47 protein-coding genes, 2 pseudogenes and 1 riboswitch (1 of these 50 only partly in view) are annotated in these 56,806 nt (G+C 70.6%); of the genes and pseudogenes, 19 read left to right on the forward strand and 30 right to left on the reverse strand.

The window, feature by feature from the left end; genetic code table 11:
- Positions 1 to 114: 114 nt before the first annotated feature.
- On the forward strand, positions 115 to 603 hold the full coding sequence (locus tag ABXJ52_RS33250; protein ID WP_367047242.1) for a hypothetical protein: 489 nt from the start codon (positions 115 to 117) through the stop codon (positions 601 to 603).
- Positions 604 to 651: 48 nt separating this feature from the next.
- Here the strand turns inward: ABXJ52_RS33250 and ABXJ52_RS33255 are convergent, their stop codons facing one another.
- Positions 652 to 873, reverse strand: coding sequence for a dodecin (locus ABXJ52_RS33255; protein ID WP_160509111.1), 222 nt, complete (start codon positions 871 to 873; stop codon positions 652 to 654).
- 269 nt (positions 874 to 1,142) lie between these two features.
- Between ABXJ52_RS33255 and ABXJ52_RS33260 the strand changes: the two genes are divergently transcribed.
- A complete protein-coding gene (locus ABXJ52_RS33260) occupies positions 1,143 to 2,396 on the forward strand; it encodes an extracellular solute-binding protein (protein WP_367049449.1) in 1,254 nt (417 codons plus the stop codon).
- Positions 2,397 to 2,422: 26 nt separating this feature from the next.
- On the opposite strand, the gene egtD is transcribed toward ABXJ52_RS33260, so the two are convergent.
- The 4 genes from egtD to egtA are packed head-to-tail and all read right to left on the reverse strand — an operon-like array spanning position 2,423 to position 6,796.
- Positions 2,423 to 3,385, reverse strand: a complete 963-nt coding sequence (gene egtD / locus ABXJ52_RS33265) for an L-histidine N(alpha)-methyltransferase (RefSeq protein ID WP_367047244.1) — start codon at positions 3,383 to 3,385, stop codon at positions 2,423 to 2,425.
- Positions 3,382 to 4,137: an ergothioneine biosynthesis protein EgtC gene (gene egtC, locus ABXJ52_RS33270; RefSeq protein ID WP_367047246.1), complete on the reverse strand. Its 756-nt coding sequence runs from the start codon at positions 4,135 to 4,137 to the stop codon at positions 3,382 to 3,384. Before egtC ends, egtD begins: the two co-directional genes overlap by 4 nt.
- Positions 4,137 to 5,465, reverse strand: a complete 1,329-nt coding sequence (egtB, locus tag ABXJ52_RS33275; RefSeq protein ID WP_367047248.1) for an ergothioneine biosynthesis protein EgtB — start codon at positions 5,463 to 5,465, stop codon at positions 4,137 to 4,139. The genes egtC and egtB overlap by 1 nt, the downstream gene beginning before the upstream one ends.
- Positions 5,462 to 6,796, reverse strand: coding sequence for an ergothioneine biosynthesis glutamate--cysteine ligase EgtA (gene egtA, locus ABXJ52_RS33280; RefSeq protein ID WP_367047250.1), 1,335 nt, complete (start codon positions 6,794 to 6,796; stop codon positions 5,462 to 5,464). The genes egtB and egtA overlap by 4 nt, the downstream gene beginning before the upstream one ends.
- A 249-nt stretch (positions 6,797 to 7,045) precedes the next feature.
- Here egtA and ABXJ52_RS33285 point away from each other — a divergent pair, with 249 nt between their 5' ends.
- Positions 7,046 to 7,915 (forward strand): TIGR02452 family protein, encoded by an 870-nt coding sequence (locus ABXJ52_RS33285; RefSeq protein WP_367047253.1) that lies wholly within the window; start codon positions 7,046 to 7,048, stop codon positions 7,913 to 7,915.
- A gap of 3 nt (positions 7,916 to 7,918) precedes the next feature.
- On the opposite strand, the gene ABXJ52_RS33290 is transcribed toward ABXJ52_RS33285, so the two are convergent.
- Entirely contained in the window at positions 7,919 to 8,350 is a 432-nt protein-coding gene (locus ABXJ52_RS33290) for a type II toxin-antitoxin system PemK/MazF family toxin (RefSeq protein WP_367049450.1), read from the reverse strand.
- Between the two features lie 117 nt (positions 8,351 to 8,467).
- Entirely contained in the window at positions 8,468 to 9,871 is a 1,404-nt protein-coding gene (locus ABXJ52_RS33295; RefSeq protein ID WP_367047256.1) for an amidase, read from the reverse strand.
- Positions 9,872 to 10,076: 205 nt separating this feature from the next.
- Here ABXJ52_RS33295 and ABXJ52_RS33300 point away from each other — a divergent pair, with 205 nt between their 5' ends.
- Positions 10,077 to 11,177 carry a LacI family DNA-binding transcriptional regulator gene (locus ABXJ52_RS33300; RefSeq protein WP_367047259.1) on the forward strand — a complete coding sequence of 367 codons (1,101 nt, stop codon included), beginning with the start codon at positions 10,077 to 10,079 and terminating at the stop codon, positions 11,175 to 11,177.
- Positions 11,178 to 11,212: 35 nt separating this feature from the next.
- Here the strand turns inward: ABXJ52_RS33300 and trxA are convergent, their stop codons facing one another.
- Positions 11,213 to 11,599 carry a thioredoxin gene (gene trxA / locus ABXJ52_RS33305; protein ID WP_367047262.1) on the reverse strand — a complete coding sequence of 129 codons (387 nt, stop codon included), beginning with the start codon at positions 11,597 to 11,599 and terminating at the stop codon, positions 11,213 to 11,215.
- A gap of 143 nt (positions 11,600 to 11,742) precedes the next feature.
- Between trxA and ABXJ52_RS33310 the strand changes: the two genes are divergently transcribed.
- Complete coding sequence (locus ABXJ52_RS33310; protein ID WP_367047264.1) at positions 11,743 to 13,167, forward strand: NAD(P)/FAD-dependent oxidoreductase; 1,425 nt, start codon at positions 11,743 to 11,745, stop codon at positions 13,165 to 13,167.
- A gap of 330 nt (positions 13,168 to 13,497) precedes the next feature.
- Here the strand turns inward: ABXJ52_RS33310 and ABXJ52_RS33315 are convergent, their stop codons facing one another.
- Positions 13,498 to 15,489 (reverse strand): heavy metal translocating P-type ATPase, encoded by a 1,992-nt coding sequence (locus ABXJ52_RS33315; protein ID WP_367047266.1) that lies wholly within the window; start codon positions 15,487 to 15,489, stop codon positions 13,498 to 13,500.
- A gap of 103 nt (positions 15,490 to 15,592) precedes the next feature.
- Between ABXJ52_RS33315 and ABXJ52_RS33320 the strand changes: the two genes are divergently transcribed.
- From ABXJ52_RS33320 to crcB (ABXJ52_RS33330), 3 genes are all read left to right on the forward strand, one after another.
- Positions 15,593 to 15,952 carry a metalloregulator ArsR/SmtB family transcription factor gene (locus tag ABXJ52_RS33320; protein ID WP_367047268.1) on the forward strand — a complete coding sequence of 120 codons (360 nt, stop codon included), beginning with the start codon at positions 15,593 to 15,595 and terminating at the stop codon, positions 15,950 to 15,952.
- A gap of 50 nt (positions 15,953 to 16,002) precedes the next feature.
- A complete protein-coding gene (gene crcB, locus ABXJ52_RS33325) occupies positions 16,003 to 16,386 on the forward strand; it encodes a fluoride efflux transporter CrcB (protein WP_367049451.1) in 384 nt (127 codons plus the stop codon).
- A gap of 82 nt (positions 16,387 to 16,468) precedes the next feature.
- On the forward strand, positions 16,469 to 16,846 hold the full coding sequence (crcB, locus tag ABXJ52_RS33330) for a fluoride efflux transporter CrcB (RefSeq protein WP_367047270.1): 378 nt from the start codon (positions 16,469 to 16,471) through the stop codon (positions 16,844 to 16,846).
- A 32-nt stretch (positions 16,847 to 16,878) separates the two neighbouring features.
- Here the strand turns inward: crcB (ABXJ52_RS33330) and ABXJ52_RS33335 are convergent, their stop codons facing one another.
- Positions 16,879 to 17,226 (reverse strand): tetratricopeptide repeat protein, encoded by a 348-nt coding sequence (locus ABXJ52_RS33335; RefSeq protein ID WP_367047272.1) that lies wholly within the window; start codon positions 17,224 to 17,226, stop codon positions 16,879 to 16,881.
- 137 nt (positions 17,227 to 17,363) lie between these two features.
- On the opposite strand from ABXJ52_RS33335, the gene ABXJ52_RS33340 reads away from it, so the two are divergent.
- The gene (locus tag ABXJ52_RS33340) at positions 17,364 to 18,329 is read left to right on the forward strand and encodes a pirin family protein (protein WP_367047274.1); all 966 of its coding nucleotides are present in this window, start codon (positions 17,364 to 17,366) and stop codon (positions 18,327 to 18,329) included.
- A 690-nt stretch (positions 18,330 to 19,019) separates the two neighbouring features.
- Positions 19,020 to 19,331 (forward strand): annotated as a pseudogene (locus tag ABXJ52_RS33345) (transcriptional regulator); the annotation flags it as partial.
- Positions 19,332 to 19,418: 87 nt separating this feature from the next.
- Here the strand turns inward: ABXJ52_RS33345 and ABXJ52_RS33350 are convergent.
- The 6 genes from ABXJ52_RS33350 to ABXJ52_RS33375 all read right to left on the reverse strand — a co-directional run bounded on the left by ABXJ52_RS33350 (position 19,419) and on the right by ABXJ52_RS33375 (position 28,280).
- Entirely contained in the window at positions 19,419 to 20,831 is a 1,413-nt protein-coding gene (locus tag ABXJ52_RS33350) for a hypothetical protein (RefSeq protein WP_367047276.1), read from the reverse strand.
- Between the two features lie 85 nt (positions 20,832 to 20,916).
- Positions 20,917 to 24,591 carry a bifunctional glycosyltransferase family 2 protein/CDP-glycerol:glycerophosphate glycerophosphotransferase gene (locus tag ABXJ52_RS33355; RefSeq protein ID WP_367047278.1) on the reverse strand — a complete coding sequence of 1,225 codons (3,675 nt, stop codon included), beginning with the start codon at positions 24,589 to 24,591 and terminating at the stop codon, positions 20,917 to 20,919.
- 181 nt (positions 24,592 to 24,772) lie between these two features.
- Positions 24,773 to 25,513 carry a response regulator transcription factor gene (locus tag ABXJ52_RS33360; protein WP_367047280.1) on the reverse strand — a complete coding sequence of 247 codons (741 nt, stop codon included), beginning with the start codon at positions 25,511 to 25,513 and terminating at the stop codon, positions 24,773 to 24,775.
- A 591-nt stretch (positions 25,514 to 26,104) separates the two neighbouring features.
- Positions 26,105 to 26,428 carry a hypothetical protein gene (locus ABXJ52_RS33365; protein WP_367047282.1) on the reverse strand — a complete coding sequence of 108 codons (324 nt, stop codon included), beginning with the start codon at positions 26,426 to 26,428 and terminating at the stop codon, positions 26,105 to 26,107.
- Positions 26,429 to 26,645: 217 nt separating this feature from the next.
- Complete coding sequence (locus tag ABXJ52_RS33370; RefSeq protein ID WP_367047284.1) at positions 26,646 to 27,536, reverse strand: methyltransferase; 891 nt, start codon at positions 27,534 to 27,536, stop codon at positions 26,646 to 26,648.
- A gap of 129 nt (positions 27,537 to 27,665) precedes the next feature.
- Positions 27,666 to 28,280 (reverse strand): XRE family transcriptional regulator, encoded by a 615-nt coding sequence (locus ABXJ52_RS33375; RefSeq protein WP_367047286.1) that lies wholly within the window; start codon positions 28,278 to 28,280, stop codon positions 27,666 to 27,668.
- Between the two features lie 89 nt (positions 28,281 to 28,369).
- Between ABXJ52_RS33375 and ABXJ52_RS33380 the strand changes: the two genes are divergently transcribed.
- The 3 genes and pseudogenes from ABXJ52_RS33380 to ABXJ52_RS33390 all read left to right on the forward strand — a co-directional run bounded on the left by ABXJ52_RS33380 (position 28,370) and on the right by ABXJ52_RS33390 (position 31,619).
- Positions 28,370 to 29,377 carry an NAD(P)/FAD-dependent oxidoreductase gene (locus ABXJ52_RS33380; protein WP_367047288.1) on the forward strand — a complete coding sequence of 336 codons (1,008 nt, stop codon included), beginning with the start codon at positions 28,370 to 28,372 and terminating at the stop codon, positions 29,375 to 29,377.
- Positions 29,378 to 29,509: 132 nt separating this feature from the next.
- Entirely contained in the window at positions 29,510 to 31,123 is a 1,614-nt protein-coding gene (locus tag ABXJ52_RS33385; protein ID WP_367047290.1) for an MFS transporter, read from the forward strand.
- Positions 31,124 to 31,269: 146 nt separating this feature from the next.
- Positions 31,270 to 31,619, forward strand: a pseudogene (locus ABXJ52_RS33390) (thioredoxin family protein).
- 633 nt (positions 31,620 to 32,252) lie between these two features.
- Here the strand turns inward: ABXJ52_RS33390 and ABXJ52_RS33395 are convergent.
- The 10 genes from ABXJ52_RS33395 to ABXJ52_RS33440 all read right to left on the reverse strand — a co-directional run bounded on the left by ABXJ52_RS33395 (position 32,253) and on the right by ABXJ52_RS33440 (position 44,541).
- Entirely contained in the window at positions 32,253 to 34,106 is a 1,854-nt protein-coding gene (locus ABXJ52_RS33395) for an ATP-binding cassette domain-containing protein (RefSeq protein ID WP_367049452.1), read from the reverse strand.
- A gap of 286 nt (positions 34,107 to 34,392) precedes the next feature.
- A complete protein-coding gene (locus ABXJ52_RS33400) occupies positions 34,393 to 35,832 on the reverse strand; it encodes an FGGY-family carbohydrate kinase (RefSeq protein ID WP_367047291.1) in 1,440 nt (479 codons plus the stop codon).
- Positions 35,833 to 35,924: 92 nt separating this feature from the next.
- A complete protein-coding gene (locus ABXJ52_RS33405; RefSeq protein WP_367047293.1) occupies positions 35,925 to 37,388 on the reverse strand; it encodes an FAD-binding oxidoreductase in 1,464 nt (487 codons plus the stop codon).
- Between the two features lie 73 nt (positions 37,389 to 37,461).
- Positions 37,462 to 38,238, reverse strand: a complete 777-nt coding sequence (locus tag ABXJ52_RS33410) for an SDR family NAD(P)-dependent oxidoreductase (protein WP_367047294.1) — start codon at positions 38,236 to 38,238, stop codon at positions 37,462 to 37,464.
- 60 nt (positions 38,239 to 38,298) lie between these two features.
- Positions 38,299 to 38,775 (reverse strand): hypothetical protein, encoded by a 477-nt coding sequence (locus ABXJ52_RS33415; RefSeq protein WP_367047296.1) that lies wholly within the window; start codon positions 38,773 to 38,775, stop codon positions 38,299 to 38,301.
- Positions 38,703 to 39,599 (reverse strand): MFS transporter, encoded by an 897-nt coding sequence (locus tag ABXJ52_RS33420; RefSeq protein ID WP_367047298.1) that lies wholly within the window; start codon positions 39,597 to 39,599, stop codon positions 38,703 to 38,705. The genes ABXJ52_RS33415 and ABXJ52_RS33420 overlap by 73 nt, the downstream gene beginning before the upstream one ends.
- 314 nt (positions 39,600 to 39,913) lie before the next feature.
- A complete protein-coding gene (locus ABXJ52_RS33425; RefSeq protein ID WP_367047300.1) occupies positions 39,914 to 40,483 on the reverse strand; it encodes a glycerol-3-phosphate responsive antiterminator in 570 nt (189 codons plus the stop codon).
- 125 nt (positions 40,484 to 40,608) lie between these two features.
- Positions 40,609 to 41,949: an MFS transporter gene (locus ABXJ52_RS33430; protein ID WP_367047301.1), complete on the reverse strand. Its 1,341-nt coding sequence runs from the start codon at positions 41,947 to 41,949 to the stop codon at positions 40,609 to 40,611.
- 45 nt (positions 41,950 to 41,994) lie between these two features.
- Complete coding sequence (locus ABXJ52_RS33435; protein ID WP_367047302.1) at positions 41,995 to 43,512, reverse strand: NAD-dependent succinate-semialdehyde dehydrogenase; 1,518 nt, start codon at positions 43,510 to 43,512, stop codon at positions 41,995 to 41,997.
- A gap of 225 nt (positions 43,513 to 43,737) precedes the next feature.
- Positions 43,738 to 44,541, reverse strand: a complete 804-nt coding sequence (locus tag ABXJ52_RS33440; protein WP_367047304.1) for an IclR family transcriptional regulator — start codon at positions 44,539 to 44,541, stop codon at positions 43,738 to 43,740.
- A 291-nt stretch (positions 44,542 to 44,832) separates the two neighbouring features.
- Between ABXJ52_RS33440 and fae the strand changes: the two genes are divergently transcribed.
- The 5 genes from fae (at position 44,833) to ABXJ52_RS33465 (ending at position 48,980) form a co-directional block, all read left to right on the forward strand.
- The gene (gene fae / locus ABXJ52_RS33445; protein WP_367047306.1) at positions 44,833 to 45,381 is read left to right on the forward strand and encodes a formaldehyde-activating enzyme; all 549 of its coding nucleotides are present in this window, start codon (positions 44,833 to 44,835) and stop codon (positions 45,379 to 45,381) included.
- Between the two features lie 55 nt (positions 45,382 to 45,436).
- Complete coding sequence (locus ABXJ52_RS33450; protein ID WP_367047307.1) at positions 45,437 to 46,363, forward strand: NAD(P)-dependent oxidoreductase; 927 nt, start codon at positions 45,437 to 45,439, stop codon at positions 46,361 to 46,363.
- Between the two features lie 130 nt (positions 46,364 to 46,493).
- On the forward strand, positions 46,494 to 47,768 hold the full coding sequence (locus ABXJ52_RS33455) for a sensor histidine kinase (RefSeq protein ID WP_367047308.1): 1,275 nt from the start codon (positions 46,494 to 46,496) through the stop codon (positions 47,766 to 47,768).
- Positions 47,753 to 48,400, forward strand: a complete 648-nt coding sequence (locus ABXJ52_RS33460; RefSeq protein ID WP_367047310.1) for a response regulator transcription factor — start codon at positions 47,753 to 47,755, stop codon at positions 48,398 to 48,400. Before ABXJ52_RS33455 ends, ABXJ52_RS33460 begins: the two co-directional genes overlap by 16 nt.
- An 85-nt stretch (positions 48,401 to 48,485) precedes the next feature.
- The gene (locus ABXJ52_RS33465; RefSeq protein WP_367047311.1) at positions 48,486 to 48,980 is read left to right on the forward strand and encodes a MarR family transcriptional regulator; all 495 of its coding nucleotides are present in this window, start codon (positions 48,486 to 48,488) and stop codon (positions 48,978 to 48,980) included.
- 49 nt (positions 48,981 to 49,029) lie between these two features.
- Here ABXJ52_RS33465 and metE read toward each other — a convergent pair whose 3' ends face one another.
- The 4 genes from metE to aceA all read right to left on the reverse strand — a co-directional run bounded on the left by metE (position 49,030) and on the right by aceA (position 55,800).
- Positions 49,030 to 51,351 (reverse strand): 5-methyltetrahydropteroyltriglutamate--homocysteine S-methyltransferase, encoded by a 2,322-nt coding sequence (gene metE / locus ABXJ52_RS33470; protein ID WP_367047313.1) that lies wholly within the window; start codon positions 51,349 to 51,351, stop codon positions 49,030 to 49,032.
- A 162-nt stretch (positions 51,352 to 51,513) separates the two neighbouring features.
- Positions 51,514 to 51,732, reverse strand: a riboswitch (cobalamin riboswitch).
- Between the two features lie 172 nt (positions 51,733 to 51,904).
- A complete protein-coding gene (locus tag ABXJ52_RS33475) occupies positions 51,905 to 52,774 on the reverse strand; it encodes a 3-hydroxybutyryl-CoA dehydrogenase (RefSeq protein WP_367047315.1) in 870 nt (289 codons plus the stop codon).
- On the reverse strand, positions 52,771 to 54,363 hold the full coding sequence (gene aceB / locus ABXJ52_RS33480; protein ID WP_367047317.1) for a malate synthase A: 1,593 nt from the start codon (positions 54,361 to 54,363) through the stop codon (positions 52,771 to 52,773). Before aceB ends, ABXJ52_RS33475 begins: the two co-directional genes overlap by 4 nt.
- A 147-nt stretch (positions 54,364 to 54,510) precedes the next feature.
- A complete protein-coding gene (gene aceA / locus ABXJ52_RS33485) occupies positions 54,511 to 55,800 on the reverse strand; it encodes an isocitrate lyase (protein ID WP_367047318.1) in 1,290 nt (429 codons plus the stop codon).
- Between the two features lie 202 nt (positions 55,801 to 56,002).
- Here aceA and ABXJ52_RS33490 point away from each other — a divergent pair, with 202 nt between their 5' ends.
- Positions 56,003 to 56,806: the 5' portion of a short-chain fatty acyl-CoA regulator family protein gene (locus tag ABXJ52_RS33490; RefSeq protein WP_367047320.1), read on the forward strand. It continues 612 nt past the right edge of the window; 804 of the gene's 1,416 nt are visible here — the first part of the coding sequence; its start codon is at positions 56,003 to 56,005; the stop codon falls past the right edge of the window.

Below are 56,806 nucleotides of genomic sequence, written 5' to 3' on the forward strand. Positions count from 1 at the left end.
GCGGCGCCGGGATTCCCGGCCCGGGGTCGGGGGTGGAGTCAGGGCGGGGGCCGGGGCCAGGGCCAGGACCGGGGTCGGCGCGAGGCCGGCGCGGGGTCTGCCTACGCTGGGTGCGTGACGGACGACAGTAGGCCACTGGCCGTATTCGACCTGGACAACACGCTAGCGGACACCGCGCACCGCCAGCGCTTCCTGGAGCGCAGGCCGAAGGACTGGGCGGCCTTCTTCGCGGCGGCCCCGGACGACCCGCCGCTGGAGCGTGGCGTGGCTCTCGCCCTGGAGAGCGCGCGGGAGTGCGAGGTCGTCTACCTCACCGGCAGGCCCGAGCGGTGCCGCGAGGACACCGTGGCGTGGCTGGCGGCGCAGGGGCTGCCCGAGGGGCGGATCTGGATGCGCCGCAACGACGACCGGCGGCCCGCCCGCCGCACCAAGCTGGAGATCCTGCGGCGGATCTCCGCGTCCCGTGAGGTCCGGATGCTGGTGGACGACGACGAGCTGGTGTGCGACGAGGCCGAGCGGGCGGGCTTCAAGGTCGTACGGGCGCGCTGGGCGAGCACGTCCGCCGCGCTGAAGGACGCTCAGGAGCGTGAGGGACGGACGTGACCGCTCAGTGCCGGGCTACAGGGCCCCGAGGTGGGCTCGAAGGGCGAGTCAGGCGCTGTCGCCGTCCTCGAGGCGGAACCCGACCTTGAGGCCCACCTGGTAGTGCTCGATCTCGCCGTTCTCGATGTGGCCGCGCACCTGGGTCACCTCGAACCAGTCCAGCGAACGCAGCGTCTGCGAGGCGCGGGCGATGCCGTTGCGGATGGCCTGGTCGACTCCCTCGTGCGAGGTGCCGACGATCTCGGTGACCCGATAGGTGTGGTCGGACATGAGGCTGTTCCTCTCCGCCGTGTGGTGACCGCACAGTTGTGGGGTGACGTCACTCCACCGTGCCCCACCGCGCGCAGGTGCGCGAGGCGGTGAGCGTGGGGCGCACCGGAAAATTCGATCCCGGTGCCGTTCCCCCTTGACCGGCCCATTGGTACAGACCAAAATCCAGCCGTACCCGTTCGAGCCATCAGCTCACCCCCCGCGTCGGGCGACCTTCCCCTGTCCGCAGGAAGAAAGTGACCCACGTGAAACCGCACCGCCGCGCCGTCATGTCCTTGTCCCTCGTCATCGCCGCCACCTCCCTGCTCCCCGGTTGCGGCGTCCTGCCGGGCGGGGGAGACGAGAAGCGGACGGTCACCGTGTGGCTCATGCGTGGCAGCGCGTCGGCGGACTTCATCAAGCGGTTCACCACGGACTTCGAGAAGCGGAACGGCGACATCGACCTGGAGGTACGCCTCCAGGAGTGGACCGGCATCGGCGGCAAGGTCAAGGCCGCGCTCAAGACCGACGAGGGACCCGACGTCATCGAGGTCGGCAACACCCAGGTCGCCCAGTACGTCGACGAGGGCGGGCTCTACGACCTCACCCTGGAGTCCGCACGCGACCTCGGCATGAAGGAATGGCTGCCCGGCCTGGCCGAGCCCGGTCGCTACAACGGCAGCCAGTACGGCATCCCCTGGTACGCCGCCAACCGCGTCGTCATCTACAACAAGGACCTCTTCGCGCGGGCCGGGATCGAGCAGCCGCCCAAGACACGCGAGCAGTGGATCGCCGACACGGAGCGGCTCGACTCCGGCGGCGACCAGGGGATCTATCTCGCGGGGCAGGACTGGTACACCCTGGCAGGCTTCATCTGGGACGAGGGCGGTGAACTCGCCACGGAGGCCGAGGGCTCGCGAGGCGTGTGGGAGGGCAGTCTGCACGCTCCCGCGGCGCTGCGGGGCATGGACTTCTACCGCCGGCTGCAGGCCCTGGGCGAGGGACCCCGTGACGCGGACGAGGAGCATCCGCCGCAGGCCGGGGTGTTCGCCAAGGGGGACGTGGCGCAGATCGTCGCCGTGCCCGGCACCGCGCGGGCCATCGAGGAGGCGAACCCCGAACTGAAGGGCAAACTCGGCTACTTCCCGATCCCCGGCAAGACAGCGGCGAAGCCGGGAGCCGTCTTCACGGGCGGATCCGACCTCGTGGTGCGCGAGAAGACGGACGACCGCGCGGGCGCGGTCGCCGTCATCAAAGCACTCGCGGGCAAGAAGTGGCAGACGGACCTCGCCCGGACGATGAACTACGTGCCGAACAAGACGACCCTTGCCTCCGCCGTCTCGGGCGAGGAAGGTGTCGCCGCGATGGCCGCGGGAGCCGCCCGGGGCCGGGCGACACCGGCCTCGCCGAAGTGGGCCGCGGTGGAGGCGGACAACCCGATCAAGGAGTACATGTCGAAGGTGCTCGCCGGGGGCGACCCGGCGACGGAGGCGAAGGCGGCCTCGCGCCGGATCACCCGGGAGCTCGACGTCAGCGCGCCCTGAGGGCCACCGCCCCCGGGCCCGATCCCCTACGCGGCCACACTCAGCGACAGCGCGAAGCGCGCCCTCTCGTCCGTCCACCAGTGGGTCAGCTTCAGGTCCGACGACGCCAGTTCCGCACGCACACCCTCCTCGCGGAACTTCGCCGAGATCTCGGTGCGCATCTCCTCATGGCGTTCGAAGTCGACCGCCAGGTCGAGTGCCGGGATCTTCACCGTCTGGGCGGCCAGGGAGCGCAGCCGCATCTCGATCCACTCGTGCTCGCTGTCCCAGACGGCCACGTGGGAGAACGCGTCGGGATCGAAGTCCGCGCCGAGCTCGCGGTTGATGACGGTCAGGACGTTCTTGTTGAAGGAGGCCGTGACGCCCGACCCGTCGTCGTACGCCGAGACGAGCACCGACTCGTCCTTCACCAGGTCCGTGCCGAGCAGCAGCGCGTCACCGGGGGAGAGCAGCGTGCGCACCGACGCCAGGAACGCCGAGCGCTCCGCGGGCAGCAGGTTGCCGATCGTGCCACCGAGGAAGGCGACGAGCCGCGGGCCCGGGGTGCCCGGCAGGGCGAGACCGCGGGTGAAGTCGGCGATCAGGGCGTGCACGTTGAGGGAGGGACGCGAGGCGATCAGGGTGTTCGCGGCGCCGGTGAGCGCGCTCTCGCTCACGTCCACCGGGACGTACGTGTGCAGCCCGGGGAGGGCGTCGATCAGGTGGCGGGTCTTCTCCGAGGAGCCCGAGCCGAGCTCGATCAGCGTGCGCGCGCCCGTCGCCCCGGCGATCTCCGCGGCGCGGGTCTGCAGGATCTCGCGCTCGGCGCGCGTCGGGTAGTACTCAGGGAGCGTGGTGATCTCGTCGAAGAGGGCGCTGCCCCGCGCGTCGTAGAACCACTTGGGCGGCAGCGTCTTGGGGGTGCGGGTGAGGCCGTGCAGGACGTCGGCGCGCAGAGCGGCGTCGGTGGCGTCGAGCGGCAGGGTGCGGGTCAGCTGGAACGGGCTCACGCGGTGGGCTCCTTGAGCGGGGTCAGCAGGACATCGGTACGGCTCGCGGCGAGCAGGGTGTGGTCGGGCACCTGACGCCAGTGCGGATCGTCGTCGTGGGGCTCGGAGGCCACGACGGTGCGGCGGCCCGGCTCGGACAGATACCAGAGGGTGTCGCCCCAGGCGGTCGCCGCGATCGTCTCGCCGTTGGTGAGCAGGAGGTTGAGGCGTGATCCGGGGGCCGCCTCGGCGACCTCGGCGACGGTGTCCGCGAGGGCCTGGCCCTCGTCGTCGCCGCTGCGAAGACGGTGCAGGACGAGCGCCCACACCAGTGCGGAGTCGCAGCGTGCCTCCATGGACAGGAGGTCGGCGGGCGGCAGGAGTCGGGACACCTGGGCCAGCGAGTGGGGCCAGCCGGTGACCGCGCCGTTGTGGCTGAACAGCCAGGTCCCGGCGGCGAACGGCGCCGCCGCCGCTTCCCCGTCCGCGCCCGCCTCGGTCGCGTCGCGCACCGCGGCCAGCACGGCGCCGGAGCGGACGACCCGGGCGAGGTCCGCGAAGGACTGGTCGCCCCAGATCGGCCCGGAGCGGCGGTAGCGCGCGGGCACCGGATCGCCGCCGGCGTACCAGCCGACGCCGAAGCCGTCGGCGTTGACCGTGCCGTAGCGCTGGTGACGGGGCGCCCACGACTGCCGGAACAAGCTGTGCACAGGGTCGACGAGGAGCTTGCCGAGAGGTTCGTGCGGGCCCAGGAAGGCCAGGTGACGGCACATCAGGAAGCCTCCGCAGGGCCCGCGTCACGGGCGGTGCGGAACCCGGAGAAGATCTGCCGCCGGATCGGGTGGTCCCAGTTGCGGAACGTGCCCCGGCAGGCCACCTCGTCCACGGAGAACGCCCCGCCGCGCAGCACCTTGTAGTCGCCGCCGAAGAAGACGTCCGAGTACTCGCGGTACGGGAAGGGGGCGAACCCCGGGTAGGGAAGGAAGTCGCTGGAGGTCCACTCCCACACGTCACCGATCAACTGCCGTACGCCGAGCGGGGATTCGCCGGCCGGATAGCTGCCGGCGGGGGCCGGGCGCAGATGGCGCTGGCCCAGGTTCGCGCGCTCGGGCGTGGGGTCCGCGTCGCCCCACGGGTAGCGCATCGAGCGATCGGTCGCCGGGTCGTGCCGGGCGGCCTTCTCCCACTCCTCCTCGCTGGGCAGCCGCCGCCCTGCCCATCGGGCGTAGGCGTCCGCTTCGTACCAACTGACGTGCAGCACCGGCTCGTCGGGCGGCACGGCCTCGACCGTCCCGAAGTGGCGGCGCAGCCACTGACCGCCCTCGCGGCGCCAGAACAGCGGCGCCGAGAGTCCGTTGCCGCGGACCATGTCCCAGCCCGCGGGGGCCCACCACCGCTGTTCCTCATAGCCGCCGTCGGCGATGAAGCGCTGGTAGTCGGCGTTGGTCACCGGCGTGGTGTCGATGAAGAACGGCGGCACGAGGCGGTGGTGCGCCGGACGTTCGTTGTCGAGTGCCCATGGCTCGGTGGAGGTGCCCATCGTGAACGGGCCGCCCGGTACGAGGACTTCGGCCGGGCCACGGAACAGCGGCGCGGGGGCCGGATCCGGCGCCGTCAGTACCGCGGGTCCCGAGCGGAGCTGATGGGTGATCAGCATCGTCTCGTCGTGCTGCTGTTCGTGCTGAGCGATCATGCCGAAGGCGAAGCCCGCGTCGGTCAGCGGCGAACCGCGAAACGGCGTGCTCTCCAGCACGTCGATCGCGCGCCCGCGCACCTCGGCCGCGTAGCCACGGGCCTCGGCGGGCGAGAGCAGCGGCAGGCTCGGTCGCTCGGAGCGTGGGTGCTCGAAGGCGTCGTACAGGCCGTCGATCTCGGGCCGCATGGCGTCACGGCCCGCCACCGCCCGCAGCAGCCACATCTCCTCCTGGTTGCCGATGTGCGCCAGGTCCCAGACCAGGGGTGACATCAACGGCGAGTGCTGCGCGGTGAGTTCGGGTTCCTCGACGCACGTGGTGAGGAGCGAGGTGCGGTCCCTGGCGGCGAGCAGCGCCGCCAGGGCGCGCCGGCGAAGCGCATCGGGGTCGCTGACGGTTCCGGTCATCGGAGGATGCCCTTCTCGTGCTCGTGGTCGTAGTGGTGGCCGTCCAGGTGCCCGTCGAGCAGATCGTCCGCAGGGCAGCGGCCCCGCGCGACATACCGCTCGGCGTACGCGGCCACGGCTTCCCGCACCTCGGCGCTCGCGCCCATCCGGGGCAGCGCCTCGGCAGCAGCCGCGAAGCACGCCGCCGCTGCCTCGCGCAGCTCCGGATCGGTGAGTCCCTGCCGCGCGGCGTCCAGCCACAGTGGGCTGCGCGGCGCCGCGGGGGCGCCCGGCGGGCACGCGCGCTCGGCCAGCGGCTTCACCGTGCGGTAGGCGGTCTCGGCGGCCTGCGGGTCGTCGAACAGCGCGCTCGTCACGGCGAGCGGCACGATCCAGCCGCTGTGGCCGGGTTGGGCGTCGACCATCCGCAGCTCCAGATGGCCCCGTGGACGTACCGGTGGGAAGAGGGTGGTCAGGTGGTAGTCGAGGTCGTCGCGGGTCGGTGGGCGCGGCCCGCCCGAGCCGGCCCAGGTGCGGAAGGTGAGCCCCTCCGGGACGGTCCAGGGCGCCTCGTGACCCTCGTCGAGGCCTCGGATGAACATGACCGGCGAGTCCAGGGCGTGCCGCGCCCAGGCCGTCCGCGGTTCGGCCTCCATCGACGGCGCCCCGGAGGTACCCGGGTCGATCGACGCCCACACGGCCTGCCGCGTGGAGCGCCAGCCGGTGGAACGGCCGTCCTGGACGGGCGAGTTGGCGAACGCGGCGACCAGCACGGGGCCGAGCAGATGCGCGAGCCGCCAGCGCCGTCCGTAGCCGAGCGGACCCGGCTCCTCGTGACCCGCGTCCAGGCAGATCTGGACGGACGCCGTGGAGCACATCATGCGGCGGCCCGCGGGGCCGGTGCGGTCGAGGAAGCGCTCCATCGCGTCATAGCGCGGCCGGTGCAGGATGCGGGACGGCGGGCGCCAGGGATCGGCCCCGAGACCGGTGAGCGTCAGATCCAGGGCCGCGAGGCGGTCACGCACGAGGGAGAGATCGGCCGAGACGGCGGATACGCACTCCATGAGCGAGGCGGCGGGGAGCGAGCTGAGCTCCAGCTGGCCGCCTGGTTCGACGGTGATCAGGGAGTGCAGGGGCAGGGCCCGCAGCGCGGCGTAGGCCGCTTCGAGGCGGGCGGGGGACACGGGCAGATGGAGCCGGTCCGGCTCGTGGATCAGCCATTCCAGTTCGACACCGGTGACACGAGGCGGCCCGGTCTTGAAGCAGATGCCGGTGACCAGCGCCTCCGCCTCTGCCTCGGATACCGCGGTGCCGTACTCCGCGCGGTACGTCGTACAGTCGCCCTCGGGCATGCAGGGGTCCTCCTGTCAGGTTCTGCCTGGTCCAGCGGTTTTTGGACCACCCGGTCAACTCGATGTGGGATCGACCGAGTTGGCAGCGCTCGTCCCACCCAAGACCAGGTCGGCCATTCGCACAAGAGTGCCCCTGGGGTTGAGCCGATGCCAGGGAATTCTGTTGCGACGGACGACGCGAAGAGCTCACCATGCGTTCATGTGTGAGACGGGGGACGAGACGGCAGGGATCGGGTCGGGGGAGCGGACATGAGTGCGCGACTGCGTGGCATCGCGCAGCAGACCGAGGCAATCGTGGCGGCAGGGCGGTACGCCGCTCCGGGTGGCCGCGAGGTGCTGATCGCGGATGCGGTGGACGCCGCGCGCTCCGGCACGCGGATGTTCGGTCCGGCGGCCCTCGATGCGACTTCCGTGACTCCTGTGAAGCCGTCCGAGCTGATCCCCACGGTAGTCGAGGTCACGGGTGAGAGCAGCTTGGAGGCCGCGCGCCGCCTGACGGCCCGGGACGGGGGCCCTGTGGCCGTCCTGAACTTCTCCTCCGCGCGCAATCCCGGCGGCGGCTATCTGAACGGCGCCCAGGCGCAGGAGGAGGCCCTGTGCCGGGCCTCGGCGCTGTACGCGTGCGTGCGCTCGGCCCGGGAGTTCTACGACCACCACCGCGCCCACCGCGACCCCTTGTACAGCGACCGGGTGATCCACTCCCCGGCCGTGCCGGTCTTCCGTGACGACCGTGGACAGCTCCTCGACGACGCGTACGCGGTCGGCTTCCTGACCTCGGCGGCGCCGAACGCGGGCGTCGTGCTGCGCCAGACCCCCGAGCGCGCGAAGGAACTTCCCTCCGCCCTGGCCCGGCGCGCGGAGCGGGTCCTGGAGACCGCCGTCGCCTGCGGCTACCGGCGGCTCGTGCTCGGCGCGTGGGGCTGCGGGGTCTTCCAGAACGACCCCGCCCAGGTGGCGGACGCCTTCCGGGTGCTCCTCGACGAAGGGGGCCGCTTCCACGGGTACTTCGAGCACGTCGTCTTCGGGGTGCTCGACCGCACGCGGGGCGCGGTGACGCGGGCCGCCTTCGAGGAGGCGTTCGGCGCGGGGTTCAAGGGCGCGGCTCAGCCCTCCCGCTAGCGGTCAACGCCAGCCGTACCGCTCCTGCAACCGCCGCACGACGAGGTTGAACCGCATCCGGTCGAGCGCGCACGCCTCGCGCCGCATGCCTGCGTCGTGCACCCGCAGCACCCGGTCGATGTCCACCCACGACTCGCGCCCCTCCCGGTCCCACGGCCCGCTGCCGATCGGCACCCACTCGCGATCGTTCGCATGCTGCTTGCTGGAGAGCTGCACGGCGAGCAGCGTGCCGCGCGCCTCTCGGGCCACGACCAGGACGGGACGGTCCTTGCCGCGCCCGTCGTTCTCCTCGTAGGGCACCCACGTCCAGACGATCTCGCCGGGGTCGGGATCACCGTCGTGGGCGGGCGCGTACGTCGTTCGTACCTGGCCGACCTCACGCGGCTCGGCCTCGGTGGTCGCGGTGCGGCCCGTGCGGCCCGGGTGCGCGGACATCTGCGGGTCATCGGTGTTGGCAGTCACGCGGGCCACCGTAGAACCTCTTTGGCCCAACCCGCGGGGCGGGTCCGCCAGATGCCCCGCAGGCTCGCCGTGGCGGACGTCGGCCACCGCTCAGGCGGCCTCGGGCCACTGCTCGTACCACCGCTGGTCCGCCTCCAGTTGGGCGGCAAGGGAGATCAGCAGCGGCTCACCGCCCTCGGGCCCCAGCAGCTGCGCCCCGACCGGGAGGCCGCCGTCCGCTTTGCCCGCGGGCACGTTGACGCCGGGCCAGCCGAGGACGTTCCACGTCCACGCGTAGGGGCAGGCGGCGATCATGGCCTGGTCGGTGCGCCAGCCGCTGAGGGCGGCCATCGTGCCGATCCGGGGCGGGGGAGTGGCGGTGGTGGGCGTGAGGACGACGTCGTACGTCGAGAAGATCGCGCCCACACGGCGGTGCAGGGCGGCCTCGGCGCGACGGGCGAGACGCAGCGGGGCGCCGCCGAGCACGCGCCCCAGACGGGCCGCCTCCTTGGTTCGCGGGTCGAGCAGGTGGGCGTCGGGGATCTCGCGGGCCCAGTCGGTGATGCCCGCAGTGGCACGTGGCACGAAGTCCAGACCGATCTGGCCGTAGCGCGGGTCGGCCTCCTCCACGTCGTGGCCGAGCGCGGCGAGCCGGTCCGCCAGGACGATGACCTTGCGGCGCACCACGGGATGCAGCCGCTTGGGGGTCGCGGTGAACGGCATGCGCAGGGAGAGGGCGATCCGCAGCCGCCCCGGCTCGCGGGTCGCCGCGTCCGTGGCGCTGATGGCCGCCGGTTGGTGCAGGTCACCGCTGTGGTTGCCGCTCGCGGCGTCGAGCAGCAGGGCCGCGTCGGCGACGGTCCTCGCGAGCGGGCCGTTGACGGTGATGCCGTTGAAGGACTCGGGCCAGGGCCACGTCGATATGCGGCCGCGCTGCGGCTTGATCCCGACCAGGTGGGTCCACGCCGCGGGGATGCGCACCGAGCCCGCGCCGTCCGAGCCGAGCGCGGCGGGGACCAGACCGGCGGCGACCGCCGCCGCCGAGCCGCCCGACGAACCGCCAGGGGTGTGCCCGGTGTGCCACGGATTGCGGGTGTCGCCGAAGCCGGGCCCCTCCGTGAAGGGCCACTGACCCAGCTCGCAGGTATTGGTCTTGCCGATGATGACGGCGCCGGCCGCCCGCAGCCGGCGCACCGACTCGGCGTCCTCCTTCTTCGGCGGGAAGTCACCCCGGCAGCCGAACGCGGTCGGCTCGCCCGCGATGTCGGTGTCGTCCTTGACGGCGAGCGGTACGCCGAGCAGTGGACGACCCGCACCGCCGGACGCCAACTCCCGGTCCGCGGCGTCGGCTTCGGCCAGCGCGGCCTCGGCCCGCACCAGCTTGAAGGCGTTCAGCACGGGCTGCGATGCCTCGATCCGCGCCAGCGTCCGCTCCGTGAGGGCGCGTGCGGACACCTCTCCGTCGGCCAGGGCCCGAGCGGTGCGCGCGAGGCCATCGGCACGGTCGACTGTCATGTGGGGGCACCTTTGATCGACGGACAGGTGCACGCACGCTAACCGGCGCGGCGGGAACGCGGTATGTGTCGGAGCGGGAACGCGGTACGTGTGCGGGGCAGTTCACGCCGTCCACGGCAACCGACCGGTACCGATGTGCGGGCCGGGGCCGCGCCGACGCCCGACTGAGAGCGCTTCCGCGCCGTCTGGAAAGATGAGACCTGCCATGGCGCAGATACCGAACAAGACCGCACAGCAGCAGACGCAGCCGTCCACACAACAGCAGACGCAGCAGCAGACGCAACAGGACGCGCAGCCGTCCGCGCAGTACTCCGTGCCGACGAGCGCAGATGTGGCGCGCCTCGCGGGAGTCTCGCGCGCGACCGTCTCGTACGTCCTGAACAACACGAGCGCCGTCCGCATCAGCGAGCCCACCCGCCGCCGCGTACACGCGGCCGCCAAGGAGCTGGGCTACGTCCCGCACGCCGCCGCCCGCAGCCTGCGCGCCGGGCACACCCGTGTGGTCCTGATGCCCACGCCGCAGATCCCGGCGGGCCCGCTCTTCAGCGAGTTCTTCAACGAGCTGCAGTGGGCGCTCAGCAGGTTCGACTACACCGTCGTGCAGTACGGCAGCCTCGGCCTGACCGGCGAGGACGCGGCACGAGCCTGGGCCGAGCTGCGGCCGGTCGCGGTCCTCGCCCCCGACGCCTCGGGGCTGGGCGCACGCGGTGTGAGCGTCCTGAAGCGCTCGGGCGCCAAGGCCGTCTTCACGATCGGCCCGCAGCGGGCCGAGGGCGCCCACGCGCTGCTCATGGACCAGCGTCTGGTGGGGCAGTGCGCCGCCAGACATCTCCTGGAGCGCGGCCGCCGGCACATCGGGGTCGTGATCCCCGAGGAACAGGGCCTCGAGCCCTTCGCCCGCCCGCGCGCCGAAGGCGTCCGCAGCGCCCTCGCACAGCACGGCACCGGCACCACGACGACCGAGCTGCCCCTCGCCTACGACGAGGAGTCCGCTGCCGGGCTCGCGGCGCGCTGGCGCACGCTGGGAGTCGACGGGGTGTTCACGTACAACGACGAGTACGCGATGCTGCTGATGCGGGCGCTGCAGGACGAAGGCATCGCCGTCCCCGAGGGGACGGCGATGATCGGCGCCGACGACTTGATGCTCGGCAGGCTCCTGCGGCCGCGGCTCAGCACGGTCCGCATCGAGCTGCCGTCGGGCCAGAAACTCGCGGAACTCGTCGACCGGGTCGTACGTGACCCGGGCATGCAGCCCGAGGTGCACGACGTGCTCGGTGCGACGGCAGTACACCGCGAGTCGAGCTGACCCCTCTGATTACGGGTCTTTCCCGCTGTTCTCGCTTACTGCTCCTGCGCCTGGGCCTTGGCCTGCTCCTCGGCGACGGACTTGCGGACCTCGTCCATGTCCAGCTGCCTGGCCTGTCCGATGACGTCCTGGAGCGCGGCCTCCGGCAGGGCGCCGGGCTGCGCGAACACGGCCACCTGGTCGCGGACGATCATCAGCGTCGGGATCGACTGGATGCCGAAGGCCTGAGCGAGCTCGGGCTGCGACTCCGTGTCCACCTTGCCGAAGACCATGTCGGGGTTGGCCTCGGCGGCCTTGTCGTAGACGGGCGCGAACGACTTGCACGGACCGCACCAGTCCGCCCAGAAGTCGATCAGGACGAATTCGTTGTCCGTGACCGTCTGGTCGAAGTTCTCCTTGGTGAGCTCCACAGTCGTGCTCATGGTGTTTCCCTCTTCCTGCTGTCAGTCGAAGCCGTAGTGCACAACGGCTCGGGCGGCAGACGTATTCCACGCGCTCACCCGTGCCCGCTGTCGCGCGCGTACCCATGTGGCCACGGCGCACACCTGCGACCACACTGGCTTCCATGACGGATTCGAAGACGTACGACGTAGTGGTCATCGGTGCGGGTCCCGTGGGGGAGAACGTCGCGGACCGGGCCCGTGCGGGCGGCCTGAGCGTGGCGATCGTGGAGAGCGAACTCGTCGGGGGCGAGTGTTCGTACTGGGCGTGCATGCCGAGCAAGGCGCTGCTGCGGCCGGTCATCGCCCGCGCGGACGCCCGCAGGGTGCCCGGACTGCGCCAGTCGGTGCAGGGCCACCTGGACGCGTCCGCGGTCCTGGCGCACCGGGACTACTACACCTCCCACTGGAAGGACGACGGCCAGGTCGGCTGGCTGGAGTCGGTCGGCGTCGACCTCTACCGCGGCCACGGCCGCATCGCGGGCACCCGCCAGGTGACCGTCACGGGCTCCGACGCGACCGAGCAGACCCTCACGGCCCGCCACGCGGTGGCGGTATGCACCGGCACCCGCGCCGCCCTGCCCGATCTGCCGGGCCTCGCCGAGGTGAAGCCGTGGACGAGCCGGGAGGCCACGAGCGCGGATCAGGTGCCGGGCCGTCTCGCGGTGGTCGGCGGCGGTGTCGTCGCCGTGGAGATGGCCACGGCCTGGCAGGCGCTCGGTTCGCAGGTCACGCTGCTGGTGCGCGGTGACGGGCTGCTGCCGCGCATGGAGCCGTTCGCCGGGGAGCTCGTCGCGGGGGCGCTGACGGAGGCGGGCGCGGACGTCCGTACCGGCGTCTCCGTCACGGGTGTGCGCAGGGAGAACGGCACGGTCACCGCGACCCTGAGCGACGGCGCCACCCTCGAGGCCGACGAGATCCTCTTCGCCACGGGCCGTGCGCCGCGCACGGACGACCTGGGCCTGGAGACCATCGGCATGGACCCCGGCTCCTGGCTGCCGGTCGACGAGAGCCTGCGGGTGCAGGGCAGCGACTGGCTCTACGCGGTGGGCGACGCCAACCACCGCGCGCTCCTCACCCACCAGGGCAAGTACCAGGCCCGCATCGCCGGGGCCGCGATCACCGCCCGCGCCCAGGGGGTTCCCCTCCTGGAGACCGACGCCTGGGGCGCGCACTCGGCCACCGCCGACCACGCGGCCGTACCGCAGGTGGTCTTCACCGACCCCGAGGCGGCATCGGCGGGCCTCACCCTCGCGGAGGCGGAATCCGCGGGCCACCGGGTGCGCGCCGTGGACTACGACATGGCGAACGTCGCGGGCGCGGGCCTCTACGCGGACGGCTACGAAGGCCGCGCCCGCATGATCGTCGACCTCGACCGCGAGATCACGCTCGGCGTGACGTTCGTGGGCCCCGGCGTGGGCGAACTCATCCACTCGGCGACGGTGGCGATCGCGGGGGAGGTGCCGATCGAACGCCTGTGGCACGCGGTTCCGGCGTACCCGACGGTGAGTGAGGTGTGGCTGCGGTTGCTGGAGACGTATCGGGGCTAGCGGGGGGCACGCCATTCCGTGGCCGAGAAACCCACCCGGTTCGCCATCTCCGGCGCCGCGCCGCGGATGGACTGGCGGATGGGCGCTCGCGGCTGCTGCGGTGGGCCGCCTGTCCGTTTGCGTGAGGCTGTTGCGAGGGGCTTGGTTGCCGGATCGTCCGAGGTACTGCGGACGGGCCGGCCGGTCGATGGCTGGCTGAGACCGTTGCGGATGGGGCACCTGCCCGGCCGGCCGAGGCCCCGCAGGTGGCCCGGCCGGTAGGTCTCCGCCGAGGCTGGCGCGGCTGGGCCGTTCGTTGCTTTACCTGCGGTCGCCGCGGGCGGCCCCCGCTCACGCGTCCGCGTCCCGCCAAGCCCCCTCCCGCAGCAGTCGCAGCCCGTTGAGGCCCACGACGACCGTGGAGCCCTCGTGGCCGAGTACGCCGAGCGGGAGCGGCAACGTGCCTGCCAGGTCCCATGTGACCAGTACGGCGATGAACGTTCCGGCGATCACCAGGTTCTGGATCACGAGCCCGCGCGCCCGCCGGGACAGGGCGATCACCCTTGGCACCGTGGCCAGTTCGTCCCGCACGATGACGGCGTCGGCCGTCTCCAGGGCGAGGTCGGAACCGGCCCGGCCCATCGCGATGCCGGTGTGGGCCGCGGCGAGGGCGGGCGCGTCGTTGACGCCGTCTCCGATGACGAGGATCTTGCGTCCAGCGCACTCTGCCTCGCGTACCGCCGCGACCTTGTCCTGGGGGAGCAGTCCGGCCCGTACGTCCTCGATGCCGACCTCGGCCGCGACCCGGGCGGCGGCCTGCGCGTTGTCTCCGGTGAGCAGCATGGGGGTCGTACCGGTGAGGGACCGCAGAGCGGTGACGGTGGTCGCGGCGTCCGGGCGCAGGCGGTCGGCGATGCCGAGGACGCCCGCGGGGAACCCGTCGTGCAGCACCAGGACGGCCGTCTGGCCGTCCTCGCCCAACTGCCGTGCGAGGAGTCGGACTTCACGGCTGGCCGCGTCCGCGGGGTCGCCGCTCGGCCCGGTTTCGAGCAGCTGTGCTGGAGCGCCCACCTGGACGTCCGCGCCCCCGACCGTGGCGCTGACCCCCACCCCCGGCGTCGACGCGAAGTGCGTCACCGGGGGAAGGTCCAGGCCGCGTGCCCGCGCCGCGCTCACCACGGCGCGGGCCAGGGGATGTTCGCTGCGGTGCTCGGCCGCCGCCGCGAGCGCGAGGAGTGTGTCGTCGGTCAGACCGCTGCCGGGGAGCGCGTGGACAGTGGTCACCTGCGGCGTCCCCTCGGTCAGGGTGCCCGTCTTGTCGACGGCGACCGCGTCGACCTGCCCCAGACGCTCCATCACGATGGCTGACTTGACCAGGACACCGTGCCGCCCCGCGTTCGCGATCGCCGAGAGGAGCGGCGGCATCGTGGCGAGAACCACCGCGCACGGCGAGGCCACGATCATGAACGTCATCGCTCGCAGCAGGGCCCCGGTCAGGTCGTCACCGAGCGCCTGCGGCACCGCGAACACGGCGAGCGTGGCGACGACCATGCCGAGCGAGTACCGCTGCTCGACCTTCTCGATGAACAGTTGCGTGGGCGCCTTGGTCTCCGACGCTTCCTCGACCATCGCGACGATCCGCGCGATCACCGAGTCCGACGCGTCACGCCCGACCCGCACCCGCAGCGCTCCCGCCCCGTTCAGCGTGCCCGCGAACACGTCGTCCCCGGCCTCCTTGGCAACCGGCATCGGCTCCCCGGTGATCGTCGCCTGATCGACGTCACTGGCACCTTCCAGTACCTCGCCGTCCGCGCCGACCCGCTCGCCGGGCCGTACGAGGATGACGTCGCCGACCATCAACTCGGCCGTGTCGACGCTCTCTTCGCCACCCCCGTCGGCCACCCGCGTGGCCGTGGTGGGCGCGAGGTCGAGCAGGCTGCGCACCGAGTCGGCGGTGCGTGCGGTGGCAAGGGCCTCAAGGGCGCCCGACGTGGCGAAGATGACGATGAGCAGCGCCCCGTCCATCACCTGCCCGATCGAGGCCGCGCCGAGCGCCGCGACGATCATCAGCAGATCCACGTCCAGGGTCTTCGCCCGAAGCGCGCGCAGCCCGGCGAGCGCGGGCTCCCAGCCCCCGGCGACGTACGCGACGGCGTACAGCGCGCCCCACAGCCAGGAGGGCGTCCCGGCCAGCTGGAGCGGCAGCGCGACCAGGAACGCCACCGTGGCCGCCGCCGCCCAGCGCGCCTCGGCGAGCGCGAGGATGCGGGTGCGGCGGCGCGGAGCCGCCGCAGGTCCGGCGGAAGGCCCCTGGTCGGAGCGGTGGAGCAGGGCAGTGGGCATGGCGGAGTAACCCTTCACGGGCTGAGGAACGGCAACGCCCACACCGTACAGGAATGAATGAACAGCTTTTCATGTGTACATGTGTCACCGATAGAATGACGCCATGGGCCACGGAGTCGACGACAGCAGCACCGCCACCACGCGCGAACGCCTGGACACCGTGGGGGCCGCCGACGTCGCCGCCACCCTCCAGGCCCTGGCGACGCCCTCACGGCTGCTGATCCTCGCCCGCCTCCAGGAGGGCCCCTGCGCGGCCGGGGATCTGGCCGATGCGGTCGGCATGGAGCAGTCGGCCTGCTCCCACCAGCTGCGCCTGCTGCGCAACCTCGGCCTGATCACCGGCGAACGCCACGGCCGCTCCGTCGTCTACGCCCTCTACGACCACCACGTCGCCGAACTCCTCGACCAGGCGCTCTTCCACGTCGAGCACCTGCGCCTCGGTCTGCGGGACACACCGCAGTGAGGGGGAGGGAGAGGGAGGGGGAAGGGGAGAGGGGCTACGGCGTGTGGGCCGTGGTGGCGGTCGTGGCCGTCGGCGGTGCGATCGGCGCGTCCGCCCGCTACGGCGCCTCTCTGATCTGGCCGACCGCCCCCGGCACCTTCCCCACGACGATGCTCCTGGTGAACGTCATCGGCTGCGCGGTCATGGGTGTCTTCATGGTGATTCTCACCGAAGCGCGCACGCCGCACCGCCTGTTGCGCCCCTTCTTCGGCACCGGCGTACTCGGCGGCTTCACCACCTTCTCCACGTACGCGGTCGACATCGAGCGCCTGGTGCAGAGCGGACACGCCGGCACGGGCCTGGCCTATCTCGGACTGACGCTGCTCGCGGCCCTCGCGGCGGTGTGGAGCGCGGCGTGGGCGACGCGCCGCGTCGTGGTGTGGAGGCGACCATGACCGGACCGACGGGCACGGCTCCCCTGCGTACGGCCGCCCTGCGCGCGGCCGATGACCTGCCCGGCCGGGGCGAGGTGGACCGGTGAACTGGCTCTGCGTGGTGGCCGGAGCCATGATCGGCGCCCCCTTGCGGTTCCTCACCGACCGTGCCGTGCAGGCCAGGCACGACACGGTCTTCCCGTGGGGCACGTTCGTGGTCAACGTGGCGGGCAGCCTGATACTCGGCGTCCTCACCGGCGCGACCGTCGCGGGCGCCGCCTCCTCCCACACGCAACTGCTCCTCGGCACCGGCCTGTGCGGCGCCCTGACGACGTACTCGACCTTCTCGTACGAGACGCTGCGGCTCTCCGAGGGCGGCGCGAGGTTCTACGCGGCGGTCAATGTCGTGGCCAGTGTGGTCGCGGCGCTCGGCGCGGTGTTCGTGGGTGTCGCGTTGGCGGAGGTGGTGTGGGGGAGTTGAAGCGCCCCCAGGGATGTGCCTCGGCCCCTTGATCAGACCTCGGCGAAGTCCCCAGCGAGGGCCGCTGCCATCCGCAGGTGCGGTGCCGCGTCCGCGTCACGTCCCTGCCGCTCGAGCGTGCGGCCGAGGAGCAGCCTGGCGTACTGCTCGACGGGGTCGAGCTCGATGACCGTACGCAACTCGGCCTCCGCGCGCCGCAGTTGCGCCGAGTGGTAGTAGGCGCGGGCCAGCAGCAGACGCGGGGCGACCTGCTCGGGCACCTCGTCGGCCAGGGTGTCGAGGATGCGCGCCGCCGTGGCGTACTCCTTGGCGTCGAAGAACTGCCGCGCGCGCTCCCAGCGCTCCGCCGCGGTTCCGTGGTCGTAGTACGTCGTGTCCACTGGTGCCTCCTTCGAGCCCTCCAACGGTCACGGGTGGTTGAATATTCCACAACAGCCGTGAATGGATGCGGGGCTTCTCCGAAATGACCGGGGCGCGTGCCTGACGGCCGGTGCCCCACGGGTCTAGGTTGTGCGACATGAGCAATCTTGATCGCGTGGCGGTCCCGTCCCTGTGCGGCGGTCGCGGGTTCGTCGTCGCCGAACCGGTCCGGGAGCTCCTCAGCCCCCGCAAGGTCAAGCTCGGCGAGTCCACCGAGGTCCGCCGCCTGTTGCCCAACCTCGGCCGCCGCATGGTCGGCGCCTGGTGCTTCGTCGACCACTACGGCCCGGACGACATCGCGGACGAGCCCGGCATGCAGGTGGGCCCGCACCCGCACATGGGCCTGCAGACGGTGAGTTGGCTGCACGAGGGCGAGGTCCTGCACCGCGACTCCACGGGCAGCCTCCAGACGATCCGCCCCCGTGAGCTCGGCCTGATGACCTCGGGCCGTGCGATCTCGCACTCCGAGGAAAGTCCCAGGAAGCACGCCCGCCTCCTGCACGGCGCCCAGCTGTGGGTGGCGCTGCCCGACGTCCACCGCAACACCGACCCGCGCTTCGAGCACCACGCGGAGCTGCCCCTGGTCACGGCCCACGGCCTGACGGCGACGCTCATCCTGGGCACGCTCGACGGCTCCACGTCACCCGGCACGACCTACACCCCGATCGTGGGCGCCGACCTCACCCTGACCCGCGACGTGGACGTACGCCTCCCCGTGAACCCCGACTTCGAGTACGCCGTCCTGTGCATGTCCGGCGAGACCCGCGTGGACGGCGTCCCCGTCCTGCCCGGCTCCATGCTGTACTTGGGCTGCGGCCGCACCGAACTGCCGCTGCGCGCCGAGTCGGACGCGACCCTGATGCTGCTCGGCGGCGAGCCGTTCGGGGAGGAACTGATCATGTGGTGGAACTTCATCGGGCGGTCCAACGAGGAGATCGCACGGGCGCGTTCGGACTGGATGAGCGGGACCCGGTTCGGTGAGGTGAAGGGGTATGACGGTGAACCGCTCCCCGCCCCGGAACTGCCGTCAGTGCCGCTGAAACCGCGGGGTCGTGTGCGCTGAGGCACCTGCACGCCCTCGTCCACGATGCCGCGGCCCGGGCCAGGGACTTCCTCCGCGTGGGAATGCCGCTCGAATGCGCCTGGGACGAGGACGCCGTACGTCTAGCCTCGCGTATCCCGCACGCATGCATCCCGGACAGTTTGGCAGGCTTCGGGACATACGTCATGTCCGAGGGGAGATGGGAGCGTTGGCGACGGGGTTGGCCTGGGGTCGCCTCGGCTTCTATGACGTCCCGGGTCCGCACAGTCCAGCGAGGACGCTCGGAGAAAAGCCGCTTGCGAACCCTGTCTGGGGCATGCGGCTAAGAATGGATTGCCAGAGAGATGTTGAGCGATCGTTGCTACGGCACAACGGGTCGGGGCTCACCGACGTCATCCCGTCCAAGTACGCGCTCTACAGCGTCAATCGGATTGCTGAGGAGCATCTCGGAACGCTCAAGTACAAGCTGAAAAACGATCACTACGGCTGGGGCGACAGCCGCTTGATCGTGCCGATCGGCGCGTTGGGCGAGATGCGGCTCGTCATCGACACCCAGACGGGGGATTTCGGGTCCTGGGACATCGAGGAAACGGGCTACTGTTGGTTCGAAAGCCCGGAGTGGGCATCCCTTTCGACCGTGCTCGAAGTCATCGGAAACGCTCTGGCATCCCCGCCTCCGTGGATTACAGTCATGGGTGACGGTGTCGAGCCGCCCGACTGCGCGCCGAGGCAGGCACCAACCCCGACGCACCCGACTTCACCCACCTCGTCGGCGAACTCCTCCTCAAGAGCCCGGACTTCGCCAAGCCGTGGGAACGCTACGACGTCGGCGGACGCAAGAAGCCCCGGAAGACCTTCCACCACCCCCAGGAGGGCGCCCTCACCCTCAGCGGTCCGAGCATGCACCTCGACGACGCTCCGGGCCAGCGCCTGAGCGTGTACGCCGTGGAACCGGGTACCCCGGATCACGACGCCATGCTCCTCCTGGACCTGATCACGGAGCCGGCCGGCCTTGCCCGCTAGACGAGACAGGGCCGCGTGACTGCGATACAGGGCCGCGTGACTGCGGCTGCTGATCGCGCGGCCCAGTGAGTGTCGCCGGTCACGGTTCTAGGCGTTCGCTGCCGTCGAAGCGGCGGTGAAACGGGCCTCTGTGCGGGCTGTCTCGGTTCCGACGCGGTCTACGGCGAATGCCTTCACGATGTGTTCGCCCGCAGCCATGGGTGTGGTGGGCCGCCACGTCCAGGAACCGTCGACGGTGACCCCGGCCTCTCCAAGTTGCCGACCGTGCTCCCACAGCTGCACTCGCTCGGCGCCGGGTGCGCGGCCCTCGATACGGAGTGTGTCCACGGGCACGGGAGCACCGTCGCCGGGGACGGTGACTTCCGGCGGTCGCAGGGTGTCCAACACGGTCACGACGACATCGGTGCGCTCGGACTCCGCCCCGTCGGCGTGCTGCGCGAACACCCGTACCGTGTGCGGGCCCTTCGGCCAGGCATGACCGGGCGTCCAGGACCAGGAGCCGTCCGGGCGGACCGGGCAGTCGCCGAGGCGGCGGCCGTCCTCCCAGAAGTGGACGCGCTTGGCGTTGTGGGCGGTGCCGGCGAACCGCAGGGCGGCGCCGGGTGAACGTTGTCCGGCGGGCGGGGTGGTGACGCGCGGCCGGGGCACCCACGTCCTGGGCGGGTCCGAGGTCGCGGCCAAGTACTCCTCGACGGCGCTGCGGTCGCCCTGGGGGTCCTCGAAGCCGTTGCGGGCGAAGCCGATGCGCGGGGCCATGCCGTCCGTCAGCAGGTTCAACAACCCCAGGACGGCGGGCACGTTGCGGCGGGCGACCTGGGTGTGGTCGGGGACGAACACGGACTCGGAGAGCACGAAGTTGAAGTTCGTGCAACGCTCGAACAGCATCAGGTGGGGTTTGATCTGAGTGCGGTACTGCGCGTCGGAGACGGCGGAGAACACATAGATGTTCGCGTCCGTGTGCGGTGTGCCCCGCACCGTGTCCGGCAGCAGGGCGTCGAGTTCGGCCACGGCGTCGTCCGACGGCGGGCCCCCCATCATGTAGCGCGCGGTACGGGGGTGGAGGTCGCGGACGTAAGAGCCGATGGCGAACTGCGGGGCGACGGCGACGATGTTCCCGAAGCCGTGGGCCAGCCCGAAGCGCAGCGCCGCGGTGCCGCCCTTGGAGCTCCCCAGCAGGGTGCAGTCGGCAGGGGTGAGGGAGAGCATGTCCAGGAAGCGGTGCAGCACGGCGAGTACGGACTGTTCGATGGCGAAGTCCGTGTCCCGGCACAGGTAGTAGCTGCGATGACCGTCGAACTGGTCTCGTATCCACAGGACGTTGGCGCGCTGCTGGTCCAGGACGCCGTTGGACCAGCCGTAGTCGTCCGGCGCGTCGTAGTTGGCGAAGACGACGACGAGGTGCCGTATCCCGTTGCGGGAGTGGCGGAAGCGATAGTCGACAGGAACGGCGCCGGAGGTGTCGGTGCCGGTGTAAACGTGGCGGCGGTGAGGGCCGGGCATGGTGACTCCCCATGGACGGTCGGAGGTGGTGACTGGCGGGCCGGGCAGGGCGCGGCCCTGGAGCGGTCGGCAGGCGGTTAAGCGGTCAGGCCGCCCGGCGGTAGTGATCCGGCGCGTACCGACGGAGCCGGTGCGCCAGGCGGACGGACAATGTCTCCCGCACCTTCTCCTGGCGCCCGGTCTCGAACATGCGGTCCACGACACGAGCGGTGGCGCCCCCGTCGTCCAGTCCGCAGAAGCGCTGTCGGAAGGCGCGGTAGCGGAGCCGGTGGCCGCGCTCGGTGCGGTCGAGGTCGCACAGCGCGTCCACCAGTGCGGTCGACGTCTCCAGGAGCGGGCCGGGAGCCTCCTGGGCGAAGTCGAAGTAGAAGCCGCGCAGGGTGTCGCGGTAGTGCTCGAGGTCGTAGGTGAAGAACAGCATCGGGCGACCGGTGTTGGCGAAGTCGAACATCAGCGACGAATAGTCGGTGACCAGCACGTCGGTGACGAGCATGAGGTCGGCCATGTCGGGATGGGCCGACACGTCGAAGACGAAGCCGTCACCCGCACCCGGCACCGGGTCGACGACGTTGGGGTGCCGCCGTACCAGCAGCACGTGGTCGTCGCCGAGCCGGCGGCGGGCGTCCGCCACATCGATCCGGAAGTCGAACCGGTACCTGCCCGCGCCGTGGTACTGGTCGTCACGCCAGGTAGGCGCGTACAGCACCGTCTTCTTGCCGTCGGGCAGGCCGAGGCGGGCGCGCACGGCGCGGGCCCGATCGTCCCGGTCGGCGGAGTACAGCACGTCGTTGCGCGGGTAGCCGGTCTGCAGTATCTCGCCGTGGAAGTCGAAGGCGCGGCGCAGAATCGGCGTGCTGAACTCGTTGGGCGACACGAGCATCGACCACTGGCGCGCCTCGCGGCCGATCCGCTCCAGATAGTCGCGGTCGGCGAAATGGACGGCCGGCATGTCGTGCCCGATCCGCTTCAGGGGGGTGCCGTGCCAGGTCTGTACGACGGTCTGGCCCTCGCGGCGGGTGAACCATCCCGGTATGTGGTTGTTGTGGACGAGGAAGCGGCTGCGGGCCATCGCCTCGTACCACTCGGGCGACCACATCCGCACCGCACGGCCCGGGGCGGGGATCTGCACCTGATCGTCCCGCACGGTCCACAGCAGCTCCAGGTCCGTGCCGCGGCGCACCAGCTCCTCGTACACGGCACGCGGACTGTCGGAGAACTGGGTGCCGCGGAAGCTGTCGAACAGCACCGCGTCACGCAGCGGTCGCTTCTGTTCCTGCGGGAAGTACCGCGCCTGGAGCCGCTTCTGCCGGTAGGGGCCGCGGGCCGTGACGGGCATCGCGGAGAACACCATCAGGGTGAGCTTGTCGTATCCCTGGGTCTGCGCCTCGTAGCGCCGGCCCTCCGCGTCGACGTACGTGGCAGGCAGACCGGCGAGGAGATCCCGGTGCAGCTTGACGGTGACGCGCTGCGGGTCGCCGTGCGGCTGGACGATGCTCAGCGCCAGGTCCCAGCGGCCGGAGTGCAGCGGCAGGGTGCCGGCCGGGCCACTCATGCGCGCCGGGTCGAACGTGGCGCGGAACCGGCCGCCGACACATGTGACGGGTACGGCGTGCTCCTCCCGCTTGGCGCGTGAGCGCAGCACCAGACGCAGTGCGTCGCGCTGGCGGGGCGTCAGGTTCGCGTAGCCGGGATAGTCGCCCGCCAGGACCAGGGTTCCGTCGGCGGACCAGGAGCATCGGTCGGCGACGGGCAGCTCGGCCCGCTCCCACAGGACCAGATATCCGGCGCCGTTGCGGTGCACGACGACCTCCCGGTGCCCCCGCTCGGCCCCGCCCGAGGCCACGACGTACATGCCGTCCGCGGTCTCCGGGGGCACGACCGGATAGAACGGCCGCTTCCGGCCGGGTATGTGCAAAGTGGTCTTCCAGCCGTTGCCGCCGTCCCGCCAGGCACGCGGCACCGTCTCGGGGTGGGCGGAGGCGGCGGAGGCGAGCAGCGCGACGGGGAAGCGGACGGTGAACCGGCACCAGCCGTCGCCGCCGGGGCGGAAGACGACGGGCGCGTCATGCTGTCCGGCACCGGTGAGCCGGCGCAGCCGCAAGATGCCGGTGGGCGGCACCTCGTCGGCGAGCAGCACACCGTCGAGTTCCAGCTCGTCGCCGCGCATACGGTGGCCGGTGATGCGGCAACGGACCTTCTCCACACGGATCTTGAGGGAGCCGTCGACGAACAGCGGCACGATGCGGATGTTCGGCGCGACGTACTGCGACGGGGGGTGCGAGGCCGAGCAGTTGTCTCCGGCGATGACCCGCCCGTAGCGGAGCACGCCGCGGGTGAGGGAGCCCGCGGCGACGTCCCAGGTGCCCTCCACCCACCGCCCGCGGTGCTGGAGGCGCCGTGGGTCGAAGGACGCCTCAAAGCCCGCCCAGTCGTAGGAGTACCGCTTCTGCCGCGAGTACTCGGTGGCCTCGGGCGTGTACGTGCTCCTCGCGGGGATGGCGAGCATCCGGCGTTGCTTGCGGTGACGGACGACGAGGCCCTTCACGGTGTCGCGGCGGCGGGCCGCGTCCAGGTGGTGCACGTAGGAGCGCCCGGAAAGGCGCAGGACGCCGTCCTCCCAGCGGGCCGAGGTGAGCGAGCTGCGCAGGCCCAGCTCGTCGCCGACGCGCAGCGCCTTGCGCGGCACTCCGACGGCGCGCAGGTCGGCGTAGGGGGCGTCCAGACGGGGCCGCAGCAGGCCACGCCGGACGGGCAGCGGCCCCCCGCCGCGTTCCCGTTCGATCAGCGCGACGAGTTCGTCCTTGCGTCCCGCGGCGACGAGATGCCATTTCACGCGGGCGACGGCAGGCAGGTCGTCGAGCACGTCCGCGTGAGCGGCGGCCAAGAACGCCTGGCCGGCGGCGAGGAAGTGATCCCGGAATTCCTCCTCGGCGTCGGGGAGCACATTCATGTGCAGCATCAGGTCGCTCTTGAGGCACGCAGCGTCGTATCGCCGTTTGAAAAGGGAGTACTCCAGTTTGTTGTGCGAACCGAGGAAACGGCTGATGGACTCGACGGCGGTGAACCGGTCCTTGAGATTGCCCAGTTCGGACTGGCGCTGGGTGATGGACGGGCCCGCGCCGGCGTCGCGGCGGCGCCAGAAGTAGACGTGATCGCGTACGACATCGACGGCCGCCGCACTGAAGTGCGCGTAGAGGTTGACCCAGATGTCCTCGTACAGAATGTCTTCGGGGAACGCGATGTCGTGGGCGTCCCAGAAGGAGCGGCGGAATACTTTGTTCCACACCGTGCGATCGTAGAGCAGCTCGGGGGTGCGGGTGATATGGGTGCGGCGCTGGTCGCGGTTCATGAATTCGCGGTGCAGGGGGGACTGCCAGATCCGCCGGGAATCCATCATTCGTACGTTGCCGGAGATGAAGTCCGATCCGGTGCGGCGCAGTGTCCGGATCATCAGTTCGTACCCGGTCTCGGTGACGACGTCGTCACCGTCGAGGAAGCCGAGGAACTCGGCGTCCGTGGAAGCGGCACGAATGCCCGTGTTGCGGGCGTGCCCAGGGCCGTGCGATTCCTGCCGTATCAGGCGAAACCGGGTATCGAGGGCGCAGAACCGCTCCGCCAGCTCCGTGGACCCGTCGGTGGAGCCGTCGTCCACGAGGATCGCCTCGAAGTCGGCAAAGCTCTGCAGGGCGAGGGAGCGCAAGCACTCCCCGAGATAAGCCTCAACGTTCTGGAATGGAACGACGACACTGAGTACCGGCACGAGGTGGGTCCCTTTCTGCCGCTCTTCCCGTTCACCACGGGAACTGGCATTACCAGAGAACCTGCCGGATGTGAGAACGCGGCCGGAGAAGGCCGTGAGACGGAGGGGAGAGACAAGGGAGATCGCTGAGAAGAAGATGTGAAACTGATGTGAGACCGGGGAACTCCGCGGTCTGCGTGATCTACGCGCCGAGTTCGGGATCGAAGAGATACCCGTGGCCACGGCGTGTGTGCACAGCTGGCGGCCCCAGCGGATCAAGTTTCTTCCGCAGGTACCTTACATATGTGTTGACGACATCCTTGCTCGCGAAGGGTGAGCCCCACACACTTGCGAGAAGCTGTTCGCGCGACAGTACCTGCCGTGGGTGACGCATAAAGAATTCAAGAAGCGCATACTCAGTACGCGACAGGTGTACTGGAGTGCCACCGCGGCTCGCCACACGCAGTTGCGGATCGAGCGTGACATCGCCGACGGTGAGGGTGTCGGCACCCGAGGCAGGCCCGGCCGCTCCGGGGTCGCCTGCGCGCTCCCAATTGCAGCGCCTGATCAGGGCGCGGACGCGAAGCTGCATCGCGGTGACATCGCTGGGCCACACCATGTAAAGGTCCACACCGGCGCCGTATGCGGCGACGTGGAGGTTCACATCGGGGTCCCGGCTGAGAATCACGGCGGGCGTACGGTAGCCCCGCTCTCGCAACTCTCGAATCACCGTGATGGCGCTGCCGTCCGAAAGGTCCTCGACGCTCATCAACAGATCGGGCTGTTCCCGGTCGGCGAGTTCGGACAGTTCGGCGGCGGAGAGAGTCGTGAGAGGTTCCAGGTCCAGCAGATCACGGCACAGCTGTGCGGCTCGGGCAGGAGGCAACGCCTCATTGCAGCCGATCAGGGCTCGCCGGAAGCGCGGGCTCTCAGGGCTGGTCATGATCATCCCTCCTGTCGGTTATGCGGGGATGTCATGGCATCTTGCCCTATAAGGTGCGGCGCGGCCCGCGACCTGCGCGATAGCGGCCCGGCTAGGGGCTCGCCCCTTTTTGAGAGCAGCCGGCGGGGAGCATTTGTCGCTGCGTCTGCTCGTTTCGACCGCCTCGTTCAGGGCCGGGACGGAGCGAGGGGGTCTTGCAGCCAGGGCAACGCGTCAGGCCGTGAGTTGTGCCGGTCACTCCTGCCGTGTCATCGCGGGCTTTGGCCTCTGCCGACGCGGGGAGCACGCGGGCATGGAACCCAGGGACCGACCCGCGGGTGCGGGAAGCACCGCCGCGCTTGCGGAGAGAAATCGATTTTCGGGGTTCCGCACCCGCGGGGTGCCAGGCTCTGCAGCGCAGAGCGGCGACCAGCGGCCGGAACGCCGCCCGGCTCGCCGCCGAAACTCCCGCGCTCTTCGTCTTCTCTGTCAAGTCCTGCATGTTGAACGAACCACGCCCTGTCGAGCGCTTCACTCGGCCTTGGCTGAGTGGGCGGCGCCGGGGCCCCCGGTGCGGCAGACTCCGTGATGGATCTGTCGCACTACGCGATGTCAGGCGTTTGGATCAGCTTCCGAGACGATCTCGTTGGCGTCCCGCAGTCGCATGCTGCCGCCAACTGCTTCCCGTACGGCCTTCACTGCTGCGACGTGGTTGGCTCCGGGAGTGATGCCGGCCTCGCTCAGGACGTTGCGAACCCATCGGGTCCGCACCTCGGTATCGGTCAGGCGCTGTTCCTCGGCGACTAGTTGAGCGGCGTGCTCCAGGCCGGGTCGCTCCTGTGGGGAGGCTTCGGCCAGAGCGTGTTGGATTGCCGCGGCGATCACGTCGGCTTCGCGCAAGACGGTCAGGGGTGGTTCTTTGCCAGGTCCGAACATGTGGGGGGATCCTTGCTTACTCGGTGGACGAGATCGCACCACAATTGGCCCCCCACGATGACCGCGAGCAGTTTGCAACCGGCGTCGACCTCCTCCTCGCAGGCATCGCTGTCACCGCACACCCGCGCGAGGCCCGACTGCCTCGATGACCGCGCCTGTCAGGGAAGGAATGACTTGTCCCCTGCCCGACAGGCGAACCGTCGCACCTGGCCGCGAGTCAGGCGCGGCGGGCGGCCCACACCGTGCGCTCGGTGCGTACGGCGAGGTCCTCGCGGAGCAGCAGGCTGTTCGGGCTGCTGGTGTCCAGGAGCTCGTCCAGTGCGGCGAGGTCCTCGGGGCTGAGAGCCGGGGCGGCGACGCTGCGAATTCGCTGCAAAATGCCGTAGGCGTAGCGGCCGACCGCTTCGCTGCGCGCCCCTGTGACGCTGACAGTGAGGGTGCGATCGTCCTCGACGGTGAAGTCGGCGGCGGTCAGCATCGGCCCCCAGTCGGCGCCGCGGTGCGGAAGGCGCTCGGCGTGGAAGCTGTTGGTCGCAGCATGGGCGCGCTCTTCGAGGCCGGGCCGGTTCTCCGGGGCGTGGGCGGGCAGGAAGCGGGGGACGCCCGCGAGCTCGACGACGGCGAACAGGCCGCCAGGGGCGAGCAGTTCGCGGGCGTTTCGCAGGGCGCGTTCGGGGTTCGCCATGTGGTGCATCGAGGCCGAGGCCCACACCAGGTCCGGCTGACCGAGGTCGGGCCAGTCGTCGTGGTCGAGGTCGGCCTGCACGGTCCGTACGCGCTCCTGGATGTCGCGGGCGCATGCCTTCTCGCGCAGGAGCTTCAGGTGCTCGGCGGAGGTGTCGACGGCGGTGATGTGCGCATCGGGGAAGCGTTCGAGGAGGGCGAAGGTGCCCGCGCCGGTGCCGCAGCCCAGGTCCACGATGTGGCGGGGCTCGTCCTTCAGCGGCAGCCAGGCCGTGATTGACGCAATGTGTTCGGCGAGCACCTCGGCATCCAGGTCGAGGATCTCCGCCTGACCGCCGTCGCTGTGCGCATGGTGTCCGCCATGGCCGTGGGGGTGATGTCCGCCGTTGCCGTGGTGGGGGGTGTGCTGATGAGTGTGGGTCATGACTCCACCGTAAGCCGACCATGCGCCTGCCGCACGTCTCGTTGCGTATAAAGCAAAGAGGTGGTTTGGTGCACTGCCTCGCACGCAAGATCGCCCGCTTTGCCGGGCCTCCCGCCCGGCCGCGGCCCACTATGCGCAGGGGCCCTGGGCGCCTGTGCAGTCGGCTTCGGAGTCGTCGGTGCCGGCGTCTTTCTGGTGGCCGCGGCGGGCGTCGCGGTCGAAGATGCCCAGGATCTCGCAGGGTCCGCCTTCGGCGCCGATGGCGTGCGGCATCATGGTGGGGAACTCGGCGGCCTGGTTGGTCTCGATGCGAAAGCGCCGGTGGCCGAGCATGAGGACAGCCCTGCCGGACAGTACGACGAGCCATTCCCGGCCGGGGTGGGCGCGCATACGGGCCGGGTTGTCGGGCGGCGGGTCGGTCATCCGCTGGCGCATCACGGTCATGCCGGGGTCGCCCTTTATGGGCCAGCGCATCAGCCCGTGGGCGCCGTCGATCATCGGGCTGATGACGACGTCGTCGGCGGCGTTCTCCACGAGCTGGTCCAAGGTGGTGTCCAGGGCGCGGGCGAGAGTGACGAGCTGGTCCAGGGCGAGGCGGCGCTGACCGTTCTCGATGCGGCTCAGTGAGGACTGGCTGAGGTCGGCCCGGGAGGCCAGCTCCTCCAGGGACCAGCCCTGTGCGACGCGCAGCGCGCGGATCCGTTTGCGTACGAGGCTGTCCAACTGCCCATCTTCTTGCTTCATAGGCAACATCATATGCCCTTGATGCAAAACGGGCTTAACGTCGAACCCAGGTGGTCCGGACGGGACCAGGTACGACGAAAGGGCACGACATGTCTGCGCAGACTTCCCCCTACGAGAGCGACGCACTGCCGACCGACACCGTGGACGTGGTGGTGATCGGCGGCGGCGCCGCGGGCCTGAACGGTGCGCTGATGCTGGCCCGCTCGCGCCGTGCGGTCGTCGTGATCGACAGCGGTACCCCGCGCAACGCGCCCGCCGCCGCCATGCACGGCTTCATCGTCCTCGACGGCACCCCGCCGCCAGAGATCCTCGAGCGCGGACGCGAGCAGGTACGCCAGTACGGCGGCCGCGTCGTCTTCGGGGAGGTGGCCGCGGCAGAACCCGCCACCCCCTCGGCCGACGGTGATCTGCGGTTCACCGTCACCCTGGCCGACGGCCGCACCCTGACGGCGCGCCGGGTGCTGGTGGCCACCGGCCTGCGCGACGTGCTGCCCGAGGTGCCCGGCCTGGCCGAACACTGGGGACACGGCGTGGTGCACTGCCCCTACTGCCACGGCTGGGAGGTGCGCGACGAACCCATCGGCATCCTCGCCACCGGTCCTCTCTCCGTCCACCACGCCTGGCTGTTCCGCCAACTGACCGACGATCTCCTCTACTTCGCCCGTGGCACCGACCTGGACTCCGAGACCCGCGCCCGCTTCGCCGCCCGGGGCATCCGCGTCGTCGAGACCGACGTGAGGGAAGTCGTCACCGGCAGCGACGGCGCCCTCGTGGGTGTCCGCCTGACCGACGGCACCCTCGTCGAGCGGCGGGTCCTGGCCGTCGCCACAAGGATGGAGGCCCGCACTGAGGGCCTGGACGGGCTGAAGCTGCCCATGGAGGACCTGCCCGACAACATGGGCCGCCGCTTCGCTTCCGCCATGGCCGGCACCACCGAGATCCCGGGTGTGTGGGTGGCGGGCAACGCCACCGACCTCGCCGCCCAGGTCGGGGCCTCCGCCGCGGCCGGAGCCCTGGCCGCCTCCCACATCAACGCGATGCTGGCCACGGCGGACACCGACGCCGCCCTCGCCGCCGCGCAGAAGGCCACCGGCTGACCTGTACGCCGCTGCTGAACAACCGCGCGGCCGCCATCCAGCGGTCCGCGCGGTGAGCAAGTCCCCATCACACCCAACTGGCGACCGGTCTTGTCCCGGCGCTGATTCCGCATGCCTTTTTGGAAGGAAACCATGAGTACCCATCAGCCTCCACAGACGCCAAAATCGCCGGTCGACGCAGTAGGTGCGCCGGATGCGCGTCAGCTGCGCGCGATCCTGATCACCGTCTCGATCGCTTTGATGGCTGTCATCGCCTCGGTGTCGGGGCTCAGCGTCGCCCAGACCCACCTGGCCGTCGAGTTCGGCGCCTCGCAGACCGCCGTCCTGTGGATGATCAACAGCTACACCCTCGCCCTGGCCGCGCTGCTGCTGCCGCTCGGCGCCATCGGTGATCGCCTGGGCCGCAAGCCCATGTTGATCGCGGGGTTGGTCATCTTCGGCGCCGCCAGCGTCCTCGCGGGACTCGCCCCGACGGCCGGGGTAATGATCGCGGCCCGGGTGGCCGCCGGCGTCAGCGCCGCGATGATCATGCCGATCACCCTGGCCGTCATCACCTCCACCTTCCCCGAGGAGGAACGCGGCAAGGCGATCGGTGTGTGGACCGGTGTCGCCGGAGGCGGCGGCATCGTGGGCATGTTCCTCTCCGCCCTGCTGGTCGACGTCGCCGACTGGCGCTGGCTGTTCGTACTGCCCGTGGTCCTGGGGGCCGTGGCGCTGGCGATGACACTGAAGTCGGTGCCCAACTCCCGCGAACGCTCCGCCCATTCCTTCGACACGATTGGCGCGCTGCTCTCCATCTTCGCCGTGACTGGTCTCATCTTCGTCCTGCAGGAAGGCCCCGAGCGCGGCTGGACCGCCCCCATCACGCTGGTCAGCCTGGCCGTCGGCGTCGCCGCCGCCGTTGCCTTCGTGGCCTGGGAGCTGCGCCGCCGCGATGCCTCGCTGTTGGACGTACGCCTGTTCCGTGAGCGCGGCCTGGCCGGCGGCTCGATCACCTTGCTGGTCGTCTTCGGTGTCCAGGCCGGTATCGCCGTGGTCCTCTTCCCGTTCTTCCAGGCTGTGCTCGGCATGTCGGGGCTGCTGTCGACCGTGGCGCTGATGCCGATGGCCGTCATGATGATGATGGGCTCGGGCCTGGCCCCCAAGGTGGCCGCCAAGATCGGCGCCCGCTCCACCATGACGGTAGGCGTCGCCCTGTCCGCGCTCGGCCTGGCGCTGATGGCGATGTTCGTATCCGTGGACGGCGGCTATCTGTCCATCCTGGCCGGCATGATCATCATGGGTATCGGCATGGGTCTGTCGATGACGCCCTCCACCGAGGCCATCACCGGCGCCCTGCCCCGCGCCAAGCAGGGCGTCGCCTCCGCGCTCAACGACGTCACCCGCGAGTTCGGCACCGCTCTCGGAATCGCGATGCTCGGCGCGCTCCTGGCCAGCGGCTACCGCAGCGCCATCGACGGCAAGCTCGACGGCATCCCCGACGGGGCCGCGGACACCGCACGCGAGGGCATCGCCAACGCCATCGAGGTCGCGCCCACCACCGGAGGCCACGCCCAGGATCTGATCCACGCCGCGCAGCAGTCCTTCGTCGACGGCTGGCAGCAGTCCATGTGGGTCGGCGCCACCGTCATGGCCGCCCTGCTCGTCTACGTCGCCCTGCGCGGCCCGAAGAACACCGCACCCCGCCAGCCCGACGCCGAGGCAGCCACCGAGGCCGAGGTCACGGACAACGTCGCCGCTCGCTGACCTCGCACAAACCCCGTGCGGGCGGAGCACGACGCCGCCCGCACGGCAGTCCGCCGTCGGGTACACCTCGACCACGGGGTGTACCCGACTGCCGTACAGCGCCTGCGCGTAACCCGATCCCCCGATCACACGCAGGAGCAGCGCCCATGACCACCATCGAGCTGACCACGGACATCTTCGACGAGGTCACCTCCGGAAACGACTTCGTGATCATCGACTTCTCGGCCGAATGGGGCAGACCTTGCCGCACGTTCGGGCCCGTCTTCGAGCAGGTCTCGAACAAGCATGAGGGCGTTGTATTCGCCAGGTCGACACCGAGGCACAGCGGGAACTGGCGCAGGCATGCGAGATCACATCGATCCCCACCTTCATGATCGTGCGCGAACAGATCGCCATCTTCCGCCGGCCCGGCGCCCTGCCCGAGGGAGAACTCGACGACCTCATTCACCAGGCGCGCAGCCTCGACATGGACGCATTGCACGCTGCCGTTGCCTGAACTTCGCCCTACAGCCTTGAACACATGCAGCGGATACCGCAGCGACTCGCGCTTCCTGTCAACAACGCTCGTGGTCAATACACCTAGTGATGGTAGCCGCAGCGATTGGCGCGGGGAGAGTTGAGTCAACGGCTCGGCCGCCGCAGGACCATGCTGGGCTTCGGGCTGTGTCCCCGCGGACCTGGATCAGGTCGGCGCGCAGGCTCTCGGTGCTGCTCCCGGTGAGATCGACCGACTCGATGCTTGCCCCGACGAGCAGGACCTCACCGTCGAAGACGCAGTTCACCAACGCCAGGTGTACGTCGAGCCGGGCCTGACGCAGATCCAGCGTCCCGGTGAACCGCGCGCCTTCGATACGAACGCGTCGGCGGCCCCTGGCAGCCTGCCCGAGAACGTATGCCGCGAGTCTGGTGCCGTCGACTTCCCGACCCCGGTCAAGATCTCTCCGAACTCCTCGCGCACCCCCGCCCCCGGCTGTCATTCGACCCCAACCTGCCTGTCACGAGGGTGAAGTGGCATCGCGCGACCGATGATGGCAGGTGCGCGCGTTCCCGGGAAGAGACCCTCGGGACGAGGCAGGCGAACTGGCCGCGGTGCAGTGCCTGACGCATGGTGGCGAGTGTGCTGGGAGCGTCACCGGTCCTTGGCCAGGGCGACGAGTTCCGCGAACAGGCCGCCACCGTCCACCAGTTCGTCATAACCGCCCTGCTCGATCACGCGGCCTTCGCGCATGACGAGGATCCGGTCGGCGAGGCGGGTGTTGTCGAGCTGGTGCGTGACGACGATCGTCATGCGCTCGGCGGCGATGCGTTTGATCTCCAGGAAGATCTGGTGCTCGCCGCGCGGGTCCATCTGGGAGGTCGGCTCGTCCAGGATCAGGAGGGGCGTCCGTCGGTACAGCGCCCTGGCGCATACGAGCCGCTGCCACTGCCCTCCCGACAGCTCGGCGCCGCCGAAGAGTTCACGGGCGAGCAACGTGTCGAGTCTCTTCGGCAGCTTCTCGATCGCCTCTCGCATCCCGACCGCGTCGACGGCCTCCCACACCAAGGCGTCGTCGAGGGTCTTGGGCTGCCCGAGGGTGACGTTCTCGCGGGCCCGCAGCGGCCAGCAGGCGAAGTCCTGCGGGACCAGCGCGGTCCGCGACCACACGGAGTCGGGGTCGGCGTCGGCCAAGTCGGTCCCGTCCCACCGGACTCGGCCCTTGTCGGCCAGCAGGATGCCGGTGATCAGTTTGGCCAGGGTGGACTTGCCCGACCCGTTCTCGCCCACGATGGCCAGGATCTCGCCGCGGCGCAGCGTGAGCGAGACCCCGTCGACCGCGGGTTCGCTCTTGCCGGGGTACTGGTAGACGACCTCGTCGAGGCGGATCTCCTGAACCCGCTCTCCGATGGTCAACTCGCCGCGCTGTGGGGCGCGTTCGGCGGCCGCGTCGAGGAAGGACCACATGTCGGCGAGGTACAGCGAGGTGTGGAACAGCGCGGCGCCGTAGATGACGAACTGCGAGAGCGCGGCCAGCGTGGTCTGGACGGCGACCACCGCGGTGGCCGCGATCGGCAGTGCGACGCGACCGGTGGTGGCCAGCCACGCGAGGGTGGCCCAGGTACCCAGGAGGAAGACCCCGCCGAGAGCGCTGGTGGCCAGAACGATGCGCAGCATGCGGGGCGCGGCGGTCAGGGTGCGCTCGTCGATGCGCTCGGACAGGGCGCGGTACCAGTAGATGAGGTAGCCGGTCATGCCATTGGCGCGGACCTCGTCGCCGTAGCGGGAGTAGGTGGCCCACCAGCGCATCGTGCCGCGCACGTTGCGGTCGCCGACGTTGGCGTAGTGCGTCTCGTAGTCCACGCGCGCCGACAACACGGCCCCCATGCCCGCCGGGATCACCGCGAGCAGCAGCAGGGGCAGCATCAGCGGATGCAGCGCGGTGATGACCCCGCCCGCCGCGATCATGCGTACGAGGGCGGCCATGAACCGCTGGGAGTCCTGGACCATCATCCGGGTCCGAGTGACGCCGACCTCGGCGGCCTCCTGCCGGTCGGCGAATCCGTCCTCCCCGTACGTCGAGGCTTCGACGCGGCACACCGCGGACACGAGTGCGACGTCCGCCTCCGTCATCAGGAGTGGGGTGATCCGCCCGTCGGCGTAGGAGGCCAGGGCGCCGCTGACGCGCGCCACTCCCGCGGCCGCCGTGACGACGACGAGCGCGGGCAGCGCGGCGTGCAGACGTTCGGATACCTCCCCTGTTCCGAGGAGCTGTGTCATGGCCTTCGCGGTGAACGCCAGGAGCAGGGCGGCCGCGGCCCCGGTGAGGATCTGGCAGCCGAGCAACAGCGTGACGGCGCCGCGGTCCACGGCCCAGGCGACGCGGGCGGTGTGCCGCAGCACCGACGGGAGCCGGCCGCACATCTTCGCGAAACTGGCCTCTGCCAGCGGGTTCCTGCCGTACTTCCCCTCGAAGCTGAGATGGGCCGGAGGCGGAGGGGGCGGCATCTCCCCGTTCGCGGTCGAGGCGTCAGTAGCACTCACCGTGCATCCCTCCTAGGGGCTGGTGCCGCACCTGGATGGCTCGGCGGTGCACGGCATAACGACGCTCCACTGGAATCGAACGCGCTCGATTCCAGACGTCCGTCGCCCCAGGAACCGCCGGGCTCCGAACGTGCGAGCACGGCGGGCACGGGCCCGAGAGGCGCCCCGGCATGGCCGAAACGCCGGCCTTGATTCGGGTGGGACGGATGGGGTTTCAGGCGGGAGCCGGAGCAGATCGGTGCACGCCGCCTCAGCCGAAGATGTCGTACGTCCGCCGGTAGATCGCGTCGGTGTGGCCGCGTACGTCTCGGTACACGTCCTCCAGGCGTCGGTACAGGTGGTGATGGGCCTGGGAGGGCAGGAAGATCTCGCCGGGGCGGACCATCGCGTCGATCGCCTCGTCGAAGTCGGCGTACACGCCGAGGCCCACCGCCGCGCAGATCACCGAGCCGAGGCCGGCGGCGCTGGATGCCTCGGCGCGGCGGGCCGGGACGCCGTGCACGTCGGCCTGGATCTGCATCATGAGGTCCGAGCGTGAGCCGCCGCCCGAGACGATCACCTCGCCGTACTCGGTGCCCAGTTCCTTCGCCATCCGCGCCGCCGAGTCGTGGATCGTCATGGCGAGCGCTTCCAGGATGGAACGGTAGATGTGGGAGCTGCCGTGACGTCCGTCGAAGCCGAGGATCGAGCCCTTGCGGAACGGGGCCTCGCCCGGCGCGAGCCAGTCCAGGACCGTCATCAGGCCGTCGGAGCCCGGTGGGACCTTCACCGCCTCGGAGTTGAGGTGGTCCTCGACGCTCACTCCCGCCGCGCGGGCCTCGGCGACCGCCTCCTCGCCGAGCAGGTCGCGGTACCAGCTGACCGTCCACATGCCGCGTCGTACGCCTCCGGACTCGTAGAGGTACGAGTGGGGAAGGGACGCGTAGTTGGTCCAGAAGTCCGTGGCGTTCTTGACGTTGCGGGGGCCCGTCGTCATGCCCGCGACGTACGTGCCGAGCGAGACGAGGAGCGTGTCGGGGGAGCGCAGCCCGCAGCCGAGGGCCTCGACCGCCTTGTCGTTGGCGGTGGCCACCACCGGCACACCCGCGGGGATGCCGGTGTGCCGGGCCGCGGCCTCGGTGACCTCGCCGAGGATGTCGCCGGGCAGCACCAGGTCGAAGAGCATGGCGCGCGGCATGCCGGACTTGGCGAGCTCCGCGTCGTCGTCCGTCCACTGCCAGGTGTCGGAGTCCAGCGGCCAGATACCGGCGTAGTTGGCCGCCGTGTCACGGAAGGCGGCGGTCATACGGTGGCTGATGTAGCCGGAGGACGTCGTCACGTACGCCGCGTCGGGGTTGGTGTGTGCGTAGGGCATACCGACCCGCTCGTCCATCCAGCTCATGACGGGCTGGGCGAGGGTGCCGTCCGCCTTGAGGACGGCGCGGCAGAACCGGATCGTGCACAGGCCGACGCCCACGATGTCCGCCGCGTCCCCGGTGAACCCGGCCATCGCCGCACGGCTCGCCTCGCCGATCGACGTCCACAGGTCGTCGTCCGGGTGCTCCACGACGCCCGGACGCGGGGTGTCGTAGGGGCGCAGGGCGGAGCGTCCCTCGCTCACGGCACGGCCGCGGTCGTCGAAGACGGTCACCTTGGACGACTGTGAGCCGTTGTCGATGCCGATGAAGTAGCGGGGACGGGTGCCTGACATGCCCACTCCGGGATGCTCGTGCGGGAAGGGGAGGTTGGGCGGCCCCGGTCGGACGGGGGGAGTCGACCGGGGCCGCCGCGCGGGGAGTTGGCTCAGGAGCCGATCGGGAAGATCGTGCCCTTGTTCATGATCCCGTTCGGGTCGAACGTCTCCTTGAGCTTGGCGAGGATCGCGTACGCGCTGCCGTGCTCCTGGGTCGTCCACGGGGCGCGGTACTTGCCGACGCCGTGGTGGTGGACCATCGAGCCGCCGACCTTGAGGGCCTCCTCCACGATGATCGCGTTGAGCGGGATGTGGTACTTCTCGATCTCCTCGCGCGGCTCGCAGTTGATCTTGTAGTCGTAGACGAAGTACAGGTTCGTGCCGGTCTGGTAGCTGTGCGAGGAGTGCGCGCCCAGCAGGACCAGGTCGTCGGCTGCCGGGTACTCGCCCTGGATGCGGCCGATCACGTTCTCGTACAGCTCGACGGTGCGCGACCAGTCGACCGACACCTCGGTGGTGTAGCCGAGTTCGGCCTTGGCCAGCATGACCTGCTGCTCGGCCTCGATCTTGTCCACGCCCCAGTTGAGGTTGTCGAACCAGTTCTCGATCAGGGCCGGGTCGACCTTCTCGTGCGGGTACTGGCCGACGACGCGCTCGATCTCCTCGCTGGTGGCGCGCACGAGACCCTTGGGGCCTTCGGCGACGAAGACGACGACGACCTTCTCCTTGTAGAAGTGGGAGAAGTGCTGGCGGGCGTCCTCGGGGGAGTAGACGCGCACGACCGACGGCTTGAAGCCGTTCGTGACGACCTCGCGGATCACCTTGATGCCGGTGGCCATGTCGTCGACGAGGAAGCCGTGGAACTCGTTGTTCTCCGGCTGGTACTTGAAGATCTTGACGGTGACCTCGGTGATGTAGCACAGGGCGCCCTCGTTGCCGATGACGATGTGCCGGATGTCGGGGCCGGCCGCGCGGCGCGGCACGTTCTTGATGCGGGTGACCGAGCCGTCGGGGAAGACCGCCTCCAGGCCGACGACCATGTCCTCGATCGCCCCGTACAGGGTGGAGAACTGGCCGATGGAGCGGGTGGAGACCAGACCGCCGTACTGGGCGAGCGGCTTGGACTGCGGCGAGTGGCCCGTCGTCAGGCCCTGCTCGCGCAGCTTGTCCTCCAGGACCTGGAGCGGTACGCCGCACTGGACCGTGACCTGCATGTTCTCGGCGTCGACCTTGATGATCTCGTCGAGGCCCGAGCCGTCGAGCACGATGGTGTCCTCGACGGCGGTCTCCAGGCCGCCCTCGGTGCCGGTGCGGCCGGTGCGCGCCACCACATTGATCTTGTTCTCGTCGGCGAAGGCGAGGACCTTCGACACGTCCTCGGTGGAGCGGGCGTTGACGATCGCGGCCGGGATCGGGCCGTCGAAGATGCCGTGCACCGACTGGTACTTCTTGAACCGGTCGACGCTCGCGAGCTTGAGCTGCTCCTCGTCCGTGACGATCTGGTCGGCGGCGAGCAGGTCGGTGAGCCGGGCGACGATGTCGTCGCGGGTGAGCTTGGAGAGCGACTGGGCCATGGTGATCTACCTCTTGGTGTGCGGTGTGGGGGGTGCGGACGAACGTGGTGGGGGTGGGGGGGAGCGGTCGGGCTCAGCGGACCAAGTAGCCTCCGTCGACCGGGAGTACGTGGCCGTTGACGTAGTCCGAGGCGCGGGAGGCGAGGAAGACCGTCGCCCCCATCAGGTCGGCGACGTCCCCCCAGCGGCCGGCCGGGATGTGGTCCAGGACGCGCTGGTTGGTCTCGGGGTTGGCCCGCGTCTCCTCGGTGATCTTCGTGGCGAAGTAGCCCGGGGCGATCGCGTTGACCTGGATGTTGTGCTGCGCGAGCTCGTCGCAGTACGCCTTGGTGAAGCCGGCGATGCCGTGCTTGGTGGCGGCGTACGCGGGTGACCACTGGCCGCCGAGGAACGAGAACATCGACGCGATGTTGATGATCTTGCCGGAGCGCTGCGGAACCATGAAGCGGATCGCCTCGTGGCTCAGCTCGAAGGGTGCCGTGAGGTTCACGCTCACCATCGGGTCCCACTGCGCGCGGCCGAACTCCTCGACGTCGGCGATGTTGCAGATGCCCGCCGAGTTCACCACGATGTCGACCGACCCGAACGCGTCCGCGCAGCCCTCGACGATCTGCCTCGGCACGCCCGGCTTGGTGAGGTCGGCCTCCAGGAACTCCATGCGGCGGCCCTCGGCCTCGATCAGCTTCTGTGTGGCGCCGTCGTCCGCGGCCATGGAGGGCACGAAGACGTTGGCGCCGGCCTTGGCGAGCGCCAGCGAGAACGCCTGGCCGAGGCCGGTGTTGCCGCCGGTGACGATGGCGTTCTTGCCGTCGATGGAGAAGAAGTCGCGGTTGAACTCGGTGATGTCCATGGGGAGTTCGCTCTTTCCGGTGCGGTACGTGGTGCGGTGGCGCGGGGTCGGTCGGGTGGTTCAGGCGGACACGGGTACCGCCTCCGGGACGGGCCGCGGGGCGTCGGCGGTCAGTTCGCGGCGCCGGGTGCGGTCGGTGAGCGTGGTCAGGCCGACGCCGAGGAGCGCCATGGCGAGCAGGAAGAGGAAGAGGGTGGTGTAACCGCCGCCGTGCTCGGGGACGGCGGGCGTCGCCGCCGGATCGCCGATCCACCAGGCGCTCAGGGTCGGCAGGAACGCGTCGGGCAGATACGCGATCCCGGACGCGAGGCCGATGACGCCGCCCCGCTCGTTCTCCGGGACCTCGACCTCGCCGACCTGCGCCCAGTAGACGCCCCGGCTGGCGAACACCAGCAGGCACAGCGCGAACATCAGGGCCAGCGCCACCCACTTGAAGGCGGAGTCGCGCGGCAGCACCAGGAAGGTCACGGCGACGGCCGCGCAGCCGATGAACATCCAGCGCAGGAAGCGCGGCGTGGACTTGGTGACCTTGTCCACGACGACTCCGCCGGCCGGGCCGGCGACGAACTGGAGACGTACGTGCGCACGACGCCGATCACGCCGATGAGCGCGGCCGCCATCCCGTACTGGTGCTCCAGGAGCGGCGAGAAGTAGCCGAGCGTGGTGTAGAAGCAGTACATCAGCATGACCGTGCCGCCGATGAGCCACGTGTACTTGTTCCGCGCGGCCAGCCACAGCTGCCGCAGCGTGACGGTGCTCGAACCGAGGTCGGCCAGGCGCCGCTCGTCCCCCTTGACGAACAGCCACACGAGGACGGCGTAGACGAAGCACAGGATGCCGTAGATGCGGATCAGCCACAGCACGCCCGCCGCCTCGGCGACGCTCGCCGCGACGACGGCCGTCCCCACGAAGCCGACGATCGTCGACGTCACACCGCGCACGCCCTCAAGGAAACCGAACAGACGGCCCTGTTCCGAGGAATCACCCAGCATTCCGATGGCTTTCACCAGGGCGGCCCAGTACAGGCCCATTCCCATCACGGCCATCAGGATGTGCGCGGCCAGAATTCCCCAGTATCCGGGGATGGTCCCGAGATACAGGTCGGCGACGCCGGTGCCGACCAGAGCGGTCACGATCAGGGCCTTCGGTGAGAACTTGTCGGCGAACCAGCCGCCGAAGAAGTACATCACCATGGCGACGACACCGAACACCGAGATGATGTTGGCGTACTGCTGGGCCGAGAGTTCGAGCGCCGTGGCCGTCGGCCCCAGGAAGACGAACCGGATGTACGCGACCTGATAGATGACTCCACCAGTCATCGACAGGATCAGGAAACTGACCCATTTCTGGGACTTGGTCACGGCGCTCACCACCTCTTTGTGGAAATGCAGGGCAGGAAAAGGTGCTCAGATGCACGGACGCACAGATGCTCGGATGCATGGAAATGAGCACAAAAAAAGAACAGCAACTCTCCCCTGTCGGGAAGGAGTTACTGTTCTCTGGTCTCTAGTAACTGCCCCGGAACAGAAGTCGACGACTCTTGTTCCGGAAGCCGGTATGCGGTTGTGGTGTCAGTTTTGGGGCGGGCCTTTTTCGGCCTGCCCGGCAAAAGTAAATCGCGGGTGTCGGCAGTGTCAACCCCCGATGTCACACCGCCCGGACCTGCAACGATGTGTCACATCGCCCAGACCTCGCGGTTCGACGAGGCGATGGCGCTCGCGCCAGCCTTCAGGGCTGCGAACACGTCGTCCCGGTCGCAGACGAGCCCGCCCGCGATGAGCGGCACGTCGATGTCCGCGACGACCCAGGAGATCACCCGCGGCATGCAGCCCGGCAGGATCTCCACGCAGTCGGCCTTCGACATGCGCACCTGCGGGGCGAGGTTGCGGTACGACATCGAGTCGATGAGGAAGAAGCGGTGCACCGCGTAGAGGCCGAGCTCGCGGGCCGCGCGCAGCATGAACGCCTTGGAGCTGAGCACGCCGTCGGCGGCCGTCCGCTCCTTGACGTACCGGACCACGATCTCCTTGCCCGCGAAGCCTTCGAGCAGGTCGACGTTGACGAGCACGATCCGGCCGTCGTCCTTGAGCCGCTGCACGATCGCGGGCAGGTCGAGGACGGTGCCGTAGAGCAGGAAGACGATGCGGCACTCGGAGCGCAGGACGGCCTCCAGGTCGTCGGCGTCCTTGACGCTGGCGACGACCGGGTGGTCCTCCAGGAGCGAGGGGAGCGGCGTGGTGTCCATGGGGATCTCCTGGAGTGCGGCGCGGTGACAAGCTCCCTCAGGAGCGGCAAGCACCCTCAGGGTACGGCCGTGACCTGCGGCTGCCACCTGGGCCCCGGCTCTCCGCCCACCCTCCTCCGCCCCCTCTATCGCTCGGCGCGTGCCGCGTGGGCGAGATCCATGTCCGTGGTCTCCGGAGCGAGGAAGTGCGAGACCACACCGCCGAGCGCGAGCACGCCGGCCCCGACGAGCAGCACGAACTCCGGGCCGAAGCGATCGAGGCCCATCGGCAGCAGGAACGTGCCGATCGCGGCGCCGACCCGGCTCATCGCCGCCGAGAAGCCCACCCCGGTGGTGCGCAGCGCGGTCGGGAAGACCTCCAGGGGGTACACGGCGGTCAGCGCGCTGGAGGCGGCGTTGAGGAAGATGAAGAACAGGAAGCCGCCCACCACGACCGCGGTGACGTCCGGGAAGAGCGCCACCACGGCCAGACATCCCGCGGTGATCCAGAACGGCGGGATGAGCAGCTTGCGCCGCCCGACGCGGTCCACGACGAGGCAGCCCGCCGTGACGCCGGCGACCGCCGTGAACGCGTACACGAGCAGCGCGCCCGCCGCGTTGTCGCCCATGTTCAGGGCCTCGAAGACCTCGCCCCAGAACGCGCCGATCGCGAAGTACGGCAGGACGAGCGCCGCCCAGAAGGTGCTGGCGAACACCGTCGCTCGCAGGTGCGCCTTGCTGAACAGGGCCCGGAATCCGGCCTGTTCACCGCTGTCGGCCAGTTCCGCGTCGGCGTCGAGCTCGATCCCGTACCGCTCGATCAGCGTCCGGGCCTCGCCGGTGCGTCCCTGGCTCAGCAGCCAGCGGGCCGATTCAGGGACCCCGCCACGCAGCGCGAGGCAGGCGAGGGCGACGACCGCGCCGCTGGAGAGGGACCAGCGCCAGCCGCCGTCCACGGAGGCGAAGAGGGCGCCGACGACGGTGGCGAGTGCGTAGCCCGCGTACCAGCTGATCTCCAGGCTGGACAGCAGGCGGCCACGGCCCTTGCTCGGCGCGTACTCCGAAAGGAGCGGCGCGCCGACCGCGTACTCCCCGCCGATCGCGAGGCCCATCACCAGGCGGACGAGGAACAGCTGGGTGCCGTCCGCCACGAAGAACTGGGCGACCGAGCTGAGCAGGAAGACCAGCATGTCGACCATGAAGACGGGCCTGCGGCCGAACCGGTCGGCGAGCCAGCCGAAGACCGGGCCGCCGAAGAAGATGCCGATCAGCGGGGACGCCCCGACCAGGCCCTGCGCGACCGTGCCCAGGTGCAGATCGGCGGTGAGCGCGGCCATCGCCATGCCGATGCCGCCGATGACGTAGCCGTCGAGGCCCTGACCCAGCTGCGTCGCGGTCTTGAGCCGGAAGTGCAGACGGCCCCGGTCACGCGCGACACGCTGGGCGGGTATGGGTTCCGGGCGGTCGGAGACAGGCGTCATTGCCATGTCGGGACTCCTTGAGGGGTGAGGGGCGGATGAGGGGTGTGGCCGTTACGGGGTCGGCCAGTCCAGCGCCACGTACTTCGTCTCCAGGAAGGCCTCGATGCCTTCCCGGCCGCCCTCCCGCCCGAGCCCCGACTGCTTCACGCCGCCGAACGGCGCCGCCGGGTCGGAGATCAGACCGCGGTTGAGGCCGACCATGCCGGCCTCCAGACGCTCGGCGACGCGCAGACCGCGGGCCAGGTCGCGGGTGAAGACGTACGAGGCGAGGCCGTACGACGTGGCGTTCGCGGCCGAGATCATCGCGTCCTCGTCGCTGAACGTCGTGATCGGCGCCACCGGGCCGAAGACCTCGGTGTGCAGGATCGCTGCGTCCGCCGGGACATCGGTGAGGACGGTGGCCGGGTGGTACCAGCCCGCGCTCTCCGGGACCTCGCCCCGGGCGGCGACACGGGCCCCACGGCGTACGGCGTCCTCGACCAGACCGCTGATCTTCTCGACGGCCGCCGGGTTGATCATCGGGCCGAGGGTGACGCCCTCGCCGAGGCCGGGGCCCGCCTTGACGGCCAGCATCGCCGCGCAGAGCCCTTCCGTGAACTCGGCCGCGACGTCCTCATGGACGTAGAAGCGGTTGGCGGCGATGCAGACCTCGCCGCCGCCGCGCATCTTGGCGTCCATGGCGCCCCGCACGGCGGCGTCCACGTCGGCGTCGGCCAGGACGACGAACGGGGCGTTGCCGCCGAGCTCCATGGTCACGTTGACCACGTGGTCGGCGCTCTGGCGCAGCAGGGCGCGGCCGGTGGCGGTGGACCCGGTGAAGGAGAACTTCCGTACGCGTTCGTCGGCGAGCCACGCCGATACGGTCTCGGGGGCGCGATCGGTCGGCAGCACGTTGAGCAGCCCGGCGGGCAGGCCCGCCTCGGCGAGCAGCGCGGCCACGGCAAGCGCGGTCAGCGGGGTCTCGGGGGCGGGCTTGAGCAGGACGGGGCAGCCCGCGGCGAGCGCCGGGGCGATCTTGCGGGTGGCCATCGCCGCGGGGAAGTTCCACGGCGTGACGAAGGCGGTGACCCCGACGGGCTGCCGTAGGACGACGTGGCGGAAGCCGCCGCCGGGCGCCTCGCCGAACGAGGAGTCGATCCGCACCGCCTCCTCCGCGAACCAGCGGAAGAACTCGGCGGCGTAGGCGACCTCGGCGGCGGCGTCGCGGTAGGCCTTGCCGTTCTCCAGGGTGATGAGGCGGGCGAGGTCGTCGGTGTGCTCGCGCATCAACCGGAAGGTGTCGGCAAGGACCTCGGAGCGGCGCCTCGGCGCGGTGCGCCGCCACTCCTCGGCGGCCCGCGCCGCCGCGTCGAGCGCGAGGGCGGCGTCCTGCGCCGAAGCGGCGCTGACCTCGCGTACGACCTGTCCGGTGGCCGGGTCGTACACCGGGTACGTACGGCCGTCGCTCGCCGCTTGCCATGAGCCGTCGATCCACAAGTCTCCTTCTCCATAAGGCGACTTGGTGATGCTGGTGAGGTCGTTGGTGAGCTCGCTGGTGGTGCCGATGTGGGTGGTGTTCGGGCGCTGCATGGGTGCTCTTTCCGGCGTGTCGGAGATGCCTCGGGCAGCCGTGACCGACAGCTGGGGGCGCGGTCGGCCAAGGGGTGCCGGGCAGGGGAGGGCTGAGGCCCGGCACTGGGGGAAAGCACGGCTCTCTGAGGGCTCTGCGTGCGTTCACGTCCGGGACGCCAGGAATGTACGAGCCGGTCACCTGCCGGAACAAGAGGTCACCGGCGATCGAGACGGGGGTTGCGCTCAGGGCAACCGGGACGCCGGCGGCCGTGGTTCCCAGCCCAGAAGTGACGACACCTTCGCGGCCGCCGCCATCGCGGCTCTCCCCGCGTGGTCGAGCCGTGCCGCGAAACGGGCGGAGGGCGCCGTGACGTTGAGGGCGGCGACCACCCGGCCGCGGAAGTCGAACACCGGGGCCGACACCCCGACCAGGCCCGGCTCGAACTCCTCGAACTCCCGGGCGAAGCCCTCCTCCCGGGCGCCCTTGACCCTGGACCACAGGGCGGGCACGGACACCTCGTGAGTGGCCCCGAAGCGCACGTACAGCTCGTCGGGGCTGGCGTCCCGCAGCAGCACGGGCCCCGCCGATGTGGTCCACGCGGGGACGCAGCGGCCCTCCCACTCGCGCAGACGGTAGGAGTGCCCGGAGACCGACAGCAGCGTGCGCACCTCCTTCTCGTGCAGGACGCACAAGTGGCTGGTCTCCTCCAGGCCCACGGACAACTGGTGCATGACGGGCCCGGCCACCCGCACGAGGCGGCTCTCCGAGGTGCGGGCGACCAGCGAGAACAGCCGCCAGCCGAGCCGGTACTCCAGGCTGTCGGGGTCGCGCTCGACGATGCCCACGTCCGCGAGCGCCTTCAGCGCCCGCGACACCTGGCTCTTCTCGCGCCCCACGATCTGCGCGATCCGGACGACTCCCAGGCCGCCGGTGTGCTGGGCCTCGGGCGAACCGAGGGCGTCGAGCAGGTCGATGTCACGGCGCAGGCCGTGACCCTGGTTGCGGCCGGCTATGGGGGCGGAGCCGGCGGCGTTCGCTTCGTTCACGCCCGCATCGTAAGGGTGACTTCCCGGGGGACTGCCTGGCCAGGGGCTCGGTTGCCCTCACCGCAACCCCGGTTTCGATTCCCCGGGCGGGCTTGTCCGGCGCTCGCCGGGAGTTCTAGATTCACCGGGCAAGGCAGCGGGGCACGGCCCCACGACGCCCTCCGCGTTGCATCACGCGGATCGCTTCTTCTTCCCAACTCATCGCGCGAGCAGCTTCCTTGAGTTCCGTGCGCCCTCCTGCCCTCCCGCGCTTCTGAAACGCCTCATCCTGACCCTCGTATGGGAGCACTCATGCCCTTCGCCCCCGCCGCGCTCATCGGCGAGTCCTTCGTCGGCGACGGCCCCAACGCCGCGCACACCAACATCGTCATCGGCCGCAAGGGCGGCCCGGTGGAGACCGCCTGGGCGACCGCGCTGGCCACGCCGAGCGCGGGACACGTCCCGTACATGACGGTCGTGCGCCCCTCCGTCCCGGTGAAGCCGCTGACCCTGTTCGTCAACAAGGCGGTGGCCGCAGGGGAGCTGCACGAGCGGGCCACCTGGGGGTCCGCGCAGGCCGGACTCGCCCAGGGAGTCGCCGACGCCGTGACGGACGGTGTCGTCCCCGCGGACGAGGCCGACGACCTGCTGATCATCGCCGCGGCGTGGGTCAACCCGAAGGTCGACGACCTCGACGAGTCGTTCCGCAACCAGCGCACCGCCGCCTACCGCGCCCTGCGCGCCGCCGTCGAGTCCACCCCGACACCCGGTGAGGTCCTCGACGCCGCGAAGGCGGGAGTGACCAACCCCTTCTACACGCCGTCCGAGGAGCAGCTCGCGAGCTCGCGCCCGCAGGGCTGATCCGCCAACTGGCCATCCGTACACCCCTCTCAGACCGCAGCAGCGAGGAAATATCATGAGGATCGGTTTCATCGGCCTGGGCAACATGGGCCGTCACATGGCACGCCACCTGATCCGGGCCGGGCACGAGGTGACCGTGCACGACTCCCGTCCCGAGGCCGCGGCCGAACACGTGGCACTCGGCGCCCTCTGGGCCGACACGGCAGCCCAGTGCGCCGCCCACGCGGAGGTGTTGGTGACCATGCTGCCCAACCCGCGTGTGGTGGAGGACGTGTTGCTGCGCGGGGGCGCCGCCGAAGCGCTGCCGACCGACGCCGTGTGGATCGACATGTCGACGTCAACACCCGGTGCGGCGGAGCGAGTTGCCGCCGAAGTGCTCGACCGGCGCGGCGTGCGTCGTCTGGACGCCCCGGTCAGCGGAATGGCCCACGGGGCGGAGGCCGGGATGCTGCAGATCTTCGTCGGCGGTGACGCCGCCGACTTCGATGAGGCACTGCCCGTGCTGCGGGTCATGGGCGACGCGGAGCGCATCCTCCACGTGGGTCCGCTGGGCGCCGGCTACACGGTCAAGCTGATGATCAACCTCCTCTGGTTCAGCCATCTCACGGCGTCGTCCGAGGTGTTGGCCATGGGCGTCAAGGCGGGCGTCGACCTGGGCATCCTGCGCAACGCACTCCTGGCGAGCCCCGCCGCGTCCAACTTCCTGGAGCGCGACATCATGTGCGTCCTCGCCGACGGGGACTACGACGACTCGTTCGCCATGGCGCTCGCCTGCAAGGACCTGGGTCTCGCCGTGGACCTGGGCCGGGACCTCGGTGTCTCCACGGAACTGTCGGCCCTGGTGGAGCAGATCTACCGCAGGGCCAAGTCCCGGCACGGCGACCTGGCGGGCGAGATGACGCCCGTCCGGCTGTACGAGGAGCTGGCCGGCCGGGAGTTCCGGCTCGGCGCCGAAGTGGCCGCAGGCCCGGTGGCCGTCTAGGCCTGGACGCCGAGGAGGGTGGGCCTGGACCCACTTCCGGGCCGACCTGGGAGGCATCGCATTCCGTGCCGTGCAGAGTGGACTCACCGCGCCGTACCGGCCGGGAGTTCACGAAGCAGAGGGAAGGCTCATGCGACAGGTCGTGTCGTGGGCGGCAAGCGCCTGCGTGGGGTTCGTCCGGGCGTGCGTGGTGGTGGCCGTCAGCATGCTGGTCCCGGCCGTGTGGGCCGCCGCCGTGGCGCTCGGGATCCGGTGGGGGGCGGGAAACCCGTGGTCATGGGTCGCGCCGGTCGTGCTCGTGACGGTCGGCTCGCTCGGCCTCTCCCGCCCCGTCTGCCGGATCTTCCGCATTCTGGTCGCGCGATGGACGGGCACGGTCACCCCCGCCGGATACCGGCAGCCCGAGCCGGTGGTGCGGATGTCCACCGGGTTCTGGTGGAACGGCTTCTCCTACGAGCGCACCCGCCGCGACGCCCTCATGGACCAGCGGCGGCGTATCCGCTGGCACGACCCGGCCAACTGGCGTGACCTGCGCTTCACAGGGATCGCACCGTTCACCGCGGGTGCCGTCGCGGCCGTTCCGCCGGGCGGCCTCGCGGCGGCGGCCATCGGGATCGCTACCTCGACACTTCCAGGGCGCCTGCTCGGGGTGCTCGGCCTGGCCACGGCCGTCGCGAGCGCCCCGTACGCCTGGCGGATCGCCGGGCCGGTCGCCGCGCGCTTCCTGCGCGCGTCGCCCGCGATGGTGCTCGCCGAGCGGGTGGACGAGCTGACGGCGCAGCGCGCGGACACGACGATCGCGCAGGCCGCCGAGATCCGCCGCATCGAGCGGGACCTGCACGACGGGGCGCAAGCCCGCCTCGTCGCGCTCGGGCTCTCCCTCGCGACCGCAGAGAAGCTGATGGAGACCGACCCCGACCAGGCCAGGGCCCTGATGCGGGAGGCACGTTCGGGCGCCACCACATCCCTGACCGAGCTCCGCGACCTGGTCAGGGGCATCAATCCGCCGGTGCTCAACGACCGGGGGCTCGTCGACGCCGTTCGCGCTCTGGCCCTGGACAGCCCGCTCGAAGCGACAGTCGACACCGATGTCCAGCGCACCGCCGTCCCCTTGCGCCTGGACCCGCCTATCGAGTCCGCCGCGTACTTCGGGATCGCCGAACTGCTCACCAACGCGGCCAAGCACGCCCAGGCGACCCGGGCGCGGATCTCCGTCGCGCGAGACGCCACCGGCCTCGTCATCGAGGTCGAGGACGATGGCAGGGGAGGAGCGAGCATGCGCTCGGGCGGTGGACTGGACGGGCTGCGGCGCCGCCTCGCGGTCTTCGACGGCACCCTGGAGATCACAAGTCCGGCAGGCGGGCCGACCCGCGTGAGAATAGTGGTGCCATGCGAATCGTTGTAGCCGAAGACCTCTACCTCTTGCGCGACGGAATGGTCCGCCTCATCGAGGCGTGCGGGCACCAGGTGGTGGCCACCGCGGGCACCGGCCCCGAAACGCTCGACGCGCTCCTGACCTGGCGCCCGGACGTCGCCGTCGTCGACGTCCGCATGCCGCCGACGCAGAAGGACGAAGGCTTGCGGGCAGCCATCGCCGCCCGTGGTGAACTGCCGGGCCTGCCGGTCCTGATCCTCTCCCAGTACGTCGAACAGCTCTATGCCCGGGAGCTGTTGGCCGACGGCGCGGGCGGCATCGGCTACTTCCTCAAGGAGAGCGTGTTCGACGCCGACCAGTTCATCGACGCTCTCGAACGCGTCGCCGCGGGCGGCACGGCCATGGACCCTGCCGTCATCGCTAAACTGTTGTCCAGCGGTTCGTCGAACCGGCTGCTCGAACGCCTCACGGAACGCGAACACTCCGTACTCGCCCTGATGGCCGAAGGCCTCTCCAACCAGGCCATCGCCCGGCGGCTCTTCCTGAGTGACAGCGCCATCAGCAAGTACACCACCTCCCTGTTCGGCAAGCTCGGCCTCACCGACGACGACAACATCAACCGCCGTGTCCTCGCCGTCCTCACCTACCTCAACGGACCCTGAGGGCCAGCGGTGACCAGAGATGGTTTGGCGGAGCGGGGGCACACGGCTGCGGTCGGTACCGACACGGACCAGGGAGGCCCCCCACATGACCAGCCGGAAGAACACCGCCGTGCCCGTGGAGGAAGGATCCGTCGACGAGGGCGCGCCCTGGATGCGGGGCCTGCACGCGGACGCGGGCTATCTGCTCTACCGTCTGGGCCTGCGCTCGGGCCAGCTGTTCAACGCGGCGCTCCAAAGATCGGGCCTACGCCTGCGCCATTACGCCCTGTTGCGCTACTTGGCCACGGTGGAGGGCGCGGCACAGCGTGAGCTGAGCCAGGAGCTCGGCTACGACCCCAGCGCGATCGTCGGCCTGGTCGACGACCTGGAACGCCTCGGCTTCGTCGAACGCCGCCCGGCCCCGGACGACCGCCGTTGCCGCATCGTTGCCCTCGCCCCTGCGGGACGCGACTTCCTGCGGGACTCCGACGAGGTGGCCCGCGGAGTCACCGACGAACTCCTGGCCTCGCTCGGCTCCGAGGAGCGGGAGACGTTGCATGGGTTGCTTTCGCGGGTGGCGCATACGGGGGGCGAGGCCTGAAACCCCCCGTATGCGCCTCGGTTCGTCCTGGTCGATCGGGGCGTTCGGGTCAGGACCCCGAAGGCAGTTCCGTCCTCACCTCGCGTGCCGCCGCCACCAGGTTCTCCAGGGAGGCCTTGGTCTCGGGCCAGCCGCGGGTCTTGAGCCCGCAGTCCGGGTTCACCCACAGGCGTTCGGCGGGAATGGCCTCAAGTCCCTTGCGCAGCAGGGCAGCCGCCTCCTCAGTGCTCGGTACGCGCGGGGAGTGGATGTCGTAGACGCCCGGGCCCGCCTCGCGCGGGTAGCCGTGTCCGGCCAGTTCGCGGGCGACCTGCATGTGCGAGCGCGCGGCCTCCAGGCTGATGACGTCTGCGTCGAGATCGTCGATGGCCTGCACGATGTCACCGAACTCGGCGTAGCACATGTGGGTGTGGATCTGCGTGTCCGGCCGGACGCCGCTGGTGGTGAGGCGGAAGGATTCCGTGGCCCAGTTCAAGTACGCGGCGTGCTCGGCGGCGCGCAACGGCAGCGTCTCGCGCAGCGCGGGCTCGTCCACCTGGATGACGGAAGTGCCCGCCGTCTCCAGGTCGTTCACCTCGTCCCGCAGAGCCAGGGCGACCTGGCGAGCCGTGTCACCCAGCGGCTGGTCGTCCCGGACGAAGGACCAGGCGAGCATGGTCACCGGGCCGGTGAGCATGCCCTTGACGGGGCGCCCCGTGAGCGAGTTGGCGTACGACGTCCAGCGCACCGTCATCGGTTCGGGGCGCGAGATGTCACCCGCGAGGACCGGCGGGCGCACATAACGGGTCCCGTACGACTGGACCCAGCCGTGCTGCGTGGCGAGGTAGCCGGTGAGCTGCTCGGCGAAGTACTGCACCATGTCGTTGCGTTCGGGTTCACCGTGCACCAGGACGTCGATGCCCGCCTTCTCCTGGTAGGCGACGACCTCGCGGATCTCGTTCTTGATGCGCTCCTCGTAGCCCTCCTTGTCGATGCGGCCGGCCCGCAAGTCGGCGCGTGCGGTGCGCAGTTCGGTGGTCTGCGGGAACGAGCCGATGGTGGTAGTGGGCAGGAGCGGCAGACCGAGGCGGGTCCGCTGAGCCGCCGCACGCTCCGGATAGGCGTGCGCGCGGCGGGCGTCGGCGGTCGTGACGGAGGCGACGCGTGCACGTACGGCCGGATCGTGGGTGAGGGCCGAGCCCGAACGGGACGCCAGGTCGGCGCGGTTGGCCGCCAGTTCGGCCGCGATGGTGCCCGTGCCCTGGGCCAGGCCGCGGGCCAGCGTGGCGATCTCGGCGGTCTTCTGATGGGCGAACGCGAGCCAGCGCGCGATCTGCGGGTCGATGTCACGCTCGGCGGTGGAGTCCAGCGGGACGTGCAGCAGGGAGCAGGACGCGGAGACGTCCACGCGGTCGGCGAGGCCCAGGAGCGTGCCCAGCGTGGAGAGGGACTTCTCCAGGTCGTTGATCCAGATGTTGCGGCCGTTGACGACGCCGGCGACCAGGCGCTTGCCGGGCAGCCCGCCGACGGCGGCGAGGTCCGCGAGCTGGTCGGCGGCCTTCTCCGTGAAGTCCAGGGCCAGGCCGTCGACCGGAGCCTTGGCGAGCACGGGCAGTGCCTCGCCGAGCCTGCCGAAGTAAGAGGCGACGAGGAGCTTCGGGCGGTCGGTGAGGGCGCCGAGGTCACGGTAGGCACGGGCGGCGGCGTTGAGCTCCGCCGGGGTGCGGTCCTGGACCAGGGCGGGCTCGTCGAGCTGCACCCACTCGGCGCCGGCCGCACGCAGGTCGGCGAGCACCTCGGCGTACACGGGCAGCAGGCGGTCGAGAAGCGTCAGCGGCTCGAAGTCGGCGGCCACGCCGGGCGCGGGCTTGGCGAGCAGCAGATAGGTCACCGGGCCGACGAGGACGGGACGGGCGGCGAGGCCGAGCGCGACGGCCTCCCTGAGCTCGGCGACCTGCTTGGCGGAGTCGGCGGTGAAGACGGTGTCGGGGCCCAGCTCCGGCACGAGGTAGTGGTAGTTGGTGTCGAACCACTTGGTCATCTCAAGGGGCGCCACGTCCTGGGTGCCGCGGGCCATCGCGAAGTAGCCGTCGAGGGGGTCGGTGTCGACGGCCTCGCGGTGGCGCCGCGGGACCGCGCCGACCATGACGCTGGTGTCCAGGACATGGTCGTAGTACGAGAAGTCGCCGGTCGGTACTTCGTGGATGCCGGCGTCGGCCAGGCGCCGCCAGGTGGACCTGCGCAGCTGCGCCGCGGTCCCCCGGAGGGCGTCGGCGGTGACGCGGCCCTTCCAATAGCCCTCGACGGCCTTCTTCAGTTCACGGTCGGGGCCCTGGCGGGGGTAGCCGTACACGGTGGCCCGTGCTGCCGCGGCTGCGGACTTCGCTGTCACGGAAATCTCCTTCGCGAGATGACTCCTGAGAATCCCGGGGCCGGGACACGGACGCGAAGGGATGACGAAACCGGGCGGACCGTACGCGCGCCACCGGCGCGGTGCTCCACCTGATCTGTACGCCGACCCGCCCACGAGGTCACCGGGATGCCGCACATGAGGGATCACATGCGGGCAACGGGCAGGTCTTCGGACTCGCGGGCACACCTGCCGAGGCAGATTCCTACTGGCCGTCGCTTCCCGGATCCGCGCTCGGATCCAGTGCGTATGACGGCGGTCGTTCCCACTCACCGCTGCGGGGCAGTCCCGGATTCCCACCGGGTTCCCTCTTGCGACGCGTCTGCCTGGCGGGCAGGGCGAACCAGCTGCACGGATCAGGCTAGAGGGTCGCCGAGGTTCTTGGGCGCCACTGATCACATCGCGGACCGTGAGGTGAGACACGGACCCGAGGGGCGGGGGAGCGCACGCGAAGGGCGCGGAACAGATCACCACTCTGTTCCGCGCCCCACACAGCAGCCGCGGGCCCCTCGGCCCGGCGGCGGACCCGGGCCCCTCAGCCCCGGTCGTAGAGGTGGAACCCGCGCCCGCTCTTGCGGCCGAGCAGCCCCGCTTCGACCATGCGCAGGAGCAGCGGCGGCGGCGCGTACAGGGGTTCCTTGAACTCTTCGTAGAGAGACGCCGCGATGGAGGCGACCGTGTCGAGGCCGATCAGGTCCGCGAGTCTCAGCGGACCCATCGGGTGTGCGCAGCCGAGCTCCATGCCCGCGTCCACATCGGCGGCCGTCGCGAAGCCGGACTCCGTCATGCGGATCGCGGAGAGAAGGTAGGGCACGAGCAGCGCGTTGACGACGAAGCCCGCCCTGTCCTTGGACCGCACTACCGTCTTGCCCAGCGTGTTCGTGGCGAACTCCTCGACGGCGGCGACGGTTTCGGCGGCCGTGTGCAGCGAGGAGACGACCTCGACCAGGGGAAGGACGGGTGCGGGGTTGAAGAAGTGCAGCCCGAGAACGCGGTCGGCGCGCCGGGTCGCCATGCCCAGACGCATGACCGGGATGGAGGAGGTGTTGGTGGCGAGGATCGCCCCGGGGTCCTCGACGACCTTGTCCAGGGCTGCGAAGATCTCCGTCTTCGCCGCCGTGTCCTCGACGACCGCCTCGACGACGAGCTGGCGGTCGGCCAGGTCGTCGAGGCTGCCGGTGAAGACCATCCGGGCCAGTGCGTCCTCGGCGCCGGCACGGCTCAACTTGTCGCGCTGGGCCGCGCGTTCGAGCGAGATGGCGACCCGTTCGCCGGCGGCCCGAGCGGCGAGGGGGTCGGCCTCGCAGACCACGGTGTCCAGTCCGGCACGGGCACACACCTCGGCGATTCCGGCCCCCATCCGGCCCCCGCCCACCACACCGACCCGGCGGATGGATGTGCTCATGACTGCCCCTCCGGGTGGCGCACGAGGTGACGGCTGTAGGCGTCCGTGGTGAAGAAGGCGGGCAATTCCCTTGCCAGGGCGGTCCGTACGAAGAGAGCACGGACTTCGTCGAGTGGGGCCCACGGGTACTCCGCGCCCAGGGCGGCGAGCTCGTCCTCCACCAGGCCGAGAACCGTCCCGCGGTCCACGACCCGGTGGCGCAGCCACTGCCAGATCTGCACCCGGGCGATCTCGGCCGTGGCCGCGTCCTCCATCAGGCCGTACAGCGCGACGGCTCCCTGCCCGTGCAGCCAGGCGGCGAAGTAGCGCAGGGCCACCGCGATATTGGTGCGTACGCCCTCCGCCGTGGGCGGTGCGCTGACGCGGCGCACGGACAGCAGCCGGGCCGCCGTCACCTCGACGTCGTCGCGGGTGCGGTCGATCTGGTGCGGGCGGGAGCCGAGCACCCCGTCGAACACCTCGCGGCAGACGGGGACAAGGGCGGGATGGGCGACCCAGGAGCCGTCGAAGCCGTCCTCGGCCTCGCGTTCCTTGTCGAGCCGGACCCTGGCCACGGCCGCCTGATGGGCGTCGGGGTCCTTGCCGGGCACGTGGGCGGCCATACCGCCGATCGCGTGGGCGCCCCGCTGGTGGCAGGTGCGTACGAGGAGGTCGGTGTAGGCGCGCATGAAGGGGGCCGTCATGGTGACCTTGGCCCGGTCCGGCAGCAGGAAGTCGGGGCGGTGCCCGAAGGTCTTGATGAGGCTGAACAGGTAGTCCCAGCGGCCCGCGTTGAGCCCTGAGCTGTGCTCGCGGAGCTCGTAGAGGATCTCCTCCATCTGGACGGCGGCCGTGATGGTCTCGATCAGGACGGTGGCTCGGATGGTGCCCCGGGGGATGCCGACGAGGTCCTGGGCGAGGACGAACACGTCGTTCCACAGCCGCGCCTCGTCGCGGCTCTCCAGCTTCGGCAGATAGAAGTACGGGCCGTGCCCGGCGTCGATCTGCCGCTGGGCGCAGTGGAAGAAGTAGAGCCCGAAGTCGACGAGGGAGGCCGGCGTGGGCCGCCCGTCGAACTCCAGGTGTTCCTCGGTCAGATGCCAGCCGCGCGGGCGGACGACGATGGTCGCCAGGCGCTCGCCGAGCCGGTACGGCTTGCCCTCCGGCGTGGTGAAGTCGATCCGCCGCTCGATCGCGTCGAGCAGGTTCAGCTGGCTGCCGATGATGTTGTCCCAGGTGGGTGAGGTGGCATCCTCGAAGTCCGCCATCCACACCCGCGCACCGGAGTTGAGGGCGTTGACCGTCATCGCGCGCTCGGGCGGTCCGGTGATCTCCGCGCGCCGGTCGGTGAGACCGGGGGCCGGTGGTGCCACCTGCCAGGAGTCGTCGGCCCGGATACGGGCGGTGGCGACGGAGAAGTCGAGCGGGGAGCCGGAGGCGAGCCGAGCGCCCACCCGCGCGCGCTCCTTGAGGATCTCCAGGCGGCGTTCGGCGAAGGCGTCGACGAGACGGCCGATGAACTCGAGCGCCTCGGGGGTGAGGATCTCGTCGTGCCGGTCGGCCGGTACGCCGAGGACCCGGGCGCGGCTGGTCGGAGCGGAGATGGACATGCGGGTCTCCTCAGCAGGGGTGGTGCGGGCCGGGGGGCGCCCCGAAGGGGCGCGGGGCCGTGACATGTGGGGCTCCGCCCCGCGGGCGCGCCGAGCCCCCACCGGTCCGCGGGCATCAATGCGGCGATCCAGCGCAGCGCTTGGCGCCTAGTGGAACTGCTCTTCCTCCGTGGAACCGGAGAGCGCGGTCGTGGAGGAGGCCGGGTTGACCGCGGTGGACACCTGGTCGAAGTAGCCGGTGCCGACCTCACGCTGGTGCTTGACGGCGGTGAAGCCCTGCGCCTGCGCGGCGAACTCGCGCTCCTGGAGGTCGACATAGGCGGTCATGCCGTGCTCGGCGTAGCCGCGAGCCAGGTCGAACATGCCGTGGTTGAGGGAGTGGAAGCCGGCCAGGGTGATGAACTGGAAGCGGTAACCCATGGCTCCCAACTCCCGCTGGAACTTGGCGATCTGGTCGTCGTCCAGGGCCGCACGCCAGTTGAACGACGGCGAGCAGTTGTAGGCGAGCATCTGGTCGGGGTGCTCGGCGTGGATCGCCTCGGCGAACTCGCGGGCCTGGGCGAGGTCGGGGGTGCCGGTCTCCACCCAGATGAGATCCGCGTACGGGGCGTAGGCGAGCCCGCGGGCGATGACGGGTTCCATGCCGTTCCGCACCCGGTAGAAGCCCTCGGCGGTGCGCTCGCCCGTGACGAACCGGGCGTCGCTCTCGTCGACGTCGCTGGTCAGGAGGTTCGCCGCGAGCGCGTCCGTACGGGCGACGATGAGCGTCGGCACGTCGGCGATGTCGGCGGCCAGGCGTGCCGCGTTGAGGGTGCGGATGTGCTGGCCGGTCGGCACGAGGACCTTGCCGCCCAGGTGACCGCACTTCTTCTCCGAGGCCAGCTGGTCCTCGTAGTGGATGCCTGCCGCGCCCGCGGCGATCATCGCCTTGGTCAGCTCGAAGGCGTTGAGCGGTCCGCCGAAGCCCGCCTCCGCGTCGGCGACGATCGGCGCGAGCCAGTCGGTGGTGTCGTCGCCGCCCTCCGCGGTGGCGATCTGGTCGGCGCGCAGCAGGGCGTTGTTGATCCGACGGACCACCTGCGGCACCGAGTTGGCGGGGTAGAGCGACTGGTCGGGGTAGGTGTGCCCGGCCTGGTTGGCGTCGGCGGCCACCTGCCAGCCGGACAGGTAGATCGCCTGCAGACCGGCCTTCACCTGCTGGACCGCCTGCCCGCCGGTCAGGGCGCCGAGCGCGTGGATGTAGTCCTGCTCGTGCAGTTGGCGCCACAGCCGCTCGGCGCCGCGGCGGGCCAGGGTGTGCTCCTCGCGGACGCTGCCGGAGAGCCGGACCACGTCATCGGCGGAGTAGGTGCGCTCGATGCCCTTCCACCGGGCGTCGGCCGCCCACCGCTGAGCCAGCTCCTGGGCCGTAGCCGTCGTCGTCCCTGCCTGTGCCATGACCGTCTCCCGGAGGTTCGTGAACTGTGCGAAGGTGTGGCACTGAGTGCCGTAATTGCGTGAGAGTGCGGCCCGTCGGCGGAGCCCGGCGGGCCGCGGTACGACTCTGACATCGGCACTCAGTGCCAACAACCAGGGAAAGGTGCCAAGTTCTGCGCATCTTTTCCCGCCGAATTGCCAACTCTGTTAACGGGAGCCACGGGTGAGCAAGACGTACGCGGGAGCACGGCTGCGACGGCTGCGGGAGGAGCGCCGCATGAGCCAGGCCGACCTGGCCCGGGCCCTCGCCATCTCTCCGAGCTATCTGAACCAGATGGAGCACGACTCCCGGCCGCTGACGGTGCCCGTGCTGCTACGTCTCACGGAGGCGTTCGGCGTCGACCCGGGCTTCTTCTCCGAGCGCGACACCAGCCGCTTGGTGGCGGACCTGCGGGACGCCCTCACCGGCGAGGTCTCGGCGGGGCGGGTCTCCGCGTCCGACCTCTCGGACCTGGCATCGCGCATGCCCGCCGTGGCCACGGTCCTGGTCGACCTCGGCCGCCGCAACCAGCTCCTCACCGAACAGCTCTCCGAAGCCGCGGAGGGGCGAGGCCAGGGAGCGGTGGCTCAGCCCCGCTCGGCGCACGAGGAGATCCGTGAGTTCTTCTACCGGCGCCAGAACTACCTGCACGACATCGACATCGCCGCCGAGCGGTTCGCGACGGAGATCGGCGTACGCCAGGGCGAGGTCGTGCGCGCCCTGTCCGCGCGCCTCGCCGAGCGCCACGGGGTGCGCCTGGCCGCGGACGCCGACCAACTCCTGCACCACTACGATCCAACGGCCCGGGTCCTGCACCTCTCCAACCGGCTGCGCCCCGGCCAACAGGCGTTCCGGATGGCGACCCAGCTCGCCCTCCTGGAGTACGCGGACGAGATCTCCGCGCTCGCGTCGGAGGACTTCGGCCAGGAGACCGCGGCCTGGCCACTGGCCCGCATCGGCATCGCCAACTACTTCGCGGCCGCGCTG

Origin of the sequence: Streptomyces sp. Je 1-332 (assembly GCF_040730185.1) — a bacterium.
Lineage (GTDB): Bacteria > Actinomycetota > Actinomycetes > Streptomycetales > Streptomycetaceae > Streptomyces.

Excerpts from the sequence above, each read along its gene's own strand:
- ABXJ52_RS33255 (WP_160509111.1), bottom strand. The coding sequence starts at position 873 with ATGTCCGACCACACCTATCGGGTCACCGAGATCGTCGGCACCTCGCAC.
- ABXJ52_RS33260 (WP_367049449.1), top strand. The coding sequence starts at position 1,143 with ATGTCCTTGTCCCTCGTCATCGCCGCCACCTCCCTGCTCCCCGGTTGC.
- egtC (WP_367047246.1), bottom strand. The coding sequence starts at position 4,137 with ATGTGCCGTCACCTGGCCTTCCTGGGCCCGCACGAACCTCTCGGCAAG.
- egtB (WP_367047248.1), bottom strand. The coding sequence starts at position 5,465 with ATGACCGGAACCGTCAGCGACCCCGATGCGCTTCGCCGGCGCGCCCTG.
- egtA (WP_367047250.1), bottom strand. The coding sequence starts at position 6,796 with ATGCCCGAGGGCGACTGTACGACGTACCGCGCGGAGTACGGCACCGCG.
- ABXJ52_RS33285 (WP_367047253.1), top strand. The coding sequence starts at position 7,046 with ATGAGTGCGCGACTGCGTGGCATCGCGCAGCAGACCGAGGCAATCGTG.
- ABXJ52_RS33290 (WP_367049450.1), bottom strand. The coding sequence starts at position 8,350 with ATGTCCGCGCACCCGGGCCGCACGGGCCGCACCGCGACCACCGAGGCC.
- ABXJ52_RS33295 (WP_367047256.1), bottom strand. The coding sequence starts at position 9,871 with ATGACAGTCGACCGTGCCGATGGCCTCGCGCGCACCGCTCGGGCCCTG.
- ABXJ52_RS33300 (WP_367047259.1), top strand. The coding sequence starts at position 10,077 with ATGGCGCAGATACCGAACAAGACCGCACAGCAGCAGACGCAGCCGTCC.
- trxA (WP_367047262.1), bottom strand. The coding sequence starts at position 11,599 with ATGAGCACGACTGTGGAGCTCACCAAGGAGAACTTCGACCAGACGGTC.
- ABXJ52_RS33310 (WP_367047264.1), top strand. The coding sequence starts at position 11,743 with ATGACGGATTCGAAGACGTACGACGTAGTGGTCATCGGTGCGGGTCCC.
- ABXJ52_RS33315 (WP_367047266.1), bottom strand. The coding sequence starts at position 15,489 with ATGCCCACTGCCCTGCTCCACCGCTCCGACCAGGGGCCTTCCGCCGGA.
- ABXJ52_RS33320 (WP_367047268.1), top strand. The coding sequence starts at position 15,593 with ATGGGCCACGGAGTCGACGACAGCAGCACCGCCACCACGCGCGAACGC.
- ABXJ52_RS33340 (WP_367047274.1), top strand. The coding sequence starts at position 17,364 with ATGAGCAATCTTGATCGCGTGGCGGTCCCGTCCCTGTGCGGCGGTCGC.
- ABXJ52_RS33350 (WP_367047276.1), bottom strand. The coding sequence starts at position 20,831 with ATGCCCGGCCCTCACCGCCGCCACGTTTACACCGGCACCGACACCTCC.
- ABXJ52_RS33360 (WP_367047280.1), bottom strand. The coding sequence starts at position 25,513 with ATGACCAGCCCTGAGAGCCCGCGCTTCCGGCGAGCCCTGATCGGCTGC.
- ABXJ52_RS33365 (WP_367047282.1), bottom strand. The coding sequence starts at position 26,428 with ATGTTCGGACCTGGCAAAGAACCACCCCTGACCGTCTTGCGCGAAGCC.
- ABXJ52_RS33370 (WP_367047284.1), bottom strand. The coding sequence starts at position 27,536 with ATGACCCACACTCATCAGCACACCCCCCACCACGGCAACGGCGGACAT.
- ABXJ52_RS33375 (WP_367047286.1), bottom strand. The coding sequence starts at position 28,280 with ATGAAGCAAGAAGATGGGCAGTTGGACAGCCTCGTACGCAAACGGATC.
- ABXJ52_RS33380 (WP_367047288.1), top strand. The coding sequence starts at position 28,370 with ATGTCTGCGCAGACTTCCCCCTACGAGAGCGACGCACTGCCGACCGAC.
- ABXJ52_RS33385 (WP_367047290.1), top strand. The coding sequence starts at position 29,510 with ATGAGTACCCATCAGCCTCCACAGACGCCAAAATCGCCGGTCGACGCA.
- ABXJ52_RS33395 (WP_367049452.1), bottom strand. The coding sequence starts at position 34,106 with ATGCCGCCCCCTCCGCCTCCGGCCCATCTCAGCTTCGAGGGGAAGTAC.
- ABXJ52_RS33400 (WP_367047291.1), bottom strand. The coding sequence starts at position 35,832 with ATGTCAGGCACCCGTCCCCGCTACTTCATCGGCATCGACAACGGCTCA.
- ABXJ52_RS33405 (WP_367047293.1), bottom strand. The coding sequence starts at position 37,388 with ATGGCCCAGTCGCTCTCCAAGCTCACCCGCGACGACATCGTCGCCCGG.
- ABXJ52_RS33410 (WP_367047294.1), bottom strand. The coding sequence starts at position 38,238 with ATGGACATCACCGAGTTCAACCGCGACTTCTTCTCCATCGACGGCAAG.
- ABXJ52_RS33425 (WP_367047300.1), bottom strand. The coding sequence starts at position 40,483 with ATGGACACCACGCCGCTCCCCTCGCTCCTGGAGGACCACCCGGTCGTC.
- ABXJ52_RS33430 (WP_367047301.1), bottom strand. The coding sequence starts at position 41,949 with ATGGCAATGACGCCTGTCTCCGACCGCCCGGAACCCATACCCGCCCAG.
- ABXJ52_RS33435 (WP_367047302.1), bottom strand. The coding sequence starts at position 43,512 with ATGCAGCGCCCGAACACCACCCACATCGGCACCACCAGCGAGCTCACC.
- fae (WP_367047306.1), top strand. The coding sequence starts at position 44,833 with ATGCCCTTCGCCCCCGCCGCGCTCATCGGCGAGTCCTTCGTCGGCGAC.
- ABXJ52_RS33450 (WP_367047307.1), top strand. The coding sequence starts at position 45,437 with ATGAGGATCGGTTTCATCGGCCTGGGCAACATGGGCCGTCACATGGCA.
- ABXJ52_RS33455 (WP_367047308.1), top strand. The coding sequence starts at position 46,494 with ATGCGACAGGTCGTGTCGTGGGCGGCAAGCGCCTGCGTGGGGTTCGTC.
- ABXJ52_RS33460 (WP_367047310.1), top strand. The coding sequence starts at position 47,753 with ATGCGAATCGTTGTAGCCGAAGACCTCTACCTCTTGCGCGACGGAATG.
- ABXJ52_RS33465 (WP_367047311.1), top strand. The coding sequence starts at position 48,486 with ATGACCAGCCGGAAGAACACCGCCGTGCCCGTGGAGGAAGGATCCGTC.
- ABXJ52_RS33475 (WP_367047315.1), bottom strand. The coding sequence starts at position 52,774 with ATGAGCACATCCATCCGCCGGGTCGGTGTGGTGGGCGGGGGCCGGATG.
- aceB (WP_367047317.1), bottom strand. The coding sequence starts at position 54,363 with ATGTCCATCTCCGCTCCGACCAGCCGCGCCCGGGTCCTCGGCGTACCG.
- aceA (WP_367047318.1), bottom strand. The coding sequence starts at position 55,800 with ATGGCACAGGCAGGGACGACGACGGCTACGGCCCAGGAGCTGGCTCAG.